This window comes from Bradyrhizobium iriomotense, from assembly GCF_018130765.1.
Classification (GTDB): domain Bacteria; phylum Pseudomonadota; class Alphaproteobacteria; order Rhizobiales; family Xanthobacteraceae; genus Bradyrhizobium; species Bradyrhizobium iriomotense_A.
The window spans coordinates 1-54,287 of sequence record NZ_JAFCJZ010000021.1 but is presented as its reverse complement, the minus strand read 5'-3'; the positions used below and the strand labels follow the sequence as shown (position 1 = coordinate 54,287).

Here is a 54,287-nt window from a genome sequence, read left to right as displayed (position 1 = left end):
CTAACAAGACTGCCAAGCCGGCCGCGAAAGCGACCGTTTCCAAGCCTGTTGCTGCCAAGGCTCCCGCTGCCAAGCCCGCGCCGAAGGCCCCTGTTGCTGCTGCTCCTGCCAAGGCTCCCGTTGCTGCCAAGCCGGCCGCTAAGCCCGCTGCCGCGCCGAAGGTCGAGGAAAAGAAGGTCGTGACCCAGCGTCAGGGCTTCAAGGCCAACGAATTCGTCGTTTATCCCGCCCACGGTGTCGGCCAGATCCTGGCCATCGAGGAGCAGGAGATCGCCGGCGCGAAGCTCGAGCTCTTCGTCATCAATTTCATCAAGGACAAGATGACGCTGCGCGTTCCGACCGCCAAGGTCGCCAATGTCGGCATGCGCAAGCTGTCCGAGCCGGCGCTGGTCAAGAAGGCGCTGGAGACGCTCAAGGGCCGCGCTCGCGTCAAGCGCACCATGTGGTCGCGCCGCGCCCAGGAATACGAAGCGAAGATCAATTCGGGCGACATCGTCGCGATCGCGGAAGTCGTGCGCGACCTCTACCGCTCGGAGTCGCAGCCGGAGCAGTCCTACAGCGAACGCCAGCTCTATGAAGCGGCGCTCGACCGTCTGTCCCGCGAGATCGCGGTGGTGCAGCACTCGACTGAGACCGAAGCGGTCAAGGAGATCGAGGCCCAGCTCGCCAAGAGCCCGCGCCGCAACGCCAAGGCGGAAGCCGCCGAGGGCGAGGCTGATGCCGAGGGCGATGCCGACGATACCGATGGCGACGACACCACCGTCGCCGACGAGGCCGCGTAAGCGTTTCGTCGCATCGATCGCAAGAAATCAAAAGCCCGGCCGTTCGGCCGGGCTTTTTGTTTGGAGTTCGCGGGGTGATGACGCGTCATTCGTGATGACGGCTCAACAAACTCAGTGTCGTCCCGGCCTAGTGCGCAATTGCGCACGGGGGGCCGGGACCCATACCCCCAGGGAGAAGTTTGACGAAGATTGGTCGTTCGGGACGTCTACCGATCGCAACGATAGATTCCGCGGTATGGGTCCCGGCCTTCGCCGGGACGACGAGAGGAGACCGGTTTGCCTCGTCTCACTTCACCGGCCGCTTCTCGAGCTTCCTTGCCAGCGTGCGCCGGTGCATCCCGAGCCTTCGCGCGGCCTCCGAAATATTGAAATCCGTCTCGATCAGCGTCTGGTGGATACGCTCCCATTCCAGCGTCTTGATCGAGGTCGGCCGCGCGTCGAGCGCGACCTCGGCATTGCCCTCGGCCTTGTGGAAGGCGGCCTCGATGTCGTCGGTGTTCGACGGCTTTGCCAGATAGTGGCAGGCGCCCAGCTTGATGGCCTCGACGGCGGTCGAGATGCTGGCAAAGCCTGTCAGCACCACGATCAGCATGTCCTCGTCATGTGTGTGCAGCAGCTCGACGCAGGCGAGCCCGGAGGCGCCGCCGAGCTTGAGGTCGACCACGGCATGGCCGAATGAGCGCTCCTCCAGCGCTTTCCGCACCTCCTCGATCGAGGCGGCGAGCACGACCTCGTAGCCGCGGCGCTCGAACGAGCGCTTCAGCGTGCGCGCGAATCCTGCGTCGTCCTCGACGACGATGAGCGAACGGTCAGGCGTCAAAGCTGCCTCCGATCGCGAGCGTTGCGAGCGGCAGCGTCAGGCGGACGGTGGCGCCGCGCTTCCTGTGGTTCTCGGCAGTGACGCTGCCGCCCAGCTTGCGCACCACGTTCACCACCAGGAACAGGCCGAGCCCGCCGCCGGCGCGGCCCTTGCTCGATTGATAGGGCTTTCCAAGCTGCGCCAGCATCTCCGGTGCGAAGCCCGGGCCGCGGTCGGAGATCGACAGCACGAGATTGTCGCCCTCGCGCTCGGCGAGGAGCTCGACCCACTCCCGCGAGACCTCGTAGGCGTTGTCGAGCACGTTGAAGATGACCTGCTTCAGCGCGATGTCGGAGACGATCGCGACGTCCTCGCCAAAGGTGTTGACGAAATAGAGCGTGCGCGCCGATCGCGCGTCGCGCCACTCCTCCACCAGCGCGGTGACGAAAGCCGTCACCGTGGTCGGCGAGGAGCCTTCGCCACGCGCTTCGCCGGCCGAGACCAGGATGCCCGTGACGATCGACTTGCAGCGCTGCAGCGAGGTCTCCATCTCCGCGAGGTCCTCGGCGAGCTCCTGCTTGGCGGCAAGGTCCGGCATGCGGCGCCAGTCGCTGAGGATGACCGAGAGCGAGGCCAGCGGCGTGCCGAGCTCGTGCGCGGCGCCCGAAGCCAGGAGGCCCATGCGGACGATGTGATCCTGCTCCGCCGCATGCTGGCGCAGCGCCGCCAGATGCGCGTCGCGCTCGCGCAAATTCCTATTGATGCGGGTCACGAACACGACCAGCAGGACGGCGTTGAGCGCGAAGCCGAGCAGCATGCCTGTTACGGTGAGGCTGTAGGTCTCACTGATCGGGTTCGGCGGCAGGTCGAGCGGCCGGTAGGCCAGCGTCAGCCAGACGAAGCACGCGCAGGTCAGCGCCACCAGCGACCAGGTCGAGCGGGCATCGAGCAGCACGGCAGCCAGCGTCACCTGGAGCAGGAACAGCGAGGTGAACGGATTGGTCGCGCCGCCGCTGAGGTAAAGCTGCGCGGTCAGCGCGGCAACGTCGAGCATCAAGGCGACCAGCAGCTCGTTGCTGGAGATCGCGGCGCGATGGCGCACCCAGACCAGGCTGGAGACGTTGAGCAGCACCAGCGCGCCGATCACCGCACCCATCCGCTCCAGCGGCAGCGGGATGCCGAGCCAGAAATGCACGCCGCCGATGGTCACGATCTGGCCGACCACCGCGGTCCAGCGCAGCTGGATCAGCAGCGCCATGTTCTTGCGGTTGGTTTCGTCGTCGGTAGGCGCAGCGCCGATCAGCTCGCTGCGCGCGTCCGCCTGCGATTGCAGCGTGACGGCGAGCTCGCCAAGCGGTTGGGAAGACGTTCTTCCGTCGTCAGGCCTGTTCGACGATCGTTCCAGCATCTGATCCCGTCCTGCGGGCGGCGACATCTGGGCCGCCGGCCGGTTCGTGGACGAAGCCCTTCCGGGCTTTCTTGCGGCGGAACAGCCCGCCGCCGAATGTGACGAAAAGTTTACCGGCCAGCATAAAAGCCAGGGCAAACCACGTCAGCGCATAGATCAGGTGGTTATTGGGAAAGCGGATCACGGTCAATCCGCCGATAGGCCCGCCGGCGCTTTGTGATCCGGCGTCGGCATCGACGAAAAAGGGTGCGACCTCGTGCAGGCCGCGTGCCGCAGCGATCGCGGCGACGTCCCGCGAGTACCAGCGGTTGTGCTGGGGAACATTGTTGCGGAGGAAGCCGCCTTTCGGCTCCGTGATGCGCAACAGGCCGGTGATTTCGACCCGGCCCTCGGGATTGCCGGTCTGTCGCGTCGTTGCGTCGCGCCGCTCGGTCGGCACGAAGCCGCGGTTGACCAGGACTTGCGTGCCGTCGCCGCGCTGAAGCGGCGTCAGCACCCAATAGCCGCCGCCTTCCTCGGTCACGGCCTGAACCAGCGTCTCGCGGTCATGCAGGAAGCGGCCGGTGACGCTGACATGCCTGTATTCGTCGTTTGCAGCGGAGATTGCGGGCCACGCCGCGGGCGCGGGGATCGGCTGGGCCGGGGCATGGACGCGCTGCTCGACGCGATCGATCAGCGCCAGCTTCCAGGCGCGGCGTTCGATCTGCCAGACGCCGAGGGCGATCAGAATTGCAAAGGCCGTGAGCGAGAGGACCGTGAGCCACAAGGGCGGGCGCGCGGCTTTGCCGCGCGTCCGGTCTGCCTTGCTTGTCACGGTCCCGGTATCGCTCACTTCATTCCGCTCATCTGGTGGATGGGCATCATGTTGCTGTTGAGGTGGTTCATCACCCACAGCGAACCGGACAGCCCGATCACCACCATGACGATGGTGAAGATCAGCGCCATCATGGTCCAGCCGTTCTCGGATTTGGCGTTCATGTGCAGGAAGTAGATCATGTGCACGACGATCTGCACGACCGCGAAGGCCATGATGACCAGCGCGGTGATCTGCTTGCTCGGCAGCGCGCCGCTCATGACCAGCCAGAACGGGATCGCGGTGAGCACCACCGAGAGCACGAAGCCGAGCATGTAGCCCGAGAACGTGCTGTGGGCGTGGCTGTCGTCGTGGTGGTGGTCGTGCGCGTGGGCGGCGTGGGTATTGGTGCTCATCGCAGAACTCCCAGGAGATAGACGAAGGTGAAGACGCCGATCCAGACCACGTCGAGGAAGTGCCAGAACATCGACAGGCACATCAGGCGGCGGCGGTTGGCCTCGATCAGGCCGAACTTTCCGACCTGCACCATCAGGGTCACCAGCCAGATCAGGCCGCAGGTGACGTGCAGGCCGTGCGTACCGACGAGGGTGAAGAAGGCGGACAGGAAGGCGCTGCGCTGCGGCGTGGCGCCTTCGTGGATCATGTGCGCGAACTCGGTGAGCTCGATGCCGATGAAGGCGGCGCCGAACAGGCCGGTGATCGCCAGCCACATCTGCGTCTGGCCGATCTTGTTCTGCTGCATCGTCAGCATCGCAAAACCGTACGTGATCGACGACAGCAGCAGCATCGAGGTGTTCACCGCGACCAGGTCGAGGTCGAACAGGTCCTTCGGTGCGGGGCCGGCGGCGTAGTTGGCGCCGAGCACGCCGAAGGCGGCGAACAGCATCGCGAAGATGAGACAATCGCTCATCAGGTAGATCCAGAAGCCAAGCGAGGTGCTGTAGCCTTCCGGATGCGGGTGTTCGTCGGCGAGATAGAACAGCGGCTCGCCGGTTTGCGTGGGATTGACAGCAACAGTCATTTACTTGGCTCCGGCGAGCAGTTTGGTGCGCGCGTCCTCGGTCCGGATGACGTCTTCAGCCGGAATGTCGAAGTCGCGGTGATAGTTGAAGGTGTGACCGATACCGACGGCGAGCATCGCGAGGAAGCTCGCAGCCGCCAGCCACCAGATGTACCAGATCAGGCCGAATCCCATCGCGGTGGCGAGGCCGGCGAGGATGACGCCGGTGCCGGTGCTGCTGGGCATGTGGATCGGCCTGAACCCGGTGAGCGGACGCTGGTAGCCGCGCTTCTTCATGTCCCACCACGCGTCATTGTCGTGAACGACGGGGGTGAAGGCGAAGTTGTAGTCCGGCGGGGGCGAGGATGTCGCCCATTCCAGCGTGCGCGCGTCCCAGGGATCGCCGGTGACGTCCTTGAGCTGCTCGCGCTTGAGCAGGCTCACCGCGAACTGCATCAGCATCGAGAGGATGCCGAGGAAGACGAGGAAGGCACCGATCGCGGCGATGACGAACCAGATCTGCAGGGACGGATCGTCGAACACGCGCAGGCGGCGGGTCACGCCCATCAGGCCGAGCACATAGAGTGGCATGAAGGCGACGTAGAAGCCGACGACCCAGAACCAGAACGACAGCTTGCCCCAGAACACATCGAGCTTGAAGCCGAACGCCTTCGGGAACCAGTAGTTGATGCCGGCAAAGGCGCCGAACACCACGCCGCCGATGATCACGTTGTGGAAATGCGCGATCAGGAACAGGCTGTTGTGCAGCACGAAGTCGGCCGGCGGCACCGCCAGCAGCACGCCGGTCATGCCGCCAAGCACGAAGGTCAGCATGAAGGCGATCGTCCACATCATCGGCAGCTCGTAGCGGATGCGGCCGCGATACATCGTGAACAGCCAGTTGAACATCTTCGCGCCCGTCGGGATCGAGATGATCATCGTGGTGATGCCGAAGAACGAGTTGACGCTGGCGCCCGAGCCCATCGTGAAGAAGTGGTGCAGCCACACCAGGTACGACAGGATGGTGATGACCACCGTGGCGTAGACCATTGAGGTGTAGCCGAACAGGCGCTTGCCGGAGAAGGTCGAGGTGACTTCCGAGAAGATGCCGAAGGCGGGGAGAACCAGGATGTAGACCTCGGGATGGCCCCAGATCCAGATCAGGTTCACGTACATCATCGGGCTGCCGCCGAAATCGTTCGTGAAGAAGTTGGTGCCGACGTAGCGGTCGAGCGAGAGCAGCGCGAGCACGACGGTCAGGACGGGGAAGGAGGCGACGATCAGGATGTTGGTGCAGAGCGAGGTCCAGGTGAACACCGGCATCTTCATCATGGTCATGCCGGGGCAGCGCAGCTTGACGATGGTGCAGATCAGGTTGATGCCGGATAAGGTCGTTCCGACGCCGGCGACCTGCAGCGCCCAGATGTAATAGTCGACGCCGACGTCAGGACTGTAGCCGATGTTCGACAGCGGCGGATAAGCCAGCCAGCCGGTGCGGGCAAACTCGCCGATGAACAGCGAGGCCATCACCAGCACTGCGCCGCCGACCGTCATCCAGAAGCTGAAATTGTTCAGGAACGGGAAGGACACGTCGCGCGCGCCGATCTGCAGCGGCACGACGTAGTTCATCAGGCCCGTAACCAGCGGCATCGCCACGAAGAAGATCATGATCACGCCGTGGGCGGTGAAGACCTGGTCGTAGTGATGGGCGTTGAGATAGCCTTCGGAGCCGCCAAAGGCGAGCATCTGCTGGCCGCGCATCATCAGCGCATCCGCAAAGCCGCGCAGCAGCATCACGATGCCGAGGATCATGTACATAATGCCGATGCGCTTGTGGTCCACCGTGGTGAACCATTCGCGCCAGAGATAGCCCCAGAGGCGGAAATAGGTGAGGCCGGCGAGCAGCGTGGCGCCGCCGAGCGCGACCACCACGAAGGTGCCGACGACGATCGGCTCGTGCAGCGGCAGCGATTCGAGGCCGAGCCGGCCGAAGATGAGCTTGAGGAGATCAGGAGACATGCGAGCTCTCTTTAGGAATCAGACTTCGGACGCTGTCCGAGGAAGAAGGACGAGGACTTCAGCGGCGCGAAGGTCGGCCGCTTCAATCCGGCGCCGGTGAGCGGCGCGATGTCGGTCGGAGCCTTGATCGACGCGGTGGTCTGGCCCTGCGGTGCATCCGGCGTGCAGGTGCCGGCGACGAAGGTCGGCTCGGGTCCGAGCGGAGTGCCGCGGCGGGCGTACTTGTCGTAGGTGAGCGGCAGGGTGTTGTTCAGGCCCTCATGGCCGCGACCACCCTTGGCATCGATCGCCATCATCTCGCTCTGGCACATCTTGCCGGTCTCGACGCACATGTTGAGGATCAGGCGGTAGAGATCGGAGTCGATGGTGCCGTAACGGCGCACCGGCTCGTTCTGGCTGGGCTTTTCGAGCTGGAGATATTCGGCGCGGCCGAGCGAGCCGCCGGCGGACTTGGCGCTGGCGATCCAGGCGTCAAAGCCCTTGTCGTCGAGACCCTGGAAGTTGAAGTGCATGCCGGAGAAGCCGGCGCCGCTGTAGTTCGCCGAAAAGCCCTTGTAGGTGCCGGCGTGGTTCACGACGGCGTGGAGCTTCGTCTCCATGCCCGGCATCGCGTAGATCTGGCCGGCGAGCGCTGGGATGTAGAACGAGTTCATCACCGAGGAGGCGGTGATGCGGAACTGGATTGGACGATCGACGGGCGCGGCGAGGTCGTTGACGGTGGCGATGCCGTAGTCCGGATAGATGAACAGCCACTTCCAGTCGAGCGCGACGACGTCGACCTCGAGCGGGGCCTTGGACTGGTCCACGGCCTGCTCCGCCTTGATGCGGCCGAGGGTGCGATAGGGGTCGAGCAGATGCGTGCCCATCCAGGTCAGCGCGCCCAGGCAGACGATGATCAGAAGCGGCGCCGACCAGATCACCAGCTCGAGCTTGGTCGAGTGGTCCCATTCCGGCTCGTAGCGGGCCGAAGTGTTGGACTGGCGGTAGCGCCAGGCGAACAGCACCGTCAGCGCCATCACGGGGACGACGATCAGGAGCATCAGGACGGTGGAGATGATGACGAGGTCGCGCTGCTGGGCAGCGATGTCGCCGGCTGGCGCCAGCACGACGTAGTCGCAGCCGCTGAGTGCGGCAGCCAGAGGTAGTAGCGCCAGGATCTTGAGACGAGACACGGGCCGAGCCTTTGAGAATGAGTTTCCTTTGCGGGGCCAACGGGTAGCTGCGACGCAGCAATCCGGACATTGGACAATTTGTCCAATGTTGCAGTGCGAGATGTTGGGTCAGACAAGGCCAGATTGCCTGGCCTGTCGCCGGGCGGTCGGCTTTGGTTTTCAGGACGTTAAGGGCGCACGAATGGCGACGGCACAGACCCCCGCAATGGCAGACCTCCACTCGGGCGAGCACGGCCACGACCAGGCCAGTCCCGGCGAGATCGCCATCGGCGTCATCATCGGGCGCACCTCGGAATTCTTCGACTTCTTCGTCTTCGCGATCGCCTCGGTGATCGTGTTTCCGCGCCTGGTGTTTCCGTTCACCAGCGAACTGACCGGCACCCTCTATTCCTTCATGATCTTCGCGCTGGCGTTCCTGGCGCGGCCGATCGGCACCGTCATCTTCATGACGATCGACCGGGAGTACGGCAAGACGGCCAAGCTGGTCTCGGCGTTGTTCCTGCTCGGCACCGCCACCGTCGCGCTCGCCTTCCTGCCCGGCTATCACGAGATCGGCGTTGCCGCGATCTGGCTGCTGGCGCTGGCGCGCATCGCGCAGGGTCTGGCCTGGGGCGGTGCTTGGGACGGCATGGCTTCGCTGCTGGCGCTGAATGCGCCGGCCTCGCAGCGCGGCTGGTACGCGATGGTGCCGCAGCTTGGCGCTCCGCTCGGGCTGATCGTGGCGAGCGCGCTGTTCGCCTATTTCGCCGGCAACCTCTCGGCTGACGACTTCTTCGACTGGGGCTGGCGCTATCCGTTCTTCGTTGCGTTCGCCATCAACGTCGTGGCGCTGTTCGCGCGCCTGCGCATGGTGACGACGGAAGAATATGCCTCGCTGTTCGAGACCCGCGAATTGCAGCCCTCGCGCATCTCCGACACCGTCGCTCGCGAAGGCCACAACATCATGCTCGGCGCGTTCGCGCCGCTGGCGAGCTTCGCGCTGTTCCACATGGTCACGGTGTTTCCGCTGTCCTGGGTGTTCCTGTTCACCCGCGAGAGCCCGGTGCGCTTTTTGATCATCGAGATCGTTGCCGCCGTGTTCGGCGTCGCCGCGATCGTGGCCTCCGGCGTCATCGCCGACCGCGTCGGCCGCAAGTCGCTGCTGATGGGATCGGCGATCGCGATCGCGATCTACAGCGGCTTCGCACCGCAGCTGCTGGATGCGGGCGCGTTCGGCGAGACCATCTACATGGTGATCGGCTTCATCCTGCTGGGTCTCTCGTTCGGTCAGTCCTCGGGCGCGATCGCCTCGAACTTCAAGCAGATGTACCGTTACACGGCCTCAGCGCTGACCTCCGACATGGCCTGGCTGTTCGGCGCCGGCTTCGCCCCGCTCGTCGCGCTGCTGCTCGCCACCAATCTCGGCGTCATCGCTTCGGGCGCGTATCTGCTCTCCGGCGCGTTCTGGACCCTGCTCGCGCTCTGGCTCAGCGGCCAGCGCGAGGCGGGGGACATGGACGCGGGCGGTTAAAGCTCAGACAATCTCGGTGTCGTCCTGGCGAAAGCCAGGACCCGTTATACCCCGACTGTTCATTGTTGAAGCGCGCTGGAGCTACCAGCGTGCTCGTTCCGGGGGCCTGTGGCTATGGGTCCCGGATCGGCGCGCGCTTTGTGCGCGCTTGTCCGGGACGACGGCGGAATTTGCGGAACGAGCGCAGCGTCAATCCGCCACGATCTTCACGCGATCCCGCACCTTCACCTGTGCGGTGCGATCGAGGCCGTTGAGCACGCGGAAACGCTCGGCGGGGTGATCGACGCCGGCCATGCGGTGGGAGAGCGATTCCACGGTGTCGCCGGGCTGCACGGTGATGACCTTGATCCGCAGCGGGCGCGCGGCCTGGATCTCATCGAGCGTCAGGCGGCGGAATGAGTTGACAGTCTCACGTGCGTTGCGCTCGCTCTCGGTCGATTTCTGCCGGGTCGCGAAGATGAAGCGGTAGACGTCGCTGCCGAAGCGCAGCGCATAGACCTTGAACTGCCACTGGTCGCCCTTGGCGGTGGCGGACGCGCCCGGGAAGCCGTTGATGGTGAGGTCCTCGGTCGAGGCCTTCTCGACGCCTTCCATCCAGCCCGAATTGAGGTAATCGCCGAGCGACTGCTCGGCCGGCACGCGCACCACGTCGAAGCGCATCGCCTGCGAGCCGCCGTCGCGCACGCCGATTACCGCCTGCGCGGTGTTGTCGAGCGTGAAATTATCAGGCGCCTGGAAGGTGAAACCGAGTTTCGGATGCAGGAAACGGCGGCCGCGGACGAAGCCTTCGCTGGGGTCTTCGCCGTAGACGAGGTTGTCGATCGCGGCGAGATAGCTCTCGCGGTCGCGCTCGGCGCCTTCAGGGGCCGCATATTGCCGCGCGATGTTCTGCGCGTTCTGCACGCGCTCCGGCGTTGCCGGGTGCGACGAGGTGAAATCCTGCGCGCGCGGATCGAGCGAGCTCTTGCCGGCCTTCAGCTCGGCATTGCGCTCCATCGCGGAGAGGAAGCGCGCCGCACCATAGGGGTCGAAATGCGCTTTCGCAGAGATGCCGACGCCGATGCCGTCAGCCTCGAACTCCTGGTTGCGCGAAAAACTCGCCATGGTGAGCTTGGTCTTGGCGAGCGCGAGCGCGGTGAGATCGGGGTCGTTGCTCATGTCGGTGACGACACGGGTGACGATCGCGGCCTGGCGCGCCTGGTCCTCGCGCATCGCGGCGTGCTTGGAAAGCACATGCGCCATCTCGTGGCTGAGCACGGAGGACAATTCCGAGGTGTCGCTCGCCAGCGCAAGCAGGCCGCGCGTGACATAGAGCTGGCCGTTCGGCAGCGCGAAGGCGTTCACCGCGCCGGAATTGAGAATGGTGACCTTGTAACCCTGGTCGGGACGGTCGGATGCGGCGACGAGCCGGTCGACGGTCTTGCTGACGAGCGATTCGAGCCTGGGGTCGTCATAGGCGCCGCCATAGCTCGCCAGGATGCGCTCGTGCTCTTTCTCGGTGGCGGGGGTCTGCGCGACCGCCGGCTTCGGCTTCGGCATTGCGACGGTGGGCGGGGCGGCGGCGGTCTGGAACCGGTTCATGTCGCCGCAGCCGGCGAGGAGCCCGCCCAGCGCAAGGCAAAGCACGGCCGGCGCAGCCCGCAGGCGGCGGCAATCGCCCAGTCCGTGCCGTTCTAGCACCCCATTCACGTCGCTTAACCCGTGCCCGGCCGTTAAGGCCTTACCCCAGTAGGCTCATTTGCGCCCAGCAATTCAACCTGTCCCAAGAGCCGCACATCGATCCGCGGCCCTGTCGTCCCCTCAACCCAGCCCCTGACCAAAATACGTCGATACTCCAGGGACTTAGGGGGAATCCCGGCGCTTTCGAATGCCGGTAGCGTGCGCTTTGAAATAGTCACGGCAAAGCCGCGTGTCCAGTTTCGTCCGAAGTTGAGGTAGGTCATTGCCCCAGCTTGCCGGACCGACAGGACTTTGCCCTCGACCACCATAAAACGCCCGATCCCCGCCAAAATATCGTCCGGACTTTCCGCGTTTTTTATGGCCGATGGGTCAGCCCAATTGCCCATTTTTTGGCGCCTTGCCTGCGCCTCCGACGCCATCAAGGTGGCTGCGCAGTCCTTGTCGGCGATCTCGGCGGAGGCGATGGCCTCGCCCTGGGCCAGCAGCGTGGCCTGCACCGAGCTGTCGCTTTCACCGATGAACACCAGCGCACCCTGGCGGCCGTAGCGGTCCGGCGTGTCGTCGGCGCTCCGCAGCGTCACGTCGCGGCCGGCGAGCAGTGATGTCAGCGCCTGCTTCGTCGTCGCGGTCGGTTCGATTCCGGCGAGACGGATCTCACGACCGTCATCGAGGCGCACGCTGCGTCCATCGACGATGGCGGCGACGCGGCCCTCGCCTTGGGACTCGAACTGGCACGGTGCCGCGAACGCGGCGTGACCCGCGACGAGAAGAAATGCGACGATGAGGTGAAGCGGTTGCGTCACGTGACCCGGAGAGGTTGTGTTCCGTTCGGACTTTAACTCATGCGTGGTGTAACGCGAAAGGGCTTCCTCACGCGCCGTCATTGCGAGCGCAGCTATCGTAGGGTGGGTGGGCAAAGCGACTTGTCCGCCGTAGCTCGAAGAGCGAAGGCGGAAGCGTGCCCACGTCTTTGGCCAACAGCGCGCGGGCGGTGGGCACGGCGCGAAGAGCGCCTTTGCCCACCCTACGGCAATGACGATGCGGAAACATCTTGCGTCATCACACCATTCCGTTTTGCGGAAAACACGCGCTGCAATCGTGCGCTTGCAGCACCCCCGTGCTTGCTGCGCTCTCGCGCATGCGGCATGATTGCGGCAACAGCAATAACCAAGCCGCCATCAGAGCACGGCGCGATAAGGGAGGTCTTTTTCGATGAAGAATATTTTGTCGGGCATTTTTGCTGCCGCGTTTGCCCTCAGTGCGAGCGCCGCGCAGGCCCAGGACAAGCCGCCGCTGAAGATCGGCGGCATCCTCGACATGTCGAGCCTGTATGCTGATATCACCGGCCCCGGCAGCGAGACCGCGGCGAAGATGGCCGTTGAGGATTTCGGCGGCGAGGTGCTGGGCCGCAAGATCCAGGTGCTGGCGGCCGACCATCTCAACAAGGCCGATCTCTCCGGCAACATCGCCCGCGACATGCTCGACAACCAGGGCGTCGAGATGATCTACGACGTCGCGGCCTCCGCGACCGCGCTCGCCGCTGGCGAGATCGCGAAAGCGCGCAACAAGATCATCATGTTCAACGGACCGGGCTCGATTCGTCTCTCCAACGAGGCATGCGGTCCCTACACCATCCATTACGTGTTCGATACGTTCGGACAAGCCAACGTCACCGGCCTTGCGGCCGTGAAGTCGGGCCTCGACACCTGGTTCTTCCTCACCGCGGACTACGCCTTCGGCCAGGATCTGGAAAAGGACACCAGCAACGTCGTGACCAAGACCGGAGGCAAGGTGCTCGGCAGCGTGCGTCATCCGCTCAACACGTCGGATTTTTCGTCGTTCCTGCTTCAGGCCCAGTCCTCGAAGGCCAAGGTGATCGGCCTCGCCAACGCCGGCGGCGACACCGTCAACGCCATCAAGCAGGCGGCCGAGTTCGGCATCACCAAGGGTGGCCAGAAGGTCTCACCGCTGCTCGCCTTCGTCACCGACATCGACTCGATCGGGCTGGAGACCGCGCAAGGCCTTCTGCTGGCGGAAGCCTTCTATTGGGACATGAACGACGAGACGCGTGCGTTCTCGAAGCGCTTCATGGAGCGGGTCAAGCGGCCGCCGACCTCGGCGCAGGCCGGCGTCTATTCCTCCGTGACGCATTACCTCAAGGCCGTGAAGGCGGCCGGCACGACCGATGCGGCCGCGGTCATGAAGGTGATGAAGGAGACGCCGATCAACGACTTCTTCGCCAAGGGCGGCAAGATCCGCGAGGACGGCCGCATGATCCACGACATGTACCTGTTCGAGGTGAAGAAGCCGTCGGAGTCCAAGGGCCGCTGGGACGACTATAAGCTGCTCGCCACCGTGCCCGGCAGCGAAGCGTTCCAGTCGCTGGAGCAATCGCGTTGCCCGCTGGTGAAGAAGTGACGGCGTGAGTCGTCGTGGCGACGATCGTGCCCAACAACAGGTCGTCATCCCGGGGCTCGCGTCGCGAGAACCCGGGATCCTCGGGCGGCAGTGACGGTTGATGAATGGATTCCGGGTTCGATGCGTTGCATCGCCCCGGAATGACGGAGCAAAACAACAACAAGGGAGACGTCCTGTGAGCAACGACATGGTCCTGCAACAGCTCGAAGGCGGGCTGCTCACCATCACCATGAACCGGCCGGAGCGGAAGAACGCGCTCAACCCCGACATGGTGCGCGGGCTGGTCGAGGCGGCGCGCCGCGCCGCTGATGATCCGGAGGTGCGCGCGGTGCTGTTCAAGGGCGCCGGCGGCTCGTTCTGCGTCGGCGGCGACGTCAAGTCGATGGCGGAGGGCCGCGCGCCGCTGCCGTTCGAGCAGAAGCTTGCGAATCTGCGCCGCGGCATGGAGGTCTCACGCATCCTGCACCAGATGCCGAAACCCGTGGTGGCGCAGCTCGACGGCGCGGCGGCTGGCGCGGGCCTGTCGATGGCGCTGTCCTGCGACCTCCGCATCGCCTCTGAATCCTGCAAGATCACCACCGCTTTCGCAAAAGTCGGCTTCTCCGGCGACTACGGCGGGACCTATTTCCTCACCCAGTTGCTTGGCAGCGCGCGGGCGCGCGAGCTGTATCTGATGTCGCCGGTGCTGACCGCGAAGGAAGCGCACGCCATCGGCATGGTGACGAAGGTCGTGCCCGACGCCGAGATCGCCGCCGCCGCGCGCGAGCTTGCGTTGTCACTGGCGCAGGGACCCTCGATCGCGCTCGGCTTCATCAAGCGCAACATCAACAATGCCGAGCATCTGGCGCTGGAGGACTGCTTCGACGGCGAGGCGATCCATCACACCCGCTGCGGCGACACCGCCGATCACAAGGAGGCCGCAAAAGCCTTCGTCGAGAAGCGCAAGCCCGCCTTCAGGGGCGAGTGACGATGGCGCCCTATATGCGCTTGCGGCAGATCTGCCTGGTCGCGCCGCAGCTCGAGCCCGTGATCTCTGACATCGCCCGGATCATGGGTCTCGCCGTCTGCTACCGGGACGGCAATGTCGCCAAATACGGCCTCGAGAACGCGCTGTTCCCGGTCGACACGATCCTGCTGGAGGTGGTGGCGCCGTTCAAGGAGGGCACCACGGCCGGTCGCTTCATCGAGAAGACCGGCGGCCGCGGCGGCTACATGGCGATCTTCTGCTGCAATGATCCCGACGAACGCGGGCGCAATGCCAACGCAATGGGCGTGCGCACCGCCAACGTCATCGACCACGCACCCTATCACGGCGTGCAGCTCCACCCGCGCGACTGCCGCGCCGCCTTCATCGAGTTCAACCACACCGACGGCAGCGACGATTTCCTTGGGCCCTATCCGCCGGCGGGGCCGGACTGGCAGAAGTTCATCCGTACGGACGTGACGCAGGCGCTGACGGGTGTGGAGATGCAGAGCCCGGATCCAGCGGGGCTCGCGGAGCATTGGGGCAAGATCATCGGCGTTGCGCCGATCGATTGCGAATTGAAGCTGCCCAACGCAACCTTCCGCTTCGTGAAGGGCACCAGCGAGATCATGAGCGCGCTGGAGTTTCGGGTGACTGATGTGGCGCAGGTGCTGCATGCCGCCAAGGCGAAGGGGCTCGCCGTTGCGGGGAACGAGTTCCTGCTGGGTGGTGTGACGTTCCGCGTGAATTGATCGCGTTCAAACCCTCTCCCCTTGTGGGAGAGGGTGGATCGCCGCGTAGCGGCGAGACGGGTGAGGGGTCTCTCTCCGCGCACTCAATAGAGATTGCCTTGCGGAAACAGACCCCTCATCCGGCACTTCGCGCCACCTTCTCCCACAAGGGGAGAAGGAAGAAAGAGGTGATCTTCTTCTAAGAGACTACCTTCCCCTAAAATTCGCCGCGCGGCGCTCTTCGGTGGCCTTCACGCCTTCCTTGAAATCTTCCGTCGCGCGCAGGCGCGTCTGCTCGGCGAGCTCGTGATTGGTCGCGGCCATCACGCGGTCGGCGAGGCCGTTGCGCAACGTGGCGCGGGTCGAGAGCAGGCCAAGCGGGGAGCATTCGGCGATCTCGCCGGCGAGCTTCATCGCGGCTGATTTGACCTGATCCTGCGGCACCAGCTCGTTGGCGAGCCCCCATTTGTAGGCCTCTTCGCCGGTGACGCGGCGGCTGGTGTAGAACATCAGCTCGGCGTTGTTCTTGCCGATCAGCTCAGGCAGCGTCACGGTCAGGCCGAAGCCGGGATGGAAGCCGAGCTTGGTGAAATTGGCGGAGAAGCGCGCTTCGGGACAGGTGACGCGGAAGTCGGCCGACACCGCGAGGCCCAGGCCGCCGCCGATGGCCGCGCCCTGCACGGCCGCAACGATCGGCTTCTTGGCGCGGAAGATGCGCACGGCCTGGATATAGAGGTGGCTGATCGGCCCGAGATTGTCGGCCGGATCGCCCTTCTTGGCTTGCTCGGCCTCGCGCGCTTCCTGCGCCTGCCGCGCCGGGTCGCCGAAATTGGCGCCGGCGCAAAACGCCTTGCCCTGCGCGGAGAGAACGGAGGCGCGGATCTCGATGTCGCGGTCGAACTCGTCGAGCGCATCCGCGATCTGGTTGATCAGCGAGATGTCGAAGAAGTTGAGCGGGGGCCTGCGGATTTCGATGGTGCCGACGTGTCCGACCTTCTCGACGCCGATGTCTTTATACGTGCTCATGATGATCCTCGATTGAATTAGCGCAGACCAAGCCCGCGGGCGATGATGCCGCGCAGCACTTCGGTGGTGCCGCCCTGGATGGTGAGTTTCGGTGCGGTCTTGATCGCGAAGTCGAGCTGCCGCTCCAGCGTCTGGCGATTGGTTGCGGTCTCCTCGACGAAAGCCGCGAGATCGCGCACGCGGTGCGGAAGCTGCTGCTCCCAGACCGTGCCGATGTCCTTGACGATGGACGCTTCGACCACCGGCTCCTTGCCGGCTTCCAGCATGCCGGCAACGGAGACCGACATGCGCCGCATGGTGTGGAGCTGCGCGACCAGCCGGCCGATGCCCTCGGCGCTGCGCGTGTCCGGATTGGGGCCAACCGCGCGCACCAGCTCCGTCAGCACGTAATAGGTTTCGAGGAAGCGCTCGGGGCCCGAGCGCTCATAGGCGAGCTCACTCGTCGCCTGCTTCCAGGCGCCGTCGACTTCGCCGAGCACGTGATCGTCAGGAATGAAGTGATCGGTGAAGACGACCTCGTTGAACTCGTACTGGCCGGTGATCTGGCCGATCGGGTTCACCTTGATGCCCGGCTGCTTCATCTTGACCAGGAACTGGGTCAGGCCGTGACGGCGGTTTTCCTTGGTCGGCGGCGAGGTGCGGAAGATCGCGATCATGTAGTCGGCGATATGCGCCGACGAGGTCCAGATCTTGGTGCCGTTGATGAGATAGCCACCGTCGGTCCTGGTCGCGCGCGTTTTCGCGGCGAACAGGTCCGAGCCGGAATTCGGCTCGCTCATGCCGATCGCAAAGCAGATCTCGCCGCGGCAGATGCGCGGCAAGATCTCCATCTTGATGTGCTCGGGCGCGTATTTCAGCAGCACCGGCCCGCTCTGGCGGTCGGCGACGAAGAAGCGCCGCGTCGGCGCATTGGCGACGCGCATCTCCTCGGTGACGACGTAACGTTCGAGGAAGGAGCGCTCCTGGCCGCCATATTTCTTCGGCCAGGTCATCCCCAGCCAGCCCTTGGCGCCGACCCGGCGGGAAAATTCCGGCGCGTCGGTGTCTTCGCGGTTGGGCTTGTTCGGATCGAAGGTGCCGGCCGCGATTTCCTCGGCGAGGAAGGCGCGCACTTCCTTGCGCAGCTGTTCGCACTTTTCCGGCAGGCGGATCGGATCGAAACGGAGGGCAGCGGTCATTGTTGTCTCGTCTCCTGATCAGCGCGACGCCACGAGCGGCCACAATTCATCGGCGCCTCTGGTGGCGACCAGCTTGCCGAGCTCGACGGCCCAATGGCTTTCCGAACCGAAATCGTCGCGCCAGGCCAGCGCCCGCAGCGAGTAGCGGTGCAGAATGTGCTCCATGGTGAAGCCGATCGCGCCGTGGACCTGATGCGCGATGCCGCCGCCTTTTTCGGCGGCTTCCGCGCAGCGGATCTTTGCCGAGGCGGCTTCGAGATAGACCTCGTCGTTGAACGACTTTGCATTCGCGATGGCGTCGGCCGCCGAGGTCGCGGCCGCGAGCGCCGCGGCAGACTCGCCGGCGAGACGGGCGAGATTGTGCTGCACGGCCTGGAATTTCGAGATCTTCTTCTCGAAGGCGATGCGCTCATTGGAGTAGCGCACGGAGATGTCGAGCATCGATTCCAGCGCGCCGGCGATCTGAAGGCTGCGCGCAACGCCGCCCATCAGCATCAGATTGGTCTGCTCAAAGCCCTTCGGGGCCGGCTTGATCGAGACGGGCTGCACCTTGTCGAGCGTCACGGTGTCACTGTGGTCGTAGCCGACATTGAGGCCGGATTCGATCCGCGCCTTGGTCGCATCGACCAGCGCGATGACCGCGCCATCCTTGCCGTGCGCCAGCACCGCAAAATGCTTCGCCGCCTTGGCAAAGGGCACGCCGCGCACGCGGCCGGACAGCGCGCCATCGGCATCAAGGATGATGCGATCCTTCGGGCTCGCCGGCACGACGGTCATCTCGCCCTCGGGCGAGGCGATCTTCGCCTGTGCGAGCAGCCAGCCTGCGAGCATGGTCTCAGCGAGGGGAACCGCGACCGCGAAGCGGCCGGCGGCGTTCAGGAGTGCAAAGCCGTCGGCAAGGCTCGCGCCGGAGCCGCCGAGATCGTCAGGCACCCACGATAGCGGCAGGCCGGCTTCGCTCAGCGCCTGCCACAGCGGCGCCTGCCAGGAATTATTCTTGTCGTTGTTGATGGTCTGCGGATCGGCGAGATCGGCGAAGATCTTTTCCGCGGTCTCGACGACGATATTGTCACTCTCCGCCACAGCGTTCCCCGTGTTTTGCCATTGGCGCGTCCGCCTGATGAGCGCGGCGCGCAGGTTCTTCTTGCGCCGGATGATGGGAAAAAGCCATGGCCCTGACAAGCGTTGATCGCAGGTCCATCTGCGGCGCGGACATGGGGGCGAGAGCCGGCCTGGACTAATTCCGCTTAGCGGAGTTTGCTCGATTTGCAGGGCGCGGCAAACTCGCTAAACAGGGCGCCAGCAACTTACAAAAGGAAGGAAATACCGGATGGCAAAGGACGGCTTGTGCGCAATCGTGACGGGGTCCGCATCCGGGCTCGGTGCAGCGACTGCGGAAATTCTCGCCCGCAGCGGAGCGCGGCTCGTCATCAACTATTCGTCGAGCCAGAAGGAAGCCGAGGCCACCGCGGAAGTCTGCCGGAAGGCGGGCGCGGCGGAGGTGCTGGTCGCGCAGGGCGACGTCTCCAAGGATGAGGATTGCCGCAAGATCGTCGCGGCAGCCAGCGGCTGGGGCCGGCTCGACATCCTCGTCAACAATGCCGGCACCACCAAGCATGTCGCCCATGCCGATCTCGACGGCTTGTCGGCGGAAGATTTCCAGCGGCTCTATGGCGTCAACACCATTGGCCCGTTCCAGATGGTGCGCGCCGCGCGCAGCCTGCTCGAGGCCGGTGCGAAGGCTTCGGAGCGACCGTCGGCGGTCGTGAATGTGTCGTCGGTCGCCGGCATCAGCGGCGTCGGATCGTCGATCGCCTATGCCGCCAGCAAGGGCGCGCTCAACACCATGACCTTGTCGCTGTCGCGCGCGCTGGCGCCGCTGATCCGCGTCAACACGGTGTGCCCCGGCTATATCGACACGCCCTGGTTCACCAAGGGCCGCGGCGAGGCCGGCGCGAAAGCGGTGCGCGACAGTGTGGTGGCGAAGGTGCCGCTGAAGGTCGCATCAACCGCCGACGACATCGCGCAGCTCGTCTGCTTCCTGGCGATGCCGGCCTCCAGCAACATGACCGGCGAGGTCGTGCGCATGGATGCGGGGATGCATTTGATTACGTGAGATCGCGTCCCAAACTCAGTCGTCGTCCCGGCGAAAGCCGGGACCCATAACCACAGGGAGATGTTTGGCGAAGATCGATAACTCCGAGTCTTCGCCAAACATCTCCCTGTGGCTATGGGTCCCGGATCGGCGCGCGCTTGTGGCGCGCTTGTCCGGGACGACACCGAGTGTGTTCAGCCTTGTGTGTTCAGCCTTTTATCACGCCGCTCGCCACCAGCCGGTGCCAGATGAACAGCACCACCACCGCGCCGATCGTGGCCATGATGAAGCCGGCGCCCTGGTCGGGGCTGTAATGGCCGATGGCCTGGCCGACGAAGGTGGCGAGAAACGCGCCGGCAATGCCGAGGATGGTGGTGAGGATGAAGCCGCTCGGATTGTTCGGCCCAGGCGCAAGCCAGCGCGCGACGAGACCGGCGACGAAGCCGACGACGATGATCCACAACAGGCCGCCGAAACTCATGACAGTGCTCCCCTTGTCCTGAACGCGTAGATCAGACGTTGATTAAATTCTGCCCGAGAGTTCATTCTCGGTCGGCAGCCGTCCATCCGGCGTCAGATGGTCGATCACCTGCGGCAGATACTGGCTGAGACCGGAGAGCAGCTCTTCGCGCGACAGGCCGCTCTGGGCCGACAGGCTCTCGATCTGGTCGGCACCGAGCGCATTGGCGAGATCGCCGGGCGCGATCGGCTTGTTCTCGCCCTTGCCGACCCAGGAATTCGCGGCCTCGCCGTGACCGCCCTGCTGAAGCTGGTTGAGGAGATCGCCGAGCCCGCCGCTCAGCACGGTGCCCGCCGCGCCACCCGCGAGTAGGCCGCCGAGACCGCCCTTGAGCAGATCGCTGAGGCCGCCGCTGCCGCCGGGAAGCGTGGCGTTGCCGGTGTTGACGGGTGTCGGAGGCGGCAGCGGTGAGCGCTGCTGCGGGGCAGGTGCCGCACCGGGCTGGCCTGCCGTCAGATGCTTGAACGCCTTCCAGGCGAGCAGGCCGAGCAGCGCCATGGTCATCGGCGACATGCCGCCGGAGGACTGCTCTGAGCTTGGCGTGCTCGGGCCGCGCGGGCCGTTCTGCATGCCGTTGAGGACATCGAGTAGACCCATGGTGCTCTCCTTTGGCGTCTCGTTCGGCGAGCGCTCGCCGCTGACTGCCCCCGGGGCGAAAACATATGGGGCTCTCATGACGGTTACAAGGCGGATGCGTCGCAACCAATGGGCAGGCGGCGTTGCCTCTGCTATCGAAGGCGGGACGTTAAGGAGAACGAGGTGGTTACGGATCGACCCATCGTGGTGGCCGGCGCGGGCGCCATCGGCTGTTTCGTCGGCGGCATGCTGGCATCTGCCGGCCGCCGTGTCGCGCTCCTGGTGCGGCCGCGGGTGAAGACCGAGATCGAGCGGTTCGGCCTGCTTCTGACCGATTTCGACGGCTCCGGGAAGAAGCTCGGTGCCGGCCAGCTCGCGCTCTCGGAAGATCCTTCGATCTTCCACAGCGCCGGCATCGTGCTGGTCACGGTGAAGAGCGCCGACACCGCCGATGTCGCGGACCAGATCGCGCAGCATGCGCCGCAGGACGCCGTCATCGTCTCGCTTCAGAACGGCATCGGCAATGTCGCCGTCTTGCGCGAACGCCTCGGCGGCAGGCCTGTGCTTGCCGGCATGGTGCCGTTCAACGTGGTCGCGATGGGCGAGGGGCGCTTCCACCGCTCGAGCTCCGGCGACATCCATGTCGGAGAAGACGCGGCGAACACCGCCGGAGCACTTTCGGTGCCCGGCCTTAACGTGCGTGCGAGCGGTGACATCACCGGCGTGCAATGGGGCAAGCTGATCATCAATCTAAACAACGCGCTCAGCGCGCTGTCCGACATGCCGCTCGCCGCGCAACTGGCGAACCGCGACTGGCGAAGGCTGTTCGCCGACCAGATGGCGGAAGGGCTCGCCGCGCTGCACGCCGCCGGTATCGCGCCGGTCTCGTCGACGCCGATCCCGATGAACTGGTCTCCGACCTTGCTGCGACTGCCCGACATGATCTTCAACGCGATCCTCGGGCGGACCATGAAGATCGACCCCGAGGCGCGCTCCTCGATGTGGCAGGATCTGAAGCAGGGCCGCAAGACCGAGATCGACTATCTCCAGAGCGCAGTCATCGCGCTTGCCGAGCAGAACAATGTCGCCGTGCCGCTGATGCGCCGCATTGTTGCGCTGATCAGGGAGGCGGAAGTTGCGGGCAAGGGCCCGCCCGGGCTGACGCCACAGCAGATTCGCGGGATGGCCTGAACGCAAGGAGAAACGCGATGAGGCGTTGTTTGATGATCGGGCTCGCGCTGATCGCGCTCTGCGGCACATCGACGCTCGCCCTTGCGAGGCCGCCGACGGTCATGACCTCGCCCGGCTATGACAGGCGATTGCAGGAGAGCAGGTCGCAGTTGGGTGGTTCGCCCGTGGTGACGCCGGCGCCGGTGGCTAAACCGAAGCGGGTCAAGAAGAAGCGCGCTGACTAAGCCACACGCTCCGCTGTCGTCCCGCTGCCGCTTGTCCGGGACGACAGCGGAGTTTGATGTAGCAGCGGAACGAAAGCAGAAAATCTCAACCCTTCTTCGCCGGCTTGCTCGGCGTTGGGCTGAACAGCTTCTTCAGGTCGTTCAAGCTTTCCGACAGGCGCGGCCATTCGCAGGAGAACGAGCCCTTGGTGCATGCGCCCTTCGGCCGCTGGCCTGCCGCCTGGAGCACCTTCGGCCGCTCGACCGGTACCGGCACGCGCTCGGTCTCGGTTCGCAGCGCGATCTGCTGCAACTGCTGGACCTGTTGCTCCTGCTGCTCGCGCTGCTGGCGGGCCGTGGCCTGGGCCGCTTCATTGCTGCGGCGCTGATTGGCGAGGTAGGCGGTATAGGCTTCGTCGATCTTCCTCTGCTCCTCCGGCGTCGGGTTGGGTCCGGCGATGTCGAAGGTGCGGTCCTGGAGGAAGTCGTAATAGGTGTAGCCACCGCCCGGCTTGCGGCGGCCGGCGAACTTGGCGTTGCAGTCGGCGAGCGCGGATGTCTTCTCGGCCTTGGTTGCGGCCTTCTCGGCGGCATCTGCGCATTCCTCGAAATCGACGGGGGCGCGCTTCCACCATTGCGCCTGGGCATGCGACTGCGTCAGCAGAAAAAATCCTGCTGCGGCAATGAGAAGCGCCGCACGACGCGATGCAACGACAACCGACATTTTACGAGAGCATTCCTTACACGACTCAACCCGAACCGAGTCGAGCCAGATTTTTGCCCCTTTATCGCCGGCTTGTCACCCATGGAACTCGGGAATTTCATGGCTGTGATGCTGACATTTTTTGCTTGACGTGGCGCGGGAGTCACAGCCGCGCGGCACGTGATGCGCTTAGACTTTTATCGATTTGAATCCGAGGGGGAATCTCCGTCATGAGAGCGCTGGCCCGACTTGCCGCACTCGCCCTGATGCTGACTTGCGGCCATGCCTTCGCAGCGGACGAGGATGCACCCAGCCGCAAGCCGGTGAAGGCCATCGGCGATGCCAGGCTCGCGGTCGGCGGGCGGGGAATGCTGCCGCTTTACCTGTCGCGCGACTGGTCGATGCCGCTGCCGGCGATCTCGCGTGCGGTCATCGTGCTGCATGGACGCCTGCGCAATGCCGATGAATATTACATCTCGGCCAACAACGCGCAGGCCGCAGCAGGCGACGACGGCAAGAGCGCGCTGATGATCGTCCCGCAATTCCTGGCGGAGATCGATATCGAAGCGTACAGGCTGCCCGCGGACACGCTGCGCTGGTCGCTCGAGGGATGGGAGGGCGGCGATGCCGCGCTCGCGCCGAATCCGGTGTCGTCCTTCGAGGCGCTCGATGCGATCCTGGCAAAACTCTCGGACCGGCGCGTCTTTCCGAACCTGAAGCAGGTCGTCGTCGCCGGCCATTCCGGCGGCGGCCAGGTCGTGCAGCGCTATGCGATTGCGGGCAAGGGCGAGGCGCCGCTGCTGCGCCAGCATACCGACATCCGCTACGTCGTCGCCAATCCCTCGTCCTATGCCTATTTCAGCGCCGAGCGGCCCGTGCCGAAGATCGCCGCATCCTGCCCCGGTTACAACAATTGGAAATACGGCATGGGCGACCGTCCGCCCTATCTTGCGGACGCGACACCTGCGGCACTCGAGCAGCGCTATGTCGAGCGCGAGGTGATCTACCTGCTCGGCGCACTCGACACCAATCCAAAACAGTCCGCGCTCGACAAGAGCTGCATGGCCGAGGCGCAGGGGCCCACGCGCTATGCCCGCGGCCACGCCTATGCCGATGCAATGGCCAAGCGCGACCAGGGCACGCCCAATCACCGGGTCTGGGATGTCGCCGGCGTCGGCCATGACGGCGACAGGATGCTGACCTCGAAATGCGGGCTCGCGGCGCTGTTCGATAGTCCGGGCTGCGGCGCCGAGCGCTAATGTAGGTGTCTTGAAGGCGCGGCCGTCGCTGTTACACTTCGGCTTGCGAGTGCCTCACCCCGAGGCGCCGCCAAGAACATTGTTGCGTGACGAGCGCGCGGCGTGGATGAAGGAAGGGCGCGCCTTCCGGATTGCGCCGGCGAAGGCGCCGGCGCACGCCGAATAAGAAAACTCACGAAAGGACTCTTTGACATGACGATCACGATCGCAGCGAACAGCGTGCCCAAACCGCCCGCCGAGATCATCGCGGGCTTTCGCGGCGCGCCGACTTCGGTCATCTCAGACAATCTCGCCCGGCTGCCGGGTGCGGTCGGGCTGAAGCCCTATCATCGCGGCGGCAAGCTGGTGGGGACGGCGTTCACCGTGCGCACCCGGCCCGGCGACAATCTCGCTATCCATCGCGCGCTCGATCTGGTCGGGCCCGGCGACGTCATCGTGGTCGACGGCGGCGGCGACGAGACGCGCGCGCTGGTCGGCGAGATCATGAAGAACATCGCGCAATGGCGCAAAGCGGAAGGCTACGTGATCGACGGCGCGATCCGCGATGTCGCGGCCTTCGCGGCTGACGATTTCCCCTGCTATGCCCGCGCGGTGATCCATCGCGGCCCCTACAAGAACGGCCCCGGCGAGATCAACGTGCCTGTTACTGTCGGCGGCAGCGTGATCTCGCCCGGCGACATCGTGGTCGGCGACGAGGACGGCGTGGTGTCGTTTCCCGCCACTGGTGCCGCCGCGCTGCTGGAAGCGGTCCGCACTCAGATTGCGCGGGAGGAGGAGACGCTGAAGGCGATCCGCGAGGGCCGCTATCAGGGTTCCTATGGCAAAGCCTGATCAGAGAAGAACGAAGGGGAGGATGGCGTGAGCCAGAAGGACGAATTCCACAACATCGATAATCCCAGCGACGGTCTCTTCCGTGAGCTCGCCGCCGGCGTGACCACGCGCATCTTCTCCGGCGAGCAGGCGATGCTGTCGGTGGTGACGCTGGCCCCGCATGCGCAAGGCACGCTGCATCATCACCCCGAGGAGCAATGGGGTGTGCTGCTCGACGGCTCCGCGATCCGCGTCCAGGGCGATGAGGAGATCCCGGTGAAGAAGGGCGATTTCTGGCGTACGCCCGGCAATGTGCCGCACACCATGCGCGCCGGCCCCGATGGCGCCCGCGTACTGGACATCTTCAGTCCGCCTCGGCCAGAATACAAAAAAGCGGGGTCGGGCTTCGGGACGACCTGAGCGCTCAAAAGTAAAAAAGCAAAGCGCAAAAACAAAAGGGAGGGGACGATGACGATCACACGACGGGCGCTGCTGGCCGCGCCCGCCATCCTGGCGATGGCACCGGCGAGCGCGCAGGCCTCGAAAATCACGCTGGTCGTGCCGTTTCCGCCGGGCGGATCGACCGATGCGATGGCGCGGCTGCTCCAGAGCAATTTGCAGACAAAACTCAACCGCATCGTCTTGGTCGAGAACAAGTCGGGCGCCGCCGGCGCGCTCGGCGCGGCGCAGGTCGCCAAGAGCCCGGCCGACGGCTCAACGTTCCTGGTCACCTTCGATTCCCACGCGGTGATCCCGTCGATCCTCGACAAGCCGCCGGTCGATGTCGAGCGCGAGCTGATGCCGGTGCTGCTGATCGGCACCGCGCCTTACGTGATCGCGGCCGGCGCCGGCCGTCCCTACAAGAGCTTTGCCGACGTGGTCGCCGCCTGCAAGGCGACGCCCGGCGCGGTGAAATACGCCTCCGTCGGCATCGGCACGCTCGGCCATCTCGCCATGACCGTGCTCGGCAACAAGGCCGGGGTCGAGATCATGCACGTGCCCTATCGCGGTGGCGGCCCGGCCATGAACGACGTGCTCGGCGGCCATGTCGATCTGATCGCGGGATCGGCGGCGCTGGTCGCAGCCCAACTCGGCACCAACATGCTGCGTCCGATCCTGCAGCTTGGCCGCGAGCGGCTGCAGGCCTTGCCGGATACGCCGACCGCGATCGAGGCCGGCTTTCCGGATTTCGAGACGCTGGCCTGGTGGGGCATCTTCGCGCCGGCGGGGACGCCGCCCGATGTCGTTTCGGCCATGGCGACGGCCTCAAAGGAAATCCTCAGCGAGCCCGCGACCGCCGCCCAGCTCAAGGAGACCCAGCACATGACGCTGCTGCTCCAGGACGGCCCCGCCTTCAAGACCTTCTTCGACAAGCAGGTCGCCTATTGGGGCCAGGTGGTCAAGGACAACAATATCAGGGCATGAGAGCCCCCTCCCCGGGATTGCCATCCCGGGTCCAGTGGCAGGTCCGGTGCGCTCGCGCGGGCCTGAGCGTCAGAGCATCTTGCCTACGATCTTTGTCATGTCCGCTGCCGAAAACGCGCGCAGCGTTTCGGTGCGGACATTGCCGAGTGCGCTGAGACTAAGGCCTAGCGACATCGCGGCAGCCTCATCTGGAGCCTCGAGAACGGTCACAACGTCATATCGTCCCTGCGTCCAGACGATCTCTTTCACAGTCACGCCGAACGTTTTGGCCATCTCCTTGAAGGCTTCGGCCCGCTTCGGCGAGTCCTTGACGTTGCGGACTCCCTGATCCGTGAAGTTCCCCAGCACAACATAGGTTACCATGGTCGTCCTCCCTGGTTAGAGCTTGAGGAAACCGCGCCGAGTTTGCCACGGCGGCTGAGACAGCGCTACTTGCGAGTTGGAACGTCAGCAGATGCGACTTATTCGGTCAGGACAACGGCCGTGCGAAACTGAGCTCGTGGCCGTCGGGGTCGGTGAGATGGAAGTAGCGCTCACCCCATTCGGCATCGCGCGGCGTGGTCGACGGCTGCCACCCGGCAGCGCGCGCCTGTGCGTAGGTCTCGTCGACATCGGCCACGTAGAAGATGACGCGGCCCCACCAGGACCAGCGCTTGTCTTCCGGCTGCACAGTCAGGTTGAGATAGCCGCTGCCGGCGCGAAAGCTCGTGAATGCGGCGGCTTCGCCACCGTACAAGAGCTCGAACCCCAGCGACCGGTAGAAATGCACGGCGCGCCCCATGTCATGCGTGCCGAGCGTGATGGCGCTGATGCTTTCGATCATGTGAGCTGCTCCGCCGAGAGGGGCCTGGAAGCGATTGTATAGCCGCCCCGTTCAGGTTGACGATGGTCTGGCCCCCCTGACGGCTGGCGAACCGCATTTTGCTCTGCTATGACGGGATCGAACCCGCAACTTGCGGGTTCCGCGGTCCCGTAGCTCAGCCGGATAGAGCGGCGGTTTCCTAAACCGTAGGTCGGATGTTCGAGTCATCCCGGGATCGCCATTTTCCTCCTTTCCTTAGATCGCTGAGCCCGAGATCCGTGCAAAGCGCTTGCGGTATTCGGCAGGCGTCACGCCGACATGCCGGACGAACGCGCGGCGCAATGTGTCCGCGTCGGCAAAGCCGCAATGCAGGGCCACCTGTTTGGGCGCTTCGTTGCCAAGCTCCAGCAGGCGCCTCGCCGCGTTGACGCGGGCTTCCTCGACCCAGGTCGCGGGCGTGATGCCGACTTCGGCGCGGAACAGCCGCGCGAAGTGACGCGGGCTGAGCTCCATCCGCGCCGCGAGGCTCGCGACGCTGTGATCCAGTCCGGGATTGGCGGCGACCCAGCGCTGAAGCTCCTGCAGCGCGGCGCGGCCGGCGGGGACGGTCTCGCCCTTGCGGGTGAACTGCATTTGTCCGCCGGGGCGCTTGAAGAACATCACGAGCTGGCTCGCGACCTTCATCGCAATCTCGCGTCCGAGGTCTTCCTCGACGAGAGCGAGCGCGAGATCGAGTCCCGCGGTCACGCCGGCAGCCGTGCGAAGCTTGCCGTCGGTGACGTAGATCGCGTCCTTGTCCACGCTGACCAACGGGAATTTTTCGGCGAGCCGGTCCGCAACCGCCCAGTGCGTCGTGATCCGCTTGCCATCGAGAAGGCCTGCCGTTGCGAGGAAGAAGGCACCTGAACAGACCGACCCGAACCGCCGGGTCCTGGCTGCCCGCCGGCGAAGCCAATCGATCACCAGTCCGTCCGCCGGAACGTCGGCGGCGTTCGGGCATCCCGCGATCAGCAGGGTGTCGATGCTCTCCTGGAAGCCGCGGTCAATGATGCGATCGGGCATCAGGCGCACGCCTGAGGAGCTGCGGATCGGACCCGGCTCCGCTGCCGCGACCAGCAGCGCATAGGCTTGGCGGCCAGCCTGCAAATTCGCCTCGGCGAAAACGTCGAGGGGACCGGCAACGTCCAGAAGCTGCACGCCCGGCACCGCCACGATCACAACAGTCCTCGGTTTCGGCCTCGCGCCCATCTCCGCCTTACACGTCCGCCTCGGTCGGTATTTGTCCGTTTTAGACGTATTACGTCAATTGAGGACAACATAACCTGGACCTACCTTCCCCGCCACCGGAGTTATTCAGGAGACCATCATGCGAGAGATCACTGAGGCCGCCGCCATTCCCGACAGCAAGCTGGCGCGCGCCATCACCGACTACATCCGCGATACCGAGACGGAGCTGCTCTTCAACCATTCCAGCCGCGTCTATCATTTCGGCGCGCTGGCCGGCATTCGCCGCGGGCTGAAATTCGATCGCGAACTGCTCTATGCCGGCGCCATGTTTCACGACATCGGCCTGATGCCGGGCCACGGCAGCAAGCACGAGCGGTTCGAGGTCGACGGCGCGCACGCTGCCCGTGACTTCCTGCGCAGCCACGGCATCTCCGAAGCGGACGCCTACACGGTCTGGACCGCGATCGCGCTGCACACCACGCCGGGCGTGCCGCAGCACATGCATCCCGTCGTCGCGCTGGTGACCGCCGGCGTCGAGCTGGACGTCCTCGGGCTCACCTACAAGGACTATTCCGATGAGGAGCGCGAGGCCGTCGTGATGGCGTTTCCGCGCACGCCGCACTTCAAGGACGACATCATCCAGGCGTTCTACGACGGCATCAAGCATCGGCCGGATACGACCTTCGGTAACGTCAAGGCCGACGTCATCGCCGACAAGGAGCCGCATTTCCATCGCGGCAATTTCTGCAGCGTCATCCGCGGCTCGCATTGGCACGGCTGAGTCGTCGGACGACGTTCGCCGCGACGGGGAGCGGGCGGAATGTTTCCATCAAGTATTCAAACGTCTGAAGGGAGGGATGGCATGAAAGCTCATCCGCGGGTTGGTGCCGGTGCTTGCCGGAGTTGAGAAGACGAGTTGTTTAAAGTTGCTTGCCAAAGATAGTCCCCGTATGCCGGTGAACTAAGATCGGCGCGGCAGTTTTGTCCTCCGAAATATTCCACCGAGGTCCGGAGTAATTGCTAGCCTGCAACACCTCAAACTCGCTGGAAGCGTATCCAATTGATGGGGTCGCTACTCCGATATATGCGCATACGCGTACGGTAACGTCCTTCTTGGACACCGCGAATGAATATACTTCTCCTTCCTGCTGAACTGCATCATCGAAATCACGATGTAGTCTAATCTTCACTTTCGCGGCTCGCGTGCTCTTCCCCTCCAGCACATAGAGCGGCCCTTCGCCAGGCCAAGCCCTGCCTCCCTCGCATTTCCCGGTTTTTGGGGCATCTGCATCTACAACAATAAGCCGCAGGCCAATTTCGCGAACGGCGATCGATCGATTGCCAGAATTGATCAGAACGACATTCATTTCGTTGGACGTGTCGACGAAGACGCCGGGTGAGTCCCTCAGAATATCGACCGTGACTCTGGGCAATTGGTCGACGACGACCCGTAGCTCATCGGTCTGGCTCAGAACGTTGAAGTAGAAAGTAACTCCGGAAACGACGAAGGCCCCGGCCGAGAAAAATAAAGAGACGAGGTCTTTGAGCGTCAGGTCTAGTTTCGCACTCTTCTTTGTATCTTCTTGCCTCCGTCTAAAGCGAAATGCCCCTGGACTTTTCATATGGCTTCCCTCCTCCGCCGTGCCTGGCATCCTCAGATTGCATCAGCAGGCGTGAGAAATTCAAGGGTGGGACCATCCTGCGCCGTTATCGGCGGCCAAGAGAACAAGGCGGTGCTGCCATTCGTATCCGAGCTCCCAGATACGAATGAGTGACATGATTGTCGGGGCAGTGGCGGCCTGGGAAGCGTCAACACAGTCGCGACATGCGCCCCGAGTGTTCAAGTCAATCCAGCCCGGCTTCTTCGCCAAGCAGTGCTCACGCTTTTTCGGCCGTCCGGCGCAAAAATTGCTAGAAGTGGAGGCTTCCTTCCTTTCGGCTGACTTGCGGTCAGCCGCCTCACAGCGTTATCCGGAGACCAGAATGCCTTTTGACTTGATCCTGCGCGGCGGAAGGGTCGTTGACCCCTCCCAGAAGCTCGATGCCGTGACGGATGTCGCATTTTCGGGCGGCAAGGTCGCCGCGATCGGCACTGGGCTCAAGGCCGATCCGGGCACAGATGTGCGCGACGTTTCGAAATACATCGTCACGCCGGGGCTGATCGATCTGCACACCCATGTCTACTGGGGCGGCACCTCGCTCGGTATCGACGCAGAGGAATTCTGCCGCCTGTCCGGCGTCACTACGGCGGTGGACACCGGCAGTGCCGGGCCCGGCAATTTCGCCGGCTTCCGCAAGCACGTGATCGAGCCGAGCCAGGTCCGCATCCTCGCTTATTTGCACGTCTCGCATGCCGGCATCTTCGGCTTCTCGCACCGGATCATGGTCGGCGAGAGCGAGGAGCTGCGATTGATGAATCCGATCGAGGCGGCCAAGGTGGCCGATGCCAACCGCGATCTCATCGTCGGCATCAAGGTGCGCGTGGGCTTGCATTCTTCGGGCACCTCGGGGCTGGTGCCGCTCGAGATCGCGCTCGAGGTCGCCAACGAGGTCGGCATGCCCCTGATGGCGCATATCGACCATCCGCCGCCGAGCTATGAGGAGGTGCTCGCGCGCCTGCGTCCCGGCGACGTTCTCACCCATGCGTTCCGTCCGTTCCCGAATACGCCGGCGACTGCGCAGGGCACGGTGAAGAACGTGGTGCTGGACGCGCGTGAGCGCGGCGTGCTGTTCGATATCGGCCACGGCAAGGGCTCGTTCGCGTTCAAGACCGCGCGCGCGATGCTCGCCAACGGCTTCTATCCGGACACGATCTCCTCCGACATCCACCAGCTCTGCATCGACGGCCCCGCCTTTGATCAGGTGACGACCATGTCGAAGTTCCTCTGCATGGGCATGGAGCTGTCCGATGTGGTGGCGGCGTCGACGGTGAACGCGGCGATGGCGCTGCGCCGCCCCGAGCTTGGCAGCCTCAAGCCCGGCAGCGTCGGTGACGCCACGCTGATTTCCGTCAAGCAGGGCCAGTTCGACTATGAGGACGTCGTCGGCGAGCACCTGATCGGCGACAGGAAGATTGTCTCGGAGGGCGTCGTCATCGGCGGCCGCTGGTGGCATCCGAGCTGAGACGGCACTAACCCTGCTCGCGATAGAACTGCAGCAGCCGCGCGCCCGCTGGTGAAAGCCAGTCGGGTGCGCCCGCGATGTAGCCCTCGACGCGGCTGCTCGTTCCGACCAGATAGGTGATGGGCATGCCGACGAGCGAGAACATCGCGGCCGATGCTTCGGCCGCCGCGCCGTAAGCATCGACATAGCAGGCGAGGTTCTGCACGGTAAGGCCGCCGAGAAATGCGCGGATCTTGCGGATGTCCTTGGTGTCCGTGCAGATCGCAACAATGTCGAGCCGGTCGGGCCGCGAGGCCGCAAGGCTTGCCAACATCGGCAGATCGAGCTTGCAGGCCGCGCACCAGGTCGCCCAGAAGTTCACCAGTGTGATGCGGGCCGGCTTCGCCGTCACGATCGCATCCCGGCCGTGCACATCCTGGAGCCTGAGTTGTGGCATCATCGCGCGCGGACGGACCACCGTGAACTGGCTGCGGCCGGCCTCGAACACAGGCGGCCAGTTGTCCTGCGCGCGGCCGGCGTGCGGGACAGCGAGAGAGGCGGCCGCGGCCATCAGGATCGATCGCCGCGACAGCGCAACGCCTTCACGCGCTTCGTCATGCATGGATATAGGCCCAGCCCTTCAATTGCAGATCGACGACGCGGCCGATCCCGAACGGCACGAGGCTCGCGCCTGGGATCAGCGGGATGGAGATCTGCTCCTTGGCCTCCGCGATCGTCTTTGACGAGGCGCACATGCTGTAGGTGAGATTGGGTAGCGACTGCCGCAGCGTCGCGAGTGGCTCGACCAGCGGGGTCTTGTCGGCGCGAAAGACGTCGATGCCCTTGCCGTTGGCGACGACCTCGATCAGCAGCCGCGCGCCCTTGTCGGCAAAATGCTTGGCGAGGTTGGCCGAATAGCTGATCGCATGACCCATGACATAGGGCTCGTTGCTATCGATCAGGATGACGACGCCGTCGGCGAGACGATCCTCCTTGGCCGCGGCGGCGCCGCCGGCCGTGAGGATCGCGGTGCCGGCGAGCAGGCCCCTGCGGGACCATCCGTTGGCAGAGATCATGGCCGCGGTGCCTAGCCGGTCAGAACTGGCGCGGCGCGATCGGGGCCTTGCTGTTGCGTCCCCACAGCACGAACAGGCTGAGGGCCAGCAGGACGACATTGAGCGGTGTCACCGCAGCTTCGCCGCGCGAGAGGTGGAAGACCAGCGCAATCACCTGCAGCACCGAGCAGCCGAGCGCGGCGAGCACCGTCAGCCGCGGCAGGATCCGCGTCAGCGCCGGCAACAGGATGCCGATCCCGCCGGCGAGATCGACCAGCGCGATGGAGCGGACGAACGTTTCGGAATACTGCCCGGCCCACGGCATCATCGCCGCCAGCTGGGGAATCGGGGTGGTCAGCTTGACGAACCCCGCCGAGATGAAAACGAAGGCAAGGACGACCTGCGCAGCCCAGAGGCCGATGCGAAGGGCGCGGCCGGGGGTGGGGGTCTCGAGGGTGGTGGTGGACATGGTGGTTCTCCGGAATGTGAGGGTTGCCACCATTTGATGGTTTCTCCGTTTTTGATCATTATATCTTCCGGGATAGGTTCCTTTCCTGGATGTTGATGATCTCATGGATTCTCTGGTCAGCATGAGGGTGTTTTGCCTGGTCGCGGAGCTGAAGAGCTTTGCGACCGCGGCGCAGCGTCTGCGCATCTCCCCCGCCATGGCGAGCAAGCACGTCATGCAGCTCGAGAAGCGGCTGGGCACGCGGCTGCTCAACCGGACCAGCCGGCGCGTCAGCCTGAGCGAAAGCGGCGCGCTCTATTTCGAGCAGGCGCGGCAGATGCTGGATTCGCTCGACGAGGTCGAAGCCGCCGTCAGCAAGGCGACCGTCGTCCCGCGCGGCACGCTGCGGCTGACCGCGCCGGTGTGGATAGCGAACACGATCTTCGCGAGCGTGCTCGCGGACTACCAGGCCCGCTACCCGGAGGTGCGCCTCGACATCGATCTCAGCGGGCGCCTCGTCAATCTGGTCGAGGAGGGTTTTGATCTCGCCTTGCGTGCGACGGGCGCACCTGATGAGGCGCTGATCGCGCGCCCCATCACCGGCGTTCCGTTCTACATGGTTGCCGCCCCCGCCTACCTCAAACGCGCGGGCCGTCCGAAGACGTTCGCCGATCTCTCCGGCCAGGCCCTGTTGCACTACGCGCTTTATCCGGGCGAGAGCTTCTCCTTCGAGGGCGAGCACGGCCCCGAGACCGTCAAGCTCAACCCGGTGCTGCGCAGCGGCAACGAAACGCTGCTGCACATGGCGGCGCTGGAAGGCATGGGCCTCGCCTTCCTGCCGAAATGGCTGGTCGCTGAGGACATCGCCGCGGGACGTCTGGAGCACGTCATGCCCGGGCACATCGTCTTCGTCGGAAAGCTGTTCGCGGTCTATCCGAGCCGCAAATATCTCTCCGCAAAGGTGAGGACCTTCATCGACTTCATCGCCGCCGACAAGCGGATGAGGTAGCGGCCCTCTACAGCGACCTCGCGATCAACAGCTTCATGATCTCGTTGGTGCCGCCATAGATCTTCTGGATGCGGGAATCGATGAAGATGCGCGAGATCGGGTATTCCTGCATGTAGCCGTAGCCGCCGAACAGCTGCAGGCATTCGTCGGCGGTCTGGACCTGCTTGTCCGAGCACCAGTATTTCGCCATCGACGCCGTCACGGTGTCGAGGTCTTTTGCGACCAGCCGCTCGATGCACCAGTCGACGAAGACGCGGGCGATCATCGCCTCGGTCTTGCGCTCGGCGAGGGTGAAGGCGGTGTTCTGGAAGTCCAGCAGCGGCTTGCCGAAGGCCTTCCGCTCCTTGGTGTACTCGGTGGTGAGTTTTACGGCGCGCTCCATCGCGGCGACAGCGCCGACCGCGAGCGCGAGACGCTCCTGCGGCAATTGCTGCATCAGCTGGACAAAGCCCTGGCCCTCTTCCTTGCCGAGCAGGTTTTCCGGCGGCACGGTCACATTGTCGAAGAACAGCTCTGACGTGTCGGAGGCGTGCAGCCCGATCTTGTCGAGGTTGCGCCCGCGCTTGTAACCGTCCGCGCCTTCGGTCTCGACCACGATCAGCGAAATGCCTTTGGCGCCGGCCTCGCCGGTGCGCGCGACCACGATGACGAGATCGGCGGCCTGGCCGTTGGTAATAAAAGTCTTCTGGCCGTTGATGACGTAGGAATTGCCCTGCTTCTTCGCGGTGGTCTTGACGGCTTGCAGGTCCGAGCCGGTGCCGGGCTCGGTCATGGCAATGGCGCCGACCATCTCTCCGCTCGCCATCTTCGGCAGCCAGCGCTTCTTCTGCTCCTCCGAGCCGTAGTTGAGGATGTAATGCGCGACGATGGCGCTGTGCACGGAGACGCCGGTCGTCAGCTCCGGCACCGTGCTCTCGAGGTCATCGAGCACCGCGGCGTCATAGGCGAAGGTCGCGCCCAGGCCGCCATATTCCTCCGGCACGCTCGCCAGCAGCGCGCCCATCTCGCCGAGGCCGCGCCAGGCGAAGCGGTCGACCATCTTCTGCTCGCGCCATTTCTCGGCGTGCGGGGCCAGGTCCTTGGCGAGATATTTCCGGAACTGGTCGCGGAAGACGTCGAGCTCTTCGGTCATCCAGGAGGAGCGGTAGGGCATGGTTACCTCAGTTGATGCGCAGTTCCGGCTTGGTAGGCCAGCCGGCCGCGACAATTATTGTGTTTTCAGGCTGCGCCGGTGACGTTACCAAGGCGGCCGTAACAGCGTTTGTCGGGATGGCTGATTGTGGCAACCAAAACTCAAGAGCTCAAGCTCGACATCGAGCGCACCGGCACGGTCTCGGCGATCCTGACGCAGCCGGACAATGCGCGCGCGTGTTACGTCCTCGCGCATGGCGCGGGTGCTGACATGCGGCATGCCTTTATGGAGAAGGTCGCGGCGGGCCTCGGCGAGCGCGGCATTGCGACGTTCCGCTTCAATTTTCTCTACATGGAAAAGAAACACGGGCGCCCGGACCAGCCGGCGGTGGCGCACGCGGCCATCCGCGCGGCGGTCGCGGAGGCAGCGCGGCTCTGCCCCGGCGTTAAGCTCATTGCCGGCGGTAAATCGTTCGGCGGGCGCATGACCTCGCAGGCGCAGTCCAAGTCGCCATTGCCTGGAGTCAAAGGGCTCGCCTTCCTCGGCTTTCCCTTGCATGCCGACGGCAAGCCATCGGCGGAGCGCGCCGAGCATCTCACCGGCATCGCAATCCCCATGCTGTTCCTGCAAGGCACGCGCGACAAGCTCGCTGACCTTGACATCCTCAAGCCCGTCATCGCGAGGCTCGGCTCGAAGGCGACGCTGCATGAGGTCGAAGGCGGCGATCACTCCTTCGCGGTGCTAAAGAAGTCCGGCCGCAGCAATGACGAGGCGCTTACAGAGGTGCTGGACGCGCTCGCGGCTTGGATCGATCAAATCGCCTGAAGTTCAAGCGGAATAAAGCCCCTTGTCGCGCGCCTTCTGGACCGCCAGCGCGGCGATCAGGTCGAGCGTCGGCGTCGACAGGCCGGCGGTGCGCGCGAAGGCGGCAGGCGCCTTCACCAGCACGTCGATCTCCATGGCGCGGCCGAGCTCGTAATCCTGCAGCAGCGACGGCTTGTGGTTGGGAGCGGGGCCGCTGCGCGTGACGCGCTTGACCTCGGGGATGAAGTGCTGAGCGATGTCGTTGGCCTCGTTCAGCATGCGCGGAATGACCTCGGCGAAAGCGGGGTCGTCGCGCACGCCGCGCGCGGTCTGGCCGGTGAGCAGGCATAGCACGGACAGCGACATGTTGGTCAGCAGCTTTGACCAGATCGCCTCCCGGATCTCCGCCACCGGCGGCGATTCCAGCCGGGCGTCGTTGAAGACGTTGCGCAGCTTGGTGATGCGCTCGCAATTGCGGTCGTCGCATTCGCCGATCAGGAGGCGGTTGCGGTCCGGCGTGAGGTTCTGCACGACACCGGGCGCGGTCACCTCGTTGGAGGAGAAGATGACGCCGCCGACGATCCGCTCTTTCGGAATGCAGGCGCGCAGGCGGCCGCCGGGATCGAGGAAGGAAATGTCCGGCGGTGTCGGGTGCCGGGGCGGCAGGCCGATACCGTACCACCAGGGAATGCCGTTCTGCGCGAACACGATGGCCGTGTCGTCCTGGAGCAGCGGCTTGATGCTGGAGACCAGCCCCGTCAGCGCGGTCGCCTTCAGCGTGGAGATCACGACGTCCTGCGGGCCGAGCTGGGCCGGATCCCCTGACGCGTTCACCTTGGCGGAAACCTCGGAATCGCCGACCCGCAGCTTGAGGCCGTTCGCGCGCACCGCTTCCAGATGCGCGCCGCGCATCACGCATGAGACCTCATGGCCGGCGCGCGCCAGCCGTATCGCAATGTGGCTGCCGACGGCGCCCGCGCCGAAAATGCAGATGCGCATGTATGTCCCGTCCCTGATCCCATGGTGCCGCCCGGAGACAGCATGACACAAGCCGCCATGCGGTGGACGCGGCCGCCCTACGCCGGAAAGATATGGATCGGCATGCACTGCCTCGGTCATAGTGCGTGGCAAACAAACAACCGGAGGATCGCCGATGACTGCCAGCCCTGTCCTGTGGAGCCTCGATGAACGCGGGGTCGCGACCGTCACGTTGAACCGGCCGGAGGTTAACAACGCCTATGACGGCGCCTTGATATCAGGCGTGCTCGCGGCCATGGACGAGCTGGCTAAGAAGCCGAACCTCCGCGTCGTCGTTCTCAGGGGCAACGGCAAGCATTTCCAGGCCGGCGCCGACCTCAAATGGATCAATGGTGTGCGCCCGCAATCGGCCGAGGCCAACGAGGCAGCCTCGCGGGCGACCTTCGAGGCCGTGCAGCGGCTCAACACCTTGCCCATCCCGACGGTCGCACTGGTGCAGGGCGGCTGCTTCGGCGGCGGCACCGGCGTGATCGCGGCTTGCGATGTCGTGATTGCCGCGGACAACGCCCTGTTCTCCATCACCGAGGTGCGCTGGGGCCTGACCGCCGCGATCATCATCCCGCAGCTCTGCGACGCCATTAGTGTACGGCAAGTCCGCCGCTACGCGCTCACCGGCGAGCGCTTTGGCGCCGAAGACGCCCGCCGCATCGGTCTCGTGCACGAGGTGGTGCCGCTCGCCGATCTCGATTCTGCCGGCAACAAGGTGGTCGAGCAGTTGCTGGCCAACGGCCCGGAGGCAATGGCCGAGACCAAGCGTCTGGCGCTGGAGAGCTCGTTCGGCGGCATGGCGGTGGACGATGCCGCCTACAAGCGGCTCGTGCAGCTGCATTCGCTCAAGCGCCAGAGCGCGGAGGCCGCGGAAGGGCTGGCCTCGTTCGCGGAGAAGCGGGCGGCGAAGTGGGGTGGCGCGAAAGGTTGAGCGTCAGCAGCCGCGGCAGATGTTGTTGATGCTGCGATAGACGGCGTCGTCGTCCTGCCGCATCTGGTGCAGCGTTTCGAGCGTCTTGCTCTCGTTAGCCGGCGCGGCGGGCTTGCGCTTCGCCGCGAGTTCTTCCTCCTGACGCTTGTAGCAGGCTTCGCGATCGGGCTTGGCCTGGATGAAGCGGCAGTTCTGCTCCACGGCCGAGGCGGCGGTGGTTGAGATCGCGAGAGCGGTCAGGGCGGCGAATGCGTATTTCACGAATGTCGAATCCATGGCGGCCCTTCTCTCAGGTCTGTTACGCGAGAGCAACTGCCATGTTGCGACAGGTGCGCGACACGGCGAACACCGCGTAGCCCGGATGAGCGAAGCGATATCCGGGATTGTCGCGAGAGCCCCGCATGTCGCTTCGCTCATGCGGGCTACGGCCCTCTCGCAATTGACACGGCCTACAGCGACGGTGCCAGTGACGTTTTCAGCAGTGTCAGAAGCGCCTGCACTGCGGCTGCGTTGCGGCGCCGTTCCGGAATCGCGGCCTTCACCCACAATTCCGGAATCGGAAAGTCGCGGAGCACCGGCTTGAGCGTGCCGTCGCGCAAGGCATCCGCGACGAGATAATATGACATCAGTGCGATGCCGTTGCCGGCGATCGCGCTGCGCGCCAGCACGTGTCCTTCGTTGGAGGACAGCAATGGACTGACCTGGATGCTGATGCGGCCGCGCGGTCCGTCGAAAATCCACTCCGGTCCGGTCGGCAAAAAACTGAGGCAGCGGTGCTCGACGAGGTCGCGGGGATGCTTTGGCGTGCCGTGCTTCTTCAGGTAAGCGGGCGAGGCACAGAGCAGTCGCTTCAGCTGACACAGCGGCTCGTCGACTACGCCGCCGAAGGAATGCGGGAAGGCACCGATGGCGATGTCGAATCCCTCGGTCACGGGATCGACCGGGCGATCGATCAGCACGATCTCGAGTTTTAATCGCGGGTTCTGGGTCTGGAACGCGCTGAAGGCGTCGGCAAGGCGCGCCACCGTCAGCGAGGTCGGCGCCTTGATGCGCAGGTGATCGACGAGATCGTGGCCCTTCTCGCCCATGCGCGACAGCAGGTCGGTGGCATCGGTGACGACACCGCGCGCGCGATGCACGTAGCGCTGGCCGGCTTCGGTCAGACGCAATTGCCGGGTCGAGCGGTGAAACAGCGGCGTGCCGATCCGCGCCTCCAGTTGCGTGACGCGCTTGGCGACGACGGAGGTCGAGACATTGAGCTTGCGTGCCGCGGCAGAGAAGCCGGCGGCATCCGCGGTGGCGAGGAAGGCCTGGAGGTTCACGAGGATGTCCATTTTCACCTTTCTCGATTCGCGAAAGCTGATCGCGTATTTTGGTGGATTGTAGCCCGCTACGCGTTAATTCATAGTCGTCTCCAAGCAAAGGAATTTTGGGAAGGGACGCGCCATGCGGGCCACGACGATCGAAGAACCAGCGCGCCAAGTGCCGCTCTACGGCGAATATGAAGTCGTCGTGCTCGGCGGCGGTCCGGCCGGCATTGTGGCGTCGGCCTCCGCGGCGCGCGCGGGGCGGAAGACGCTGCTGATCGAGCGCTACGGCTTCCTCGGCGGCATGGGCACGGCCGCCGGCGTCACCAATTTCTGCGGTCTGCACGGCAATGTCTACGGCAAGGCGCACCGGCTGGTGCAGGGCATGGCGTCCGAGCTGCTGGCACGGATCGACCTGCTCAATGGCCTTAACACGCCACACCTGATCCTCGGCAAGGTGTTCGCCCAGGCCTATGACACCGCGGCCTACAAGATCGCGGCCGATCAGCTGCTCGCAAGCCACGGGGTGCACATCCTCTTCCATGCCCTCGGCGCCGGCGTGGTGATGAGCGACGACCGTCGCATCGACGCGTTGCTGGTCGAGACCAAGGCCGGCCGGCAGGCCGTGCGCGCGGAGATTTTTATCGATTGCTCCGGCGATGGCGATCTCGCCGTCTGGGCCGGTGCGCCGTTCGAGATCGGCGACGAGCACGGTCATCCGCTGTATCCGTCGATGATGCTGCGTCTCAACGGTATCGACCCTGACAAGGCCGGCGAGGCCTGGCGCACGATTCCGCAATTGATGGAGAAGGCGCTCGCCGCCGGCACCCACACATTCCCGCGCAAGAGCGCGATCGTGCGGCCGCAAAAGTCCGGCATCGAGTGGCGGGTGAATTTTACGCAAGTGGCGCGCGAGGACGGCTACGCCATCAACGGCGTCGAGCCCGACGATCTCACCCGCGGCGAGATCGAGGGCCGCAAGCAGGCGCTCGCCGCGTACGAATTCCTGCGCAGCACCGTGCCGGGCTTTGAAAAATCCTACATTGTCGACCTGCCGCCGCAGCTCGGCATCCGCGAAACCCGCCGCATCAAGGGCGGCTACCAGCTTAGCGGCGAGGACGTGCTCGGCTGCGCCTCGTTCGAGGATTCCATCGGCGTCAATGGCTGGCCGATCGAGGCCCACGTTCCCGGCGACGTCGTCTTCACCTTCCCGCCGATCCCGGAATCCCGCGGCTATAACGAACTGCCCTACCGCATGCTGGTGCCCGAGGGCGTGGACAATCTGCTGGTCGCCGGCCGCTGCGCCTCGATGACCCATGAGGGCCAGTCGGCGGCGCGGGTCTCCGGTGCCTGTTTCGTGATGGGCGAGGCGGCAGGTTCCGCCGCCGCATTGGCGCTCTCCGGAAATCGGATTCCACGCGAAATCCCCATTGAAAAATTGCAGGAAACGTTGAAACAACAGGGCGCCTTCATCGGGCGGGACCAGGTGGTGCCCGAGGGCCTGTAACGGACTGCAAGAGAACACGAGAGGAAACGGGATGATCGGAATTGTACGGCTCGCAGCTGCTGGCCTGATGGCGATCATGGCGATGGGGACGGCGCGGGCCGAGGATGCGCTGAAGGCCAAGGTCGGCGTGCTCCGCCTGTCTTCCTCCGCGCCCGTCTTCATTGCGCAGGACAAGGGCTATTTCCGCGAGGCCGGTCTCGACGTCGAGCTGAAATTCTTCGATGCGGCGCAGCCGATCGCGGTCGCGACCACCTCGGGCGACGTCGATTTCGGCGTCACCGCCTTCACCGCCGGTCTCTACAATCTCGCCGGCAAGGGCACGCTGAAGGTGATCGGCGGCATGAGCCGCGAGAAGCCCGGCTATCCCCTGATCGGCTATTTCGCCAGCAACAACGCCTATGCGGCCGGCCTGAAGACATCGAAGGACCTCGCGGGCAAGCGCGTGGCGATGACGCAAGTTGGTTCCTCCTTTCACTATTCGCTCGGCCTGCTCGCCGACAAATACGGCTTCAAGCTCGCGGACGTGAAGATCGTGCCGCTGCAATCGCTGTCGAATGCGGCGGCTGCGCTGAAAGGCGAAACCGTCGATGCAGCGCTTCTCCCCATCTCGACCGCGCGAAAACTGATGGACGAGGGCGGCGCGAAGTTTCTGGGCTGGGTCGGCGACGAGACGCCGTGGCAGCTCGGCGCGGTGTTCGCTTCGCCGAAGACGCTGACCAACAAGGCGCTGGTGACGAAATTCCTTGGCGTGCTCGCGAAAGCCGACCGCGAATATCACGACGTCATCCTCGCCGCGATGAAGGACGGCGTCGCCCCGATCAACGACAAGACGAAGCCGCTGCTGGAGATCATTGCGAAATACACCAACCTGCCGGTCGAGCAGGTGGTCGGCAACTGCGCCTATATCGATCCCGACGGCAAGCTCGACGTCAAGAACGTCGACAACCAGATCAAATGGCTGCAGGAGCAGGGCTTTGCCGACAAGGGCTTTGACGCCGACGCGATCATCGCCAAGGACTATGTGAAGGCGGACTAACCCTTCGTCATTCCGGGGCTCGCGAAGCGAGAACTATGGTGCGCACTTGCGCACCTGAGAATCTCGAGGTTCCGGGTCTGATCCTTCGGATCATCCCGGAACGACGGAGAAATGGATAGACGAGACAGAATGGACCTGATCGCCAGCCACATTACCCACCGCTTCGGCGATCTCGCCGTGCTCGACGACGTCTCCTTCACCGTCGGTGCGGGCGAGGTGGTGGCGATCGTCGGTCCCTCGGGCTGCGGCAAGAGTACGCTGCTGTCGATCCTCGGCGGCCTGTTGCAGCCGACCTCCGGCGCGCCGGAGCTGCGCGGGGCGCCGCCGGCGGACAGTCTCAATCCGCTCACCTTCGTGTTTCAGGATTTTGCGTTGCTGCCCTGGGCCACGGTCGAGGAGAACGTCGAATTCCCGCTGCTGCACACCCAGCTCTCGGCCGCGCAGCGCCGCGCGCTGGTCGAGGACGCCTTGCGCCGCACCGGGCTGACCGACTTTCGCCAGACCTATCCAAAGCAACTCTCCGGCGGCATGCGCCAGCGCGTCGGCATTTCGCGCGCGCTTGCGGTCAAGCCTGCGATCCTGCTGATGGACGAGCCGCTCTCGGCGCTCGATTCGCAGACGCGCGAGCTGCTGATGGAGGATTTCGTCCGCCTCCTCGCCGATGGCGGCATGGGCGCGGTCTACGTCACCCACAATCTCGAAGAAGCCGCGCGGCTCGCCGACCGCATCGTGGTGCTGTCGCGCCGGCCCGGGCGCATCCGCGAGGTCGTGACCGTGCCGATGACGCGCGCCGAACGCGGAGAAGCGGCCGCGCGTGAAAAGCTGCTGGCGCTGCAGAACCAGATCTGGTCGCTGATCCGCAACGAGGCGATCGATGCCGAGCGCGAGGTCCAGCATGCTTGACCGCTCAGCGAGCGATGTGGCCTCGAAGGATGAAGCGACGCGCCGCGTCCGCTTCCGCGGCGCAGGCTTCGTGCCCGCCTCGAGCCGCTTCGGCGGCTGGATCGCGCTCGCGCTCGTCATCGCGATCTGGCAGGCCGCCGGCAGCGCTGGGCTCGTCAATGCGCTGTTCCTGCCGACACCCTCTGCGATCGCGCGCGCGATCTACCAGCTCGCGATCTCGGGCGCGCTGTGGCAGCACCTGTCCGCTTCGCTCCTGCGTATCGGTGTCGGCTGGGTGCTCGGGACAGTGGCGGGCGTCGCCGTCGGCTTCGCCATCGGCCTGTCGCGGCTAGCGCGCAGTGTCGGCATCACCTTCATCTCGGCGCTGTTCCCGATCCCGAAGATCGCGCTGCTGCCGCTCTTGATCCTCTGGCTCGGCATCGGCGAAGAGCCGAAGATCGCGACCATTGCCTTGGGCGTGTTCTTCTCGACCGCGATCTCGGTCTATAGCGGTGTCGATGCGGTGCCGCGCAACCTCATCCGCATGGCGCAGAGCTTCAACGTTCCCTTTGCCACCATCGTGCGCAAGGTGATCTGGCCGGGCGCGTTGCCGGCGATTCTCGCCGGCTTCCGCATCACGGCGTCGGTGGCGCTGTTGCTCGTCGTCAGCGCCGAGATGATCGGCGCGCAATACGGCATCGGCGCCTTCGTGCTCCAGGCCGGCAATCTGATGCAGACCGATCAGCTGCTCGCGGGCGTGGTGATCCTGTCGGTGTTTGGACTGGCGGTCGGAAAGGTGATCGGCTGGCTGGAGACGCGGCTGCTGCACTGGCGGTAGCGGCATCCACCGCTGCCGTAGGGTGGGCAAAGCGCAAGCGTGCCCACCATTTAGAAGACGTGGGCACGGCGCGTTGCGCCTTTGCCCACCCTACGAGACCGTCAGGCGTTGCCGCGATCCTCGCGGAACAGATCCAGCTTCTGCTGCACCGGCCGATCGGAGAAGCTGAACAGCACGGCATCTTCATCCGCCTCGTGCGTCACCCAGTGCCAGCTCGGCACCACGAACAAATCGCGCGGGCCCCATTCGAACACCGCATCGCCAATCCTGCTCCGGCCTCTGCCTTCGATCGGGCAGAACACGGTGGCATCGGTCGAACGATAGCGCGCGGTGTTAAAACCCTTCGGCAGCAGCTGGATGAAGGTGCCGATGGTCGGCATGGCGAAATCGCCGGTCTCGGGGTTGCTGAACTTCAGCTTCAGCCCGTGGCAGGCGTCCCACTCCTGGCTCGTCCTGGCCTTCTCCAGCGCCTCGCGCGTGTGGGCGTAGGGATAGCTGAAGATCGGCGAGGTCTTCGAGCTGCGCTTCACATCGACCGGCAGCAGATTGTGGCCGTAGCGCGCAAAACTGTCGCCCGCGGGCTTGGTGATCTTCTGCTGGTCTTCCTTGGAGCCTTCCGCGAAGGAGCAGTCGAAGAACTGCACCAGCGGGATGTCGAGACCGTCGAGCCAGAACATCGGCTGATCGGTCTCGTTGGAGTGGTCGTGCCAGGTCATCGACGGCGTGATGATGAAGTCGCCGGGCTCCATCGCGGTGCGCTCGCCGTCGACCGCGGTGTGCGCGCCCTTGCCTTCGAGCACGAAGCGCAGCGCCGACTGGCTGTGGCGATGGGCGGGCGCGACGTCGCCGGGCACCACCATCTGCACGCCGGCATAGAGCGAGGTCGTGATCTTGGACTGCCCGCGCAGGCCGGGGTTCTCCAGCACCAGCACGCGTCGCTCGGCTTCCTTGGCGGTGATGAGCTTGCCGGCCTCCGTCATGTAGTCGCGGATGACGTCGAACTTCCACAAATGCGGTCGGCAGGCGCTCTTCGGCTCCGGCGTGATCAAATCGCTCATCACCGTCCACAGCGCGGTGAGATTTTCGCCGTCGATCTTCTTGTAAAACGCCTCGCGTTCCGGCGTCTTGGTCACGGCTTCCATGGCGCGGCTCCCGTCGTCGTTCTCGTTGAGATTGACAGCATACTGACAATCTTTGTAGCGTCAATGGCGGCTCCGGCTGCAAAGCAACGAGAAAACCGGGAGGGTTCCGATGAAGCTGCACGGCTATTTCCGCTCAAGCGCCGCCTACCGCGTGCGCATCGCGCTGAACCTCAAGAGCCTTGGCGCCGAACATCTGCCGCATCATTTGCGCAAGGGCGAGCAATGCGCGCCCGCTTATCTTGCCATCAACCCGCAGGGCCTGGTGCCGGCGCTGGAGAACGATGCGGGTGCAGTGCTGACCCAGTCGGTCGCCATCATCGAATGGCTGGACGAAACCCATCCCAATCCGCCGCTGCTGCCGAAGGATCCGCTGCGCCGCGCCAAGGTGCGTGCATTCGCGCTGGCGATCGCCTGCGACACCCATCCGGTGCAGAATTTGAAGGTGCTGGCGCGGCTGCGCGAGCTTGGCCTTGCCGAGGAGAAGGTCCAGGACTGGGCCGCCTGGGTCAACCGCGAGGGCCTGTCGGCCTGCGAGACGTTGATCAAGAACGAGGCGGGCCCGTTCTGCTTCGGCGATGCGCCGACGCTCGCCGATCTCTGCCTGGTGCCGCAGCTCGCGAACGCGCGCCGCTTCGGCGTCGACGTGTCGGCCTATCCGCGCCTGCTTCAGGCTGAGGCCGCCGCCAAGGCGCTGCCGGCCTTCGCCAGTGCCGCGCCGGAGAAGCAGCCCGATGCCGAGTAAGCCTGCCGCTCCCATCACGATCGACGCCGTCTATGCCGCGCCGGGCTATCTGTTCCGTCGCATGCAGCAGATCGCGGTCTCGATCTTCATGGAGGAGTGCAAGGCGTTCGACCTTACGCCGGTGCAATATGCCGCGCTGATCGCGATCCACACCCATCCCGGCATCGACGCGACCCGGCTCTCGGCGGTGATCGCCTTCGACCGCTCGACGCTCGGCAGCGTGATCGAGCGGTTGCAGGCCAAGGACTATATCGAGCGCAAGCCGGCACCCGAGGACAAGCGGATCAAGCTGCTCTATCTGACGAAATCAGGCGCTGCGATCCTGCGCGAGATCATCCCCGCCGTCGAGCGCGCCCAGGCGCGCATGCTGGAGCCGCTCAAGCCCGCCGATCGCAAGGCGCTGATGGGGCTTCTGACGCAACTCGTCGACCTCAACAACGAGGCCTCGCGGGTGCCGCTGCGGGCGGAAGATGCGCTGGAGCATCTGGGGAAGGGCGGGTGAGGGTGGGTTTGCCGAGACGGCAGCGCAGAACTCAACTGTCGTCCCGGACAAGCGCAGATCCAGACAGCGCGGAGCGTTGTCTGGAGCGGAGCGCCGATCCGGGACCCATAACCACAGGAAGCCGTGGTTATGGGGATTCGGAGTTGCACTTCGCGTCTAACCTTGTCCTGTGGCTATGCGTCCCGGATCGGCGCGCGCTTGAGGCGCGCTTGTCCGGGACGACACTGAACGTGTGGCTCCGTCCCTGCCTCACATCCTCAACAGCGCCTGCCGGTCGATCTTCCCCGTGCCCGTCTTCGGCAACTCGTCGATGAAGATCACCTCGCGCGGATATTTGTACGGTAGCAGCTTGCCCTTCACGTAATCCTGCAAGCGCCGCGTCGCTTCGGCCTGGTCGGCCGCGCGGTTGTTCATCACCACCACTGCCTTCAGCGTCATCCGCCGGTCCGGCAGCTCGGCGGCGAACACCGCGCATTCGCGGATATCGGGATGATCGGCGAGGCACAGCTCGACCTCGAGCGGATAGACCCACTGGCCGGAGATCTTGATGAGATCGTCGGCGCGGCCGCGGAAGAAATGGAAGCCGTCGGCATCGCGCACGAAGCGGTCGCCGGTGTAGATCCAGCCGCCCTCGCGGATGGTCTCGGCGGATTTGTCCGGTCGGTTCCAGTACAGCGGCGTGTTGGAATCGCCGCGCACCCACAGAATTCCTTCCTCGTTGTCGCCGACCTCACGCCCGTCCTTGTCGCGCAGCGCAACCTCGTAGCCGGGTACGCGTAAGCCCGCGGCGCCGAGCTTCTTCTGCTCGGGGCGGTTGGAGAGATAGATATGCAGCACCTCGGTCGAGCCGAGGCCTTCGACGATCTCCAGCCCCGTGAGCGTCTTCCAGCCGTTGAAGACCTCCGCCGAGAGCACTTCGGCGGCGGAGAGCGCCATGCGCAGCGACGAGAAATTCGTCCTCTCTGCGCCCTCGGCCTTGGTCAGCGAGGTATAGAGCGTCGGCAGGCCGAAGAAGACCGTCGGCCTGTACTGCTCGATCGCCGCGAAGATCGCCGCCGGCTTCGGCTGGCCCGGCAACAGCAGCGTCGCAGCTCCCGCCGAGAACGGGAAGGTGACGGAATTGCCGAAGCCATAGGCGAAGAAGATCTTCGGCACCGAGAAGCAGATGTCGTCAGGCGTCAGCTTCAGCACATTCCGCGCAAAGGCGACCTCGCTATAGGCCATGTCGTGCTGGAGATGCACGATGCCCTTGGGCCGGCCCGTCGAGCCCGACGAGTACATCCAGAGCGCCATCTCGTCGCGATCGGTGTCCGCTTCGGCAAGCTCGGTCGGGAATTGTGCGAGCCAGCTCGCCGCCGCGACCGCGGCAGGCGCGGTGTGCTCGCCGACCTCGCCATTGACGACGATCAGCGTCTGCAGCTTCGTGTCCTGGCACGCCTCGGCATTGAAGCGCGCGCAGAACTCGGCCTCGGCGACGGCAACGGCAGCACCGGAATCGGCGAGATAGAACTGCAGGAGGTCCGGCGGCGTCAGCGTGTTGATCAGCAGCGGCACGAAGCCGGCGCGCACCGCGCCGAAGAAGGCGGCCGGATAGGCCGGCGTGTCGTCGAGGAACAGCAGCACACGGTCGCCGCGCTTCAGGCCGAGCGAGGCAAAACCGTTGCCCCAACGGCAAGCCTCCGCGCAGAGCTCGGCATAGGTGCGCGTGCCCGCGGGACCAATAAGGGCGAGCTTGTCGCCGCGGCCCCGGGCCAGATTGTCGAACAGCACGCGGCTGGCATTGTAGGTCTGCGGAGCGGCGAAGCCGATCTCGCGCGCGCCCGCGCTGTCGGCGGGTACCTGGTCGTGAATCTCGTTGCTCATGCCGTCGCCTCGCCGGCCGCATCCGCACCGTCGCCTGCACCATTCTTGGCGACCTCATATTGCGCCATGAAGGCCGGCGACATGTGGCGCAGGCGTGCATCGTCGATGCGCCCGGAGCGGGTGATGTAGCTGTAGGCAAAATCCATGAGGTCGAGCTGCATGTGCTGGGCGAAGTGCTCGTACCAGAATGCGCTGGTGCGTGCCGCATTGATGAGCTTCTGCACCACCGGCTTGCGCTCGGCCTGGTAGCGCTGCAGCGCGGTGGTCAGATGCGCATCGGATTCCAGCGCCTTGACCAGCGCGATCGCGTCCTCGATCGCAAGCCGCGTACCCGAGCCAATCGAGAAATGCGCCGAGTGCAGGGCGTCGCCGATCAGCACTATGTTCTTGAACGACCAGTGCTCGTTCCAGACCCAGGGGAAATTGCGCCAGACCGATTTGTTTGACACCAGGCAATGGCCGCCGAGCGTGTCGGCAAACACCTCCTCGCAGACGCCCTTGGACTGCTCGACGTCCTTGTAGGCGAAGCCATAGGCTTGCCAGGTCGCGTAATCGCATTCGACCAGGAAGGTGCTCATGGTCGGTGAGTAGCGGTAGTGATGGGCGTTGAAGGCGCCGCGGTCGGTCTTCACGAAAGTCTGCGACAGCGTGTCGAAGCGCTTGGATGTGCCGTACCAGACGAACTTGTTGGAGGAGTAGGACAGCGAGGTGCCGAAATCGCCCTCATAGGCGCGGCGCACCAGTGAGTTCAGCCCGTCGGCGGCAACGATCAGGTCGTGGCCGTTGAGCTGGTCGATCGCGTGGACCTGTGTGTCGAAGCGCGGCGTGACGCCGGCATCAAGCGCACGCTGCTGCAGGAATCTCAGGAGCTCGAGCCGGCCGATCGAGGAGAAGCCGACGCCGTCGATGGCGACGCTGTCGCCATGCAGGTTCAGCGTGATGTTCTCCCAGCTCTCCATATGCGGGGAGATCGCATCGACCGTCTCGGGGTCGTCGGCGCGCAGGAATTCCAGGGCCTGGTCGGAGAACACGACGCCAAAGCCCCAGGTCGCGTCGGCCGGGTTCTGTTCGAACAGGTCGACTTGATCCTCAGGGTGACGCTTCTTCCAGAGATAGGCGAAGTAGAGCCCGCCGGGCCCCCCGCCAATCACGGCGATCCGCAACGTCTGCCTCCCTAATTGACAGTATACTTACTATCTAGGGGTAGACTAATGTGCTCCGACGTCCGGCGCCAGCGGAATTATCGGCAAGGCCGGCACGCCGAAACTCGCTTTCGGACACGCGTTTTGCGCGTGTCCGAAATCCTCAAGCACGAAACATAGCCAAACCGGGCCGGATTGGCCACCCAGGGGTCAGACGCAGCGCTTCACGTAGACGCCGTTCACCAGCACCCTGGTACAGCGGACCACCGGAACCGGCTTGCGGACGACGACGGCCGCGTTCGGCCCGGCGCAACCGGCGCGATAGACGCCGCGGGCGCACACCACCGCGTTGGCATCTTTGGCCTCGAACGTCATGGTCGCCCCGAAGGCAAGAAGTGCGGAAGCGATCAGCAGCAACGAACGCATGTCTTTCTCCCGGTCTTGTCGTGATTGAAATCGGATATTTGCAAAAGATTTGTCGTCGCAGCCGCGCGAACATTCATTCGCCCGACGCTTCGTCGTGATCACGCGCCTTGGCGCGTGATCGTGCCCTGCCTTAACGTGCGGCGAACGGGGCGAGCACGTCCTTGCACGCGGGCGACAGCGAGGCGGCGTTATTGGAGATGCATTGGATGATGCGGCCGCCACCGGGCGCGACGCCGGCGCAGAGGGTGCGGATGTCGGCGCCGCAGGCCGACCGGACGATGAACAGCTCTTCACGCGGCAGCAGCGGACGCAGAACGATCACGGCCGGTGCCGCGGCAGGCGCTGCCGCCGCAGCCGGAGCAGCACCAGGTGCGGCCGCCGGCGCACCGCCGCCGAACGCCGCACTCACCGCCTTGGCGCAGCCCGCCGACACCTTCGCCCTGTTCTTCTCCAGACATTCGAGCGCGGGCGCGCCGCCCGGCGGCACGCTGGCGCAGACCTTGGGATAGTCGCCGCGACAGGCGCTCTTGATCGCGGAGACCTGCGCAGGGCTCGGCTGCTTTGGTGCTGCCGCTTTCGGGACGGCTTCCGCTGCCGGTTTGGCCGCAGGCTCGGCAGCGGGCGCAGCATCCGTCTTTGCAGGTTCAGATTTGGCAGGTTCGGATTTAGCAGGTTCGGATTTCGCGGGCGCAGCTTCGGTCTTCGGCGCGGATGCCGGCTCGACCGCGCGAACTGCGGCCTGGCATCCCGACGACAGGCTGGACATGTTCTTGGCGAGGCATTGATACGCTTCCACGCCGCCGGGCGTCACGCTCGAGCAATGCGCCATGAAGTCCGAGCGGCATGCGGAGCGGATGGCGCTCTTCTGAGCCTCGGTCGGCGCCTGCGCGAACGTTCCTGTTGCAGTTGCGAAGAGCGCCGCCGCCAGCAATGCCGTGCGCGTTGATGCATGTTTCAACGTGTTGAACATCTGAGTGAATTCCTGCCCGGTCGGCAACGCCGACAATTTTCAAAAGATATGCAAGCGCAATCATCGCGAGTAATGCCTCGCGAGCGGCATCTTTGGCCCCTTTGGCTTCTACCGCAAGTAGATAATGCCGATGCGATTGCGACGTAACTACGTCGTCAGTCTCACCATGCGCTTGCCGCGGTTCTCGCCCGCGAGCAATCCGATCAGCGCTTTCGGCGTGCTCTCGAGGCCATCGATGATGTCTTCCTGCACCTTGAGCTTGCCGGATTTCACCCAGGCCTGGAGATCGGCGAGCGCGCGCTGGCTGTCCTTCATGTAGTCCATGACGATGAAGCCCTGCATCACGAGCCGCTTCACCACGATCAGCCCGGGCACGCCGCGTGGGCCGTGCGCGGAGGGCGCGCCGTCATATTGCGAGATCGCGCCGCAGCAGGCGATGCGGCCGTAATTGTTCATTTGCGGCAGACAGGCTTCCAGAATGTCGCCGCCGACATTGTCGAAATAGACGTCGATGCCTTTGGGCGCAGCTGCGCGCAACGCCTTGAACACCGCGCCGTCCTTGTAGTCGACGGCGGCATCGAAGCCGAGCTCGGAGGTCAGCCAGTGGCACTTGTCGGCGCCGCCGGCGATGCCGATGACACGACACCCCTTGATCTTGGCGATCTGCCCGACGATCGAGCCAACCGATCCCGCGGCCGCCGAGACCACGACCGTCTCGCCCTCCTTGGGCTTGCCGACATCCAGCAGGCCGAAATAGGCGGTGAGGCCGGCGATGCCGAACACGCTGAGCAGATGCGTCATCGGCTCGAGCTTCGGCATCTTGGTCAGATGCTTCGCAGGCACTGCGGCAAACTCCTGCCAGCCGGTGTCGCCGAACACGATGTCGCCGGGAGCGAGCCCCGGTGCCTTCGAGCTGACGACCTCGGCGATGGCGCCGCCGGCCATCACGCTGTTGGCTTCGACGGCGGAACGATAGGTCGCGCCGTGCATCCAGGCGCGGTTGGCGGCGTCGAGCGAGATGTATCGCACGCGCAGCAAGGCCTCGCCGTCCTTCGGCTCCGGCATCGCGCCCTCGACCATCTTGAAATGTTCAGGACCGAGCTTGCCGCTCGGCTTTTCCACCAGCAGAATCTGACGATTAATGTTGCCGCTCATGGCGTTCCCCTCTTCATTTGTTTGACGATTATTGATGCAGCCGCCGCAAAGAAAACGTGCAAGCCGCATTCGTTGTGCGTTGCATGAAGGCTAGATCGTGCGTTCCTGTTTCGCAACGGGAACATCTCGCAACACGAATGCACGCAAACCGTGTTGCGTCGCTGTCATATCTGCGACATCATGAAGCGGCCGGTGTAGTGGGGGTAAGCAATGTCGAACAGGTTTACGCAATACATCCTTGCCGCGATGGTGCTGGGCATCGTCATGGGGGCGGCGATCTTCAACTTCCTGCCCGACACGCGAGCCGACTGGGCTTCCTCCATCAACCTGATCGCCATGATGTTCCTGCGCCTGATCAAGATGATCATCGCGCCTTTGGTGTTCGCGACCCTGGTCGGCGGCATCGCCCATATGGGAAGCGGCTCGCGGCTCGGGCGCATCTTCGCCAAGACCATGGGCTGGTTCATCAGCGCCTCCTTCGTGTCGCTGCTGCTCGGCCTTGTGATGGTCAATCTGCTCCAGCCCGGCGCGAACTTCCCCGGCACGCTGCCTGCGGCGGGGCAATCGACCGGCTTGCCGGTCTCGGCCTTCTCGATCGAGAAATTCCTGACCCATCTGATCCCGACCTCGATCGCGGATGCGATGGCGCAGAACGAGATCCTCCAGATCGTGATCTTCGCCGTGTTCTTCTCGGTGGCAATGGGCTCGATGCCGGAGCGGTCGAAGCCGATCCTGGCGATGATCGACGACGTCGCCCACATCATGCTGAAGGTGACGAGCTATGTGATGCTGTTCGCGCCGCTCGCGGTGTGGGCCGCCATCACCGCCACCGTCGCCAAGAACGGCCTCGGCGTGCTGTGGAAGCTCGTCGTCTTCATGGGCGGTTTCTATCTCGCGCTCGCCATCCTCTGGGTCATTCTGATGATCGTCGGCTTCCTCGTGATCGGGCCGCGCTACAGCCATCTGCTGAAGCTGATCCGCGAGCCGCTGATGATCGCGTTCTCGACCGCGAGCTCGGAAGCGGCCTACCCGAAGACGCTGGAGGGCTTGACCAAGTTCGGCGCCTCGTCGCGGATCTCGAGCTTCGTGCTGCCGCTCGGTTATTCCTTCAATCTCGACGGCACGATGATGTACTGCACTTTCGCCAGCATCTTCATCGCGCAGACCTACCACATCGAGATGTCGCTCGCGACGCAACTGGCGATGCTCGCGACCCTGATGATCACCTCGAAGGGCGTCGCCGGCGTGCCGCGCGCCTCCCTCGTCGTGATCGCCTCGACGCTGTCGCAGTTTGGCATCCCGGAGGCGGGCCTCTTGATGATCATGGGCATCGACACCTTCCTCGACATGGGACGCAGCGCCACCAACGTGATCGGCAACTCACTGGCGACCGCCGTGGTCGCGAAGTGGGAAGGCGAGCTCGGGCCGGAGCACGAGCTCGGGCCGGGCGAGGTGGCGACGCCGGACATGGTGCCTGGCGAATTGCCCGCGATGGCCGGCCATTGACGGAGGTGCATCATGCGCCGCTCATTGGCGATATCGGGCAGCCTGTTGCTGGCAGCGTGTCTGCTGGCAACTGGCGCCTCAGCGCAGACCGGCGGCAGCGAAGGGCTTAGCCCGACGCTGTCGGCCATCAAGAAGGCGCACACCGTGCGGCTCGGCTATCGCGAAAGCTCGCCGCCGTTCTCCTTCCTCGACCAGTCGGGTCGTCCGATCGGCTACAGCCTCGAATTATGCGAGGCCATCGTCGAGGAGATCGGCGTCGAGGTCGACGATCCCAATCTCAAGATCGACTACGTCAAGGTCACCTCGGACGACCGCATCGATGCCGTGCTCCAGAACAAGATCGACCTGGAGTGCGGTTCGACCACCGCCAATGCCGAGCGCGGCAAGCGCGTCGCCTTCTCGCCCTTGATGTTCGTGGCCGGCACCAAGCTGATGGTGCCGAAAGCGTCCAGCGTGTCGGCTGTCACTGATCTCAAGGGCAAGACCGTGGTGGTGACCAAGGGCACCACCAACGAGCAAGCGATGCATGCGGCCGACAAGAAGTTCTCGCTCGGCCTCAACATCGTCACTTCGCCCGATCACGAGCAGTCGTATCAGATGCTCGCCGACGGCAAGGCCGATGCGTTCGCGACCGACGACATCCTGCTGTTCGGCCTGATCGCGCGCCACAAGGCGCAGGACAAGTTCCGCGTCACCGGCGACTATCTGTCCTACGATCCCTACGGCATCATGTTCAAGAAGGGCGAGCCGCAGCTCTCCGCCGTGGTCGAGCGCGCCTTCCGCAAGCTCGGCTCCAACCGCGACCTCGTCCCGCTCTACAACAAATGGTTCATCGCCCGGCTCCCAACAGGCGAACGGCTGAACGTGCCGATTTCGCTGCAGCTGGAGGAAGCTTTCAAGGCGATGGACGATTCCGCCAGCGCGAATAATTGAGCGGCTTGTATTGCGATGATCGCCCGCGATCTCGCTGCACCCTCTCCCCTTGTGGGAGAGGGTGGCTTCGCGAAAGCGAAGCCGGGTGAGGGGTCTCTATCCCCACGAGCGGAGTTGCGAGTGGAGAGAACCCCTCATCCGGCGCTTCGCGCCACCTTCTCCCACATGTGGGCCTGTTGCGTTATCGGCTTTTGAGGCTGAGGACGTTCGGAGAGAGGGGCGCGGTCAGGGCCATTGCCGGCCAAGTGTGTAGTTGTCGCCCTCGGCGGGCGGCTCAGGCCGCGATCGCGGCCCACCGCCTCATGTTGAAGGCGATCGAGGCAAGCAGGACTTGCCCGCTTGCCTTGGTGAGACCGACGTAGCGAATGCAGGTGAGCCGCATCCGGCGTTTGAGGGTGGCAAAGGTGGTCTCCACCGTTGCCCGTCGTCGTGCGATGAGAAGGTTGTAGCGTTTGAGCCGGGGTGGCAGCTTTGGATGATGCCTGTTGGGACGGAACGCGATGCGCGGCTTTTTGCC

General features: G+C 64.7%; 58 protein-coding genes and 1 tRNA gene (1 of these 59 running past the window's edge). 26 read left to right on the top strand and 33 right to left on the bottom strand.

Annotated elements, in window-relative coordinates:
- On the top strand, nt 1-782 hold the 3' portion of the coding sequence (locus JQ635_RS29575) for a CarD family transcriptional regulator (RefSeq protein ID WP_080648072.1). 4 nt of this gene lie to the left of the window's left edge; the window shows 782 of its 786 coding nt (coding positions 5-786); its start codon lies off the left edge, out of view; it ends in the stop codon at nt 780-782.
- A 286-nt stretch (nt 783-1,068) separates the two neighbouring features.
- On the opposite strand, the gene JQ635_RS29570 is transcribed toward JQ635_RS29575, so the two are convergent.
- From JQ635_RS29570 to cyoA, 7 genes are read right to left on the bottom strand one after another with little or no spacing between them, the layout of a single operon-like run.
- Nucleotides 1,069-1,602, bottom strand: coding sequence for a response regulator transcription factor (locus JQ635_RS29570; RefSeq protein WP_211413339.1), 534 nt, complete (start codon nt 1,600-1,602; stop codon nt 1,069-1,071).
- A complete protein-coding gene (locus JQ635_RS29565; RefSeq protein WP_211413338.1) occupies nt 1,592-2,989 on the bottom strand; it encodes an ATP-binding protein in 1,398 nt (465 codons plus the stop codon). Before JQ635_RS29565 ends, JQ635_RS29570 begins: the two co-directional genes overlap by 11 nt.
- The gene (locus JQ635_RS29560) at nt 2,961-3,821 is read right to left on the bottom strand and encodes an SURF1 family protein (RefSeq protein ID WP_211413337.1); all 861 of its coding nucleotides are present in this window, start codon (nt 3,819-3,821) and stop codon (nt 2,961-2,963) included. Before JQ635_RS29560 ends, JQ635_RS29565 begins: the two co-directional genes overlap by 29 nt.
- Nucleotides 3,818-4,198: a cytochrome o ubiquinol oxidase subunit IV gene (cyoD, locus tag JQ635_RS29555; RefSeq protein WP_211413336.1), complete on the bottom strand. Its 381-nt coding sequence runs from the start codon at nt 4,196-4,198 to the stop codon at nt 3,818-3,820. Before cyoD ends, JQ635_RS29560 begins: the two co-directional genes overlap by 4 nt.
- The gene (gene cyoC / locus JQ635_RS29550; RefSeq protein ID WP_211413335.1) at nt 4,195-4,824 is read right to left on the bottom strand and encodes a cytochrome o ubiquinol oxidase subunit III; all 630 of its coding nucleotides are present in this window, start codon (nt 4,822-4,824) and stop codon (nt 4,195-4,197) included. The genes cyoD and cyoC overlap by 4 nt, the downstream gene beginning before the upstream one ends.
- On the bottom strand, nt 4,825-6,822 hold the full coding sequence (gene cyoB / locus JQ635_RS29545; protein ID WP_211413334.1) for a cytochrome o ubiquinol oxidase subunit I: 1,998 nt from the start codon (nt 6,820-6,822) through the stop codon (nt 4,825-4,827).
- Nucleotides 6,823-6,833: 11 nt separating this feature from the next.
- Nucleotides 6,834-7,994, bottom strand: a complete 1,161-nt coding sequence (cyoA, locus tag JQ635_RS29540) for a ubiquinol oxidase subunit II (protein ID WP_211413333.1) — start codon at nt 7,992-7,994, stop codon at nt 6,834-6,836.
- Nucleotides 7,995-8,175: 181 nt separating this feature from the next.
- Here cyoA and JQ635_RS29535 point away from each other — a divergent pair, with 181 nt between their 5' ends.
- Complete coding sequence (locus tag JQ635_RS29535; RefSeq protein ID WP_211413332.1) at nt 8,176-9,504, top strand: MFS transporter; 1,329 nt, start codon at nt 8,176-8,178, stop codon at nt 9,502-9,504.
- 189 nt (nt 9,505-9,693) lie between these two features.
- Here the strand turns inward: JQ635_RS29535 and JQ635_RS29530 are convergent, their stop codons facing one another.
- Together JQ635_RS29530 and JQ635_RS29525 are read right to left on the bottom strand one after the other, a co-directional pair.
- Nucleotides 9,694-11,085, bottom strand: coding sequence for a M48 family metalloprotease (locus JQ635_RS29530; RefSeq protein ID WP_246583858.1), 1,392 nt, complete (start codon nt 11,083-11,085; stop codon nt 9,694-9,696).
- Nucleotides 11,086-11,216: 131 nt separating this feature from the next.
- Nucleotides 11,217-12,068, bottom strand: a complete 852-nt coding sequence (locus tag JQ635_RS29525; protein ID WP_211413330.1) for a thermonuclease family protein — start codon at nt 12,066-12,068, stop codon at nt 11,217-11,219.
- 328 nt (nt 12,069-12,396) lie between these two features.
- Here JQ635_RS29525 and JQ635_RS29520 point away from each other — a divergent pair, with 328 nt between their 5' ends.
- The 3 genes from JQ635_RS29520 (at nt 12,397) to JQ635_RS29510 (ending at nt 15,318) form a co-directional block, all read left to right on the top strand.
- Entirely contained in the window at nt 12,397-13,602 is a 1,206-nt protein-coding gene (locus tag JQ635_RS29520; RefSeq protein WP_211413329.1) for an ABC transporter substrate-binding protein, read from the top strand.
- Between the two features lie 175 nt (nt 13,603-13,777).
- The gene (locus JQ635_RS29515; protein ID WP_349631890.1) at nt 13,778-14,569 is read left to right on the top strand and encodes an enoyl-CoA hydratase; all 792 of its coding nucleotides are present in this window, start codon (nt 13,778-13,780) and stop codon (nt 14,567-14,569) included.
- Between the two features lie 2 nt (nt 14,570-14,571).
- On the top strand, nt 14,572-15,318 hold the full coding sequence (locus tag JQ635_RS29510; RefSeq protein ID WP_211413328.1) for a hypothetical protein: 747 nt from the start codon (nt 14,572-14,574) through the stop codon (nt 15,316-15,318).
- Between the two features lie 186 nt (nt 15,319-15,504).
- On the opposite strand, the gene JQ635_RS29505 is transcribed toward JQ635_RS29510, so the two are convergent.
- Genes JQ635_RS29505 through JQ635_RS29495 form a run of 3 tightly spaced genes read right to left on the bottom strand, consistent with a single transcriptional unit; the run spans nt 15,505 to nt 18,584 of the window.
- Entirely contained in the window at nt 15,505-16,323 is an 819-nt protein-coding gene (locus JQ635_RS29505; protein WP_211413327.1) for an enoyl-CoA hydratase/isomerase family protein, read from the bottom strand.
- 17 nt (nt 16,324-16,340) lie between these two features.
- Complete coding sequence (locus JQ635_RS29500; RefSeq protein ID WP_211413326.1) at nt 16,341-17,501, bottom strand: acyl-CoA dehydrogenase family protein; 1,161 nt, start codon at nt 17,499-17,501, stop codon at nt 16,341-16,343.
- Between the two features lie 18 nt (nt 17,502-17,519).
- Nucleotides 17,520-18,584, bottom strand: coding sequence for an acyl-CoA dehydrogenase family protein (locus JQ635_RS29495; protein WP_211413325.1), 1,065 nt, complete (start codon nt 18,582-18,584; stop codon nt 17,520-17,522).
- A gap of 247 nt (nt 18,585-18,831) precedes the next feature.
- Between JQ635_RS29495 and JQ635_RS29490 the strand changes: the two genes are divergently transcribed.
- Nucleotides 18,832-19,617, top strand: a complete 786-nt coding sequence (locus tag JQ635_RS29490; protein ID WP_211413324.1) for an SDR family NAD(P)-dependent oxidoreductase — start codon at nt 18,832-18,834, stop codon at nt 19,615-19,617.
- A 187-nt stretch (nt 19,618-19,804) separates the two neighbouring features.
- On the opposite strand, the gene JQ635_RS29485 is transcribed toward JQ635_RS29490, so the two are convergent.
- Together JQ635_RS29485 and JQ635_RS29480 are read right to left on the bottom strand one after the other, a co-directional pair.
- On the bottom strand, nt 19,805-20,077 hold the full coding sequence (locus tag JQ635_RS29485) for a GlsB/YeaQ/YmgE family stress response membrane protein (RefSeq protein WP_211413323.1): 273 nt from the start codon (nt 20,075-20,077) through the stop codon (nt 19,805-19,807).
- A 42-nt stretch (nt 20,078-20,119) separates the two neighbouring features.
- The gene (locus JQ635_RS29480) at nt 20,120-20,713 is read right to left on the bottom strand and encodes a YidB family protein (RefSeq protein WP_211413322.1); all 594 of its coding nucleotides are present in this window, start codon (nt 20,711-20,713) and stop codon (nt 20,120-20,122) included.
- 162 nt (nt 20,714-20,875) lie between these two features.
- Here JQ635_RS29480 and JQ635_RS29475 point away from each other — a divergent pair, with 162 nt between their 5' ends.
- Both JQ635_RS29475 and JQ635_RS29470 read left to right on the top strand, forming a co-directional pair.
- Nucleotides 20,876-21,883, top strand: coding sequence for a 2-dehydropantoate 2-reductase (locus tag JQ635_RS29475; RefSeq protein WP_211413319.1), 1,008 nt, complete (start codon nt 20,876-20,878; stop codon nt 21,881-21,883).
- A gap of 17 nt (nt 21,884-21,900) precedes the next feature.
- Nucleotides 21,901-22,107, top strand: a complete 207-nt coding sequence (locus JQ635_RS29470; protein WP_211413316.1) for a hypothetical protein — start codon at nt 21,901-21,903, stop codon at nt 22,105-22,107.
- Nucleotides 22,108-22,192: 85 nt separating this feature from the next.
- On the opposite strand, the gene JQ635_RS29465 is transcribed toward JQ635_RS29470, so the two are convergent.
- A complete protein-coding gene (locus JQ635_RS29465) occupies nt 22,193-22,810 on the bottom strand; it encodes a hypothetical protein (RefSeq protein WP_211413314.1) in 618 nt (205 codons plus the stop codon).
- 209 nt (nt 22,811-23,019) lie between these two features.
- Here JQ635_RS29465 and JQ635_RS29460 point away from each other — a divergent pair, with 209 nt between their 5' ends.
- The 4 genes from JQ635_RS29460 to JQ635_RS29445 all read left to right on the top strand — a co-directional run bounded on the left by JQ635_RS29460 (nt 23,020) and on the right by JQ635_RS29445 (nt 26,283).
- On the top strand, nt 23,020-24,048 hold the full coding sequence (locus JQ635_RS29460; protein ID WP_211413311.1) for an alpha/beta hydrolase: 1,029 nt from the start codon (nt 23,020-23,022) through the stop codon (nt 24,046-24,048).
- A gap of 192 nt (nt 24,049-24,240) precedes the next feature.
- A complete protein-coding gene (locus JQ635_RS29455; RefSeq protein ID WP_211413309.1) occupies nt 24,241-24,879 on the top strand; it encodes an RraA family protein in 639 nt (212 codons plus the stop codon).
- A gap of 27 nt (nt 24,880-24,906) precedes the next feature.
- The gene (locus tag JQ635_RS29450; protein ID WP_027564172.1) at nt 24,907-25,278 is read left to right on the top strand and encodes a dimethylsulfonioproprionate lyase family protein; all 372 of its coding nucleotides are present in this window, start codon (nt 24,907-24,909) and stop codon (nt 25,276-25,278) included.
- A gap of 48 nt (nt 25,279-25,326) precedes the next feature.
- A complete protein-coding gene (locus tag JQ635_RS29445; RefSeq protein ID WP_211413305.1) occupies nt 25,327-26,283 on the top strand; it encodes a tripartite tricarboxylate transporter substrate-binding protein in 957 nt (318 codons plus the stop codon).
- 69 nt (nt 26,284-26,352) lie between these two features.
- Here the strand turns inward: JQ635_RS29445 and JQ635_RS29440 are convergent, their stop codons facing one another.
- On the bottom strand, nt 26,353-26,646 hold the full coding sequence (locus JQ635_RS29440; RefSeq protein WP_211413302.1) for a GYD domain-containing protein: 294 nt from the start codon (nt 26,644-26,646) through the stop codon (nt 26,353-26,355).
- Between the two features lie 106 nt (nt 26,647-26,752).
- Entirely contained in the window at nt 26,753-27,106 is a 354-nt protein-coding gene (locus tag JQ635_RS29435) for a VOC family protein (protein ID WP_211413300.1), read from the bottom strand.
- A gap of 143 nt (nt 27,107-27,249) precedes the next feature.
- On the opposite strand from JQ635_RS29435, the gene JQ635_RS29430 reads away from it, so the two are divergent.
- Nucleotides 27,250-27,326: transfer RNA gene (locus JQ635_RS29430), tRNA-Arg, on the top strand.
- Nucleotides 27,327-27,340: 14 nt separating this feature from the next.
- Here JQ635_RS29430 and JQ635_RS29425 read toward each other — a convergent pair.
- Complete coding sequence (locus JQ635_RS29425; RefSeq protein ID WP_211413295.1) at nt 27,341-28,333, bottom strand: GlxA family transcriptional regulator; 993 nt, start codon at nt 28,331-28,333, stop codon at nt 27,341-27,343.
- Nucleotides 28,334-28,451: 118 nt separating this feature from the next.
- Here JQ635_RS29425 and JQ635_RS29420 point away from each other — a divergent pair, with 118 nt between their 5' ends.
- The gene (locus JQ635_RS29420) at nt 28,452-29,093 is read left to right on the top strand and encodes an HD domain-containing protein (protein WP_211413293.1); all 642 of its coding nucleotides are present in this window, start codon (nt 28,452-28,454) and stop codon (nt 29,091-29,093) included.
- Between the two features lie 139 nt (nt 29,094-29,232).
- Here the strand turns inward: JQ635_RS29420 and JQ635_RS29415 are convergent, their stop codons facing one another.
- The gene (locus JQ635_RS29415) at nt 29,233-29,934 is read right to left on the bottom strand and encodes a hypothetical protein (protein ID WP_211413291.1); all 702 of its coding nucleotides are present in this window, start codon (nt 29,932-29,934) and stop codon (nt 29,233-29,235) included.
- Between the two features lie 361 nt (nt 29,935-30,295).
- Here JQ635_RS29415 and JQ635_RS29410 point away from each other — a divergent pair, with 361 nt between their 5' ends.
- The gene (locus JQ635_RS29410) at nt 30,296-31,435 is read left to right on the top strand and encodes an amidohydrolase/deacetylase family metallohydrolase (RefSeq protein WP_211413288.1); all 1,140 of its coding nucleotides are present in this window, start codon (nt 30,296-30,298) and stop codon (nt 31,433-31,435) included.
- A gap of 7 nt (nt 31,436-31,442) precedes the next feature.
- Here the strand turns inward: JQ635_RS29410 and JQ635_RS29405 are convergent, their stop codons facing one another.
- From JQ635_RS29405 to JQ635_RS29395, 3 genes are read right to left on the bottom strand one after another with little or no spacing between them, the layout of a single operon-like run.
- Nucleotides 31,443-32,036 (bottom strand): TlpA family protein disulfide reductase, encoded by a 594-nt coding sequence (locus JQ635_RS29405; RefSeq protein ID WP_211413284.1) that lies wholly within the window; start codon nt 32,034-32,036, stop codon nt 31,443-31,445.
- Nucleotides 32,029-32,490 (bottom strand): DsrE family protein, encoded by a 462-nt coding sequence (locus tag JQ635_RS29400; protein ID WP_211413282.1) that lies wholly within the window; start codon nt 32,488-32,490, stop codon nt 32,029-32,031. The genes JQ635_RS29405 and JQ635_RS29400 overlap by 8 nt, the downstream gene beginning before the upstream one ends.
- Before the next feature lie 19 nt (nt 32,491-32,509).
- Nucleotides 32,510-32,938, bottom strand: coding sequence for a DoxX family protein (locus JQ635_RS29395; RefSeq protein WP_211413280.1), 429 nt, complete (start codon nt 32,936-32,938; stop codon nt 32,510-32,512).
- A 103-nt stretch (nt 32,939-33,041) separates the two neighbouring features.
- Between JQ635_RS29395 and JQ635_RS29390 the strand changes: the two genes are divergently transcribed.
- Nucleotides 33,042-33,926 carry a LysR family transcriptional regulator gene (locus JQ635_RS29390; protein ID WP_211413278.1) on the top strand — a complete coding sequence of 295 codons (885 nt, stop codon included), beginning with the start codon at nt 33,042-33,044 and terminating at the stop codon, nt 33,924-33,926.
- 7 nt (nt 33,927-33,933) lie between these two features.
- On the opposite strand, the gene JQ635_RS29385 is transcribed toward JQ635_RS29390, so the two are convergent.
- Nucleotides 33,934-35,079 carry an acyl-CoA dehydrogenase family protein gene (locus tag JQ635_RS29385; protein ID WP_211413276.1) on the bottom strand — a complete coding sequence of 382 codons (1,146 nt, stop codon included), beginning with the start codon at nt 35,077-35,079 and terminating at the stop codon, nt 33,934-33,936.
- A gap of 126 nt (nt 35,080-35,205) precedes the next feature.
- Between JQ635_RS29385 and JQ635_RS29380 the strand changes: the two genes are divergently transcribed.
- Nucleotides 35,206-35,883 (top strand): alpha/beta hydrolase family protein, encoded by a 678-nt coding sequence (locus JQ635_RS29380; RefSeq protein WP_211413274.1) that lies wholly within the window; start codon nt 35,206-35,208, stop codon nt 35,881-35,883.
- A 3-nt stretch (nt 35,884-35,886) separates the two neighbouring features.
- On the opposite strand, the gene JQ635_RS29375 is transcribed toward JQ635_RS29380, so the two are convergent.
- Nucleotides 35,887-36,861, bottom strand: coding sequence for a ketopantoate reductase family protein (locus JQ635_RS29375; protein WP_211413273.1), 975 nt, complete (start codon nt 36,859-36,861; stop codon nt 35,887-35,889).
- Between the two features lie 154 nt (nt 36,862-37,015).
- On the opposite strand from JQ635_RS29375, the gene JQ635_RS29370 reads away from it, so the two are divergent.
- Complete coding sequence (locus JQ635_RS29370) at nt 37,016-37,819, top strand: enoyl-CoA hydratase-related protein (protein WP_211413271.1); 804 nt, start codon at nt 37,016-37,018, stop codon at nt 37,817-37,819.
- A gap of 3 nt (nt 37,820-37,822) precedes the next feature.
- Here the strand turns inward: JQ635_RS29370 and JQ635_RS29365 are convergent, their stop codons facing one another.
- Both JQ635_RS29365 and JQ635_RS29360 read right to left on the bottom strand, forming a co-directional pair.
- Nucleotides 37,823-38,095 carry a hypothetical protein gene (locus JQ635_RS29365; protein ID WP_211413269.1) on the bottom strand — a complete coding sequence of 91 codons (273 nt, stop codon included), beginning with the start codon at nt 38,093-38,095 and terminating at the stop codon, nt 37,823-37,825.
- A 173-nt stretch (nt 38,096-38,268) separates the two neighbouring features.
- Complete coding sequence (locus JQ635_RS29360; RefSeq protein ID WP_211413267.1) at nt 38,269-39,153, bottom strand: LysR family transcriptional regulator; 885 nt, start codon at nt 39,151-39,153, stop codon at nt 38,269-38,271.
- Nucleotides 39,154-39,265: 112 nt separating this feature from the next.
- Between JQ635_RS29360 and JQ635_RS29355 the strand changes: the two genes are divergently transcribed.
- The 4 genes from JQ635_RS29355 to JQ635_RS29340 all read left to right on the top strand — a co-directional run bounded on the left by JQ635_RS29355 (nt 39,266) and on the right by JQ635_RS29340 (nt 43,389).
- Complete coding sequence (locus JQ635_RS29355) at nt 39,266-40,633, top strand: FAD-dependent oxidoreductase (protein ID WP_211413265.1); 1,368 nt, start codon at nt 39,266-39,268, stop codon at nt 40,631-40,633.
- 31 nt (nt 40,634-40,664) lie between these two features.
- A complete protein-coding gene (locus JQ635_RS29350; RefSeq protein ID WP_211413264.1) occupies nt 40,665-41,669 on the top strand; it encodes an ABC transporter substrate-binding protein in 1,005 nt (334 codons plus the stop codon).
- A gap of 129 nt (nt 41,670-41,798) precedes the next feature.
- The gene (locus tag JQ635_RS29345; protein ID WP_211413263.1) at nt 41,799-42,572 is read left to right on the top strand and encodes an ABC transporter ATP-binding protein; all 774 of its coding nucleotides are present in this window, start codon (nt 41,799-41,801) and stop codon (nt 42,570-42,572) included.
- A complete protein-coding gene (locus JQ635_RS29340; RefSeq protein ID WP_211413262.1) occupies nt 42,565-43,389 on the top strand; it encodes an ABC transporter permease in 825 nt (274 codons plus the stop codon). The genes JQ635_RS29345 and JQ635_RS29340 overlap by 8 nt, the downstream gene beginning before the upstream one ends.
- A 101-nt stretch (nt 43,390-43,490) precedes the next feature.
- On the opposite strand, the gene gtdA is transcribed toward JQ635_RS29340, so the two are convergent.
- Complete coding sequence (gene gtdA, locus JQ635_RS29335) at nt 43,491-44,531, bottom strand: gentisate 1,2-dioxygenase (protein ID WP_211413261.1); 1,041 nt, start codon at nt 44,529-44,531, stop codon at nt 43,491-43,493.
- Nucleotides 44,532-44,640: 109 nt separating this feature from the next.
- Here gtdA and maiA point away from each other — a divergent pair, with 109 nt between their 5' ends.
- Together maiA and JQ635_RS29325 are read left to right on the top strand one after the other, a co-directional pair.
- A complete protein-coding gene (gene maiA / locus JQ635_RS29330) occupies nt 44,641-45,273 on the top strand; it encodes a maleylacetoacetate isomerase (protein WP_211413260.1) in 633 nt (210 codons plus the stop codon).
- On the top strand, nt 45,263-45,775 hold the full coding sequence (locus JQ635_RS29325; RefSeq protein WP_211413256.1) for a MarR family winged helix-turn-helix transcriptional regulator: 513 nt from the start codon (nt 45,263-45,265) through the stop codon (nt 45,773-45,775). Before maiA ends, JQ635_RS29325 begins: the two co-directional genes overlap by 11 nt.
- Before the next feature lie 249 nt (nt 45,776-46,024).
- Here the strand turns inward: JQ635_RS29325 and JQ635_RS29320 are convergent, their stop codons facing one another.
- From JQ635_RS29320 to JQ635_RS29300, 5 genes are all read right to left on the bottom strand, one after another.
- Nucleotides 46,025-47,638 carry a benzoate-CoA ligase family protein gene (locus JQ635_RS29320; RefSeq protein ID WP_211413253.1) on the bottom strand — a complete coding sequence of 538 codons (1,614 nt, stop codon included), beginning with the start codon at nt 47,636-47,638 and terminating at the stop codon, nt 46,025-46,027.
- Nucleotides 47,635-48,801: an FAD-dependent monooxygenase gene (locus tag JQ635_RS29315; RefSeq protein ID WP_211413250.1), complete on the bottom strand. Its 1,167-nt coding sequence runs from the start codon at nt 48,799-48,801 to the stop codon at nt 47,635-47,637. Before JQ635_RS29315 ends, JQ635_RS29320 begins: the two co-directional genes overlap by 4 nt.
- A gap of 189 nt (nt 48,802-48,990) precedes the next feature.
- Entirely contained in the window at nt 48,991-49,206 is a 216-nt protein-coding gene (locus JQ635_RS29310; RefSeq protein ID WP_080140703.1) for a hypothetical protein, read from the bottom strand.
- Nucleotides 49,207-49,336: 130 nt separating this feature from the next.
- Nucleotides 49,337-50,176: a hypothetical protein gene (locus JQ635_RS29305; RefSeq protein WP_211413249.1), complete on the bottom strand. Its 840-nt coding sequence runs from the start codon at nt 50,174-50,176 to the stop codon at nt 49,337-49,339.
- 147 nt (nt 50,177-50,323) lie between these two features.
- Entirely contained in the window at nt 50,324-51,331 is a 1,008-nt protein-coding gene (locus JQ635_RS29300; RefSeq protein ID WP_211413247.1) for an NADP-dependent oxidoreductase, read from the bottom strand.
- Nucleotides 51,332-51,541: 210 nt separating this feature from the next.
- On the opposite strand from JQ635_RS29300, the gene JQ635_RS29295 reads away from it, so the two are divergent.
- Together JQ635_RS29295 and JQ635_RS29290 are read left to right on the top strand one after the other, a co-directional pair.
- Nucleotides 51,542-52,837: a dicarboxylate/amino acid:cation symporter gene (locus JQ635_RS29295; RefSeq protein WP_211413246.1), complete on the top strand. Its 1,296-nt coding sequence runs from the start codon at nt 51,542-51,544 to the stop codon at nt 52,835-52,837.
- 12 nt (nt 52,838-52,849) lie between these two features.
- Nucleotides 52,850-53,770, top strand: coding sequence for an amino acid ABC transporter substrate-binding protein (locus tag JQ635_RS29290; RefSeq protein WP_211413245.1), 921 nt, complete (start codon nt 52,850-52,852; stop codon nt 53,768-53,770).
- A 274-nt stretch (nt 53,771-54,044) separates the two neighbouring features.
- Here the strand turns inward: JQ635_RS29290 and JQ635_RS29285 are convergent.
- Nucleotides 54,045-54,287 (bottom strand): transposase (locus JQ635_RS29285; RefSeq protein WP_211413244.1); only part of this gene is annotated, 243 nt, incomplete at its 5' end.

Coding starts and splice junctions, on each gene's coding strand:
- JQ635_RS29385 (WP_211413276.1), bottom strand. CDS start 35,079: ATGCCCTACCGCTCCTCCTGGATGACCGAAGAGCTCGACGTCTTCCGC.
- JQ635_RS29345 (WP_211413263.1), top strand. CDS start 41,799: ATGGACCTGATCGCCAGCCACATTACCCACCGCTTCGGCGATCTCGCC.
- JQ635_RS29485 (WP_211413323.1), bottom strand. CDS start 20,077: ATGAGTTTCGGCGGCCTGTTGTGGATCATCGTCGTCGGCTTCGTCGCC.
- JQ635_RS29425 (WP_211413295.1), bottom strand. CDS start 28,333: ATGGGCGCGAGGCCGAAACCGAGGACTGTTGTGATCGTGGCGGTGCCG.
- JQ635_RS29525 (WP_211413330.1), bottom strand. CDS start 12,068: ATGACGGCGCGTGAGGAAGCCCTTTCGCGTTACACCACGCATGAGTTA.
- JQ635_RS29360 (WP_211413267.1), bottom strand. CDS start 39,153: ATGGACATCCTCGTGAACCTCCAGGCCTTCCTCGCCACCGCGGATGCC.
- JQ635_RS29480 (WP_211413322.1), bottom strand. CDS start 20,713: ATGGGTCTACTCGATGTCCTCAACGGCATGCAGAACGGCCCGCGCGGC.
- JQ635_RS29295 (WP_211413246.1), top strand. CDS start 51,542: ATGTCGAACAGGTTTACGCAATACATCCTTGCCGCGATGGTGCTGGGC.
- JQ635_RS29500 (WP_211413326.1), bottom strand. CDS start 17,501: ATGACCGCTGCCCTCCGTTTCGATCCGATCCGCCTGCCGGAAAAGTGC.
- JQ635_RS29520 (WP_211413329.1), top strand. CDS start 12,397: ATGAAGAATATTTTGTCGGGCATTTTTGCTGCCGCGTTTGCCCTCAGT.
- JQ635_RS29300 (WP_211413247.1), bottom strand. CDS start 51,331: ATGAGCGGCAACATTAATCGTCAGATTCTGCTGGTGGAAAAGCCGAGC.
- JQ635_RS29470 (WP_211413316.1), top strand. CDS start 21,901: ATGAGGCGTTGTTTGATGATCGGGCTCGCGCTGATCGCGCTCTGCGGC.
- JQ635_RS29290 (WP_211413245.1), top strand. CDS start 52,850: ATGCGCCGCTCATTGGCGATATCGGGCAGCCTGTTGCTGGCAGCGTGT.
- JQ635_RS29355 (WP_211413265.1), top strand. CDS start 39,266: ATGCGGGCCACGACGATCGAAGAACCAGCGCGCCAAGTGCCGCTCTAC.
- JQ635_RS29445 (WP_211413305.1), top strand. CDS start 25,327: ATGACGATCACACGACGGGCGCTGCTGGCCGCGCCCGCCATCCTGGCG.
- gtdA (WP_211413261.1), bottom strand. CDS start 44,531: ATGGAAGCCGTGACCAAGACGCCGGAACGCGAGGCGTTTTACAAGAAG.
- cyoD (WP_211413336.1), bottom strand. CDS start 4,198: ATGAGCACCAATACCCACGCCGCCCACGCGCACGACCACCACCACGAC.
- JQ635_RS29565 (WP_211413338.1), bottom strand. CDS start 2,989: ATGCTGGAACGATCGTCGAACAGGCCTGACGACGGAAGAACGTCTTCC.
- JQ635_RS29365 (WP_211413269.1), bottom strand. CDS start 38,095: ATGGATTCGACATTCGTGAAATACGCATTCGCCGCCCTGACCGCTCTC.
- JQ635_RS29340 (WP_211413262.1), top strand. CDS start 42,565: ATGCTTGACCGCTCAGCGAGCGATGTGGCCTCGAAGGATGAAGCGACG.
- JQ635_RS29415 (WP_211413291.1), bottom strand. CDS start 29,934: ATGAAAAGTCCAGGGGCATTTCGCTTTAGACGGAGGCAAGAAGATACA.
- JQ635_RS29440 (WP_211413302.1), bottom strand. CDS start 26,646: ATGGTAACCTATGTTGTGCTGGGGAACTTCACGGATCAGGGAGTCCGC.
- JQ635_RS29350 (WP_211413264.1), top strand. CDS start 40,665: ATGATCGGAATTGTACGGCTCGCAGCTGCTGGCCTGATGGCGATCATG.
- JQ635_RS29320 (WP_211413253.1), bottom strand. CDS start 47,638: ATGAGCAACGAGATTCACGACCAGGTACCCGCCGACAGCGCGGGCGCG.
- JQ635_RS29435 (WP_211413300.1), bottom strand. CDS start 27,106: ATGATCGAAAGCATCAGCGCCATCACGCTCGGCACGCATGACATGGGG.
- JQ635_RS29505 (WP_211413327.1), bottom strand. CDS start 16,323: ATGAGCACGTATAAAGACATCGGCGTCGAGAAGGTCGGACACGTCGGC.
- JQ635_RS29390 (WP_211413278.1), top strand. CDS start 33,042: ATGGATTCTCTGGTCAGCATGAGGGTGTTTTGCCTGGTCGCGGAGCTG.
- JQ635_RS29535 (WP_211413332.1), top strand. CDS start 8,176: ATGGCGACGGCACAGACCCCCGCAATGGCAGACCTCCACTCGGGCGAG.
- JQ635_RS29410 (WP_211413288.1), top strand. CDS start 30,296: ATGCCTTTTGACTTGATCCTGCGCGGCGGAAGGGTCGTTGACCCCTCC.
- JQ635_RS29510 (WP_211413328.1), top strand. CDS start 14,572: ATGGCGCCCTATATGCGCTTGCGGCAGATCTGCCTGGTCGCGCCGCAG.
- cyoC (WP_211413335.1), bottom strand. CDS start 4,824: ATGACTGTTGCTGTCAATCCCACGCAAACCGGCGAGCCGCTGTTCTAT.
- JQ635_RS29465 (WP_211413314.1), bottom strand. CDS start 22,810: ATGTCGGTTGTCGTTGCATCGCGTCGTGCGGCGCTTCTCATTGCCGCA.
- maiA (WP_211413260.1), top strand. CDS start 44,641: ATGAAGCTGCACGGCTATTTCCGCTCAAGCGCCGCCTACCGCGTGCGC.
- JQ635_RS29455 (WP_211413309.1), top strand. CDS start 24,241: ATGACGATCACGATCGCAGCGAACAGCGTGCCCAAACCGCCCGCCGAG.
- JQ635_RS29325 (WP_211413256.1), top strand. CDS start 45,263: ATGCCGAGTAAGCCTGCCGCTCCCATCACGATCGACGCCGTCTATGCC.
- JQ635_RS29395 (WP_211413280.1), bottom strand. CDS start 32,938: ATGTCCACCACCACCCTCGAGACCCCCACCCCCGGCCGCGCCCTTCGC.
- JQ635_RS29490 (WP_211413324.1), top strand. CDS start 18,832: ATGGCAAAGGACGGCTTGTGCGCAATCGTGACGGGGTCCGCATCCGGG.
- JQ635_RS29420 (WP_211413293.1), top strand. CDS start 28,452: ATGCGAGAGATCACTGAGGCCGCCGCCATTCCCGACAGCAAGCTGGCG.
- cyoB (WP_211413334.1), bottom strand. CDS start 6,822: ATGTCTCCTGATCTCCTCAAGCTCATCTTCGGCCGGCTCGGCCTCGAA.
- JQ635_RS29405 (WP_211413284.1), bottom strand. CDS start 32,036: ATGCATGACGAAGCGCGTGAAGGCGTTGCGCTGTCGCGGCGATCGATC.
- JQ635_RS29460 (WP_211413311.1), top strand. CDS start 23,020: ATGAGAGCGCTGGCCCGACTTGCCGCACTCGCCCTGATGCTGACTTGC.
- JQ635_RS29375 (WP_211413273.1), bottom strand. CDS start 36,861: ATGCGCATCTGCATTTTCGGCGCGGGCGCCGTCGGCAGCCACATTGCG.
- JQ635_RS29530 (WP_246583858.1), bottom strand. CDS start 11,085: ATGAACCGGTTCCAGACCGCCGCCGCCCCGCCCACCGTCGCAATGCCG.
- JQ635_RS29400 (WP_211413282.1), bottom strand. CDS start 32,490: ATGATCTCTGCCAACGGATGGTCCCGCAGGGGCCTGCTCGCCGGCACC.
- JQ635_RS29370 (WP_211413271.1), top strand. CDS start 37,016: ATGACTGCCAGCCCTGTCCTGTGGAGCCTCGATGAACGCGGGGTCGCG.
- JQ635_RS29310 (WP_080140703.1), bottom strand. CDS start 49,206: ATGCGTTCGTTGCTGCTGATCGCTTCCGCACTTCTTGCCTTCGGGGCG.
- JQ635_RS29305 (WP_211413249.1), bottom strand. CDS start 50,176: ATGTTCAACACGTTGAAACATGCATCAACGCGCACGGCATTGCTGGCG.